Here is a 55,163-nt window from a genome sequence, read left to right as displayed (position 1 = left end):
GGAAGGTGACGGCGGTTTCCGAGATCACGAAGACCGCGCGCTTGCCGTTCTCGGAGGTGCCGACGCCGTTGCGGATGTAGCGCGACGTGCTGTCGGGCAGGAAGCGCGGGTGCAACGCCCCGTCGATCACCAGCATCGGGCCCGACTGCGTGGCGTAGCGACAGCTCGGCCGCTCGCGCAGGAAGGCGCGGGTCTCGATCACGTCGGCCCGGTTGCGGCGGATGCACAGGATGCCGTTCGGCAGCAGCCCGAAATTGCCCGGGCCGGCGCTCGAGATCACCCGCATCGCCTCTTCGCCGCGCTCGACGTAATAGCCTACGGGCGCACGATCCTCGTGATACATGCCGGCATTCATCGCGAAGGCGAGGCGGCGGCCTTCCGGGCGCAGGGCGTTGTCGATGGCGGTGAACTGGCCCCACGGTGCGCCGTCCTCGGTGTAGAGGAAGGTGCGCAGCGCCTCGCGAGCGGGGCGCACCTCGCACACGGTGTAGCGGTTGCCGGCATGTTCCAGAGGCTCGCACTCCACCGCCCTTGCGGACAGCGGCAGCGCTGCGAGGACCAGCGCGGTGACCGCGGCCAGAACGCCGCGCACCGGCCTACTCCTCCACGTCGCGGCGCACCGCATCTTGCGAGAACAGCCGCCGGGTCTCGTCGAGACGGTCGAAGGTCTCGTCGAGCTTGAAGCGCAGCTCGGGCGCGAATTTCAGCGTCAGCCCCTTGGAGACGGCGCGGCGCAGCTCGGCCTTGTTGCGCTTGAGCAGGTCGAACATCTCGTCCGGTTTGCCCCCGCCCAAGGGCACCACGTAGGCGGTCGCCACCTTGAGATCGGGAGACACCGTCACCTCGCCCACGGTGATCGAGAGGCGGTTGAGCTCGGGGTCGTGGATGTCGCCGCGGGTCAGCACCTCGGACAGCGTCCGGCGAATGAGTTCGCCGACGCGAAGCTGTCTCTGGCTCGGTCCGGGACCGTCTTGGAATCTGTTCTTGCCCATGTCTCCCCACTTAGTCCTTGCCCGCCCCTTTGCCAAGCCGGACGCTGCGGGCTAAGGAAGCGCGCAAAGGATGAACTGGAGATGACGATGAGCGAGATGCCGGGCGTTGTTGTGACGGGGGTGTCGGGCCGCATGGGCCAGATGCTGGTGCGCGAACTGCAAAAGAGCGACCGGCTGGCGCTGGTGGGCGCGGTCGAGCGCACGGGCCACGACTGGGTCGGGCGCGACCTCGGCACCTGCATGGGCGGCACCGAGCTTGGCGTGCTGGTGACCGATGACGCGCTCGAGGCCTTCACAAAGGCGCAGGCGGTGATCGATTTCACCGCGCCCGCCGCCACCGTGGCCTTTGCCGAGCTCGCGGCGCAGGCCCGCGCGGTGCACGTGATCGGCACCACCGGGCTCGACGCCGAAGACCTGAAGAAGATCCACGTCGCCGCCCGCCACGCGGTGATCGTGCGCGCCGGCAACATGTCGCTCGGGGTCAACCTGCTCACCAAGGTGACCCGGCAGGTCGCCGCGGCGCTGGACGAGGACTGGGACATCGAGATCGTCGAGGCGCATCACAACCAGAAGGTCGATGCGCCCTCCGGCACCGCCCTGATGCTGGGCGAGGCCGCCGCCGAGGGCCGCGGCGTGGCGCTCGATGCGGTCTCCGACCGGGGCCGCGACGGCATCACCGGCAAGCGCAAGCGCGGCGACATCGGCTTCCACGCCATTCGCGGCGGCGACGTGGTGGGCGAGCACGAGGTGATCTTTGCCGCCGCCGGCGAGCGCATCACGATCAAGCACATCGCCTCGGACCGCGCCCTCTTCGCCCGCGGCGCGCTGAAGGCCGCGCTCTGGGGGCAGGACAAGGCCCCCGGCGAATACGACATGCTCGACGTGCTGGGCCTGAACGACTGAACCCAAGGGGCAGGCGCGCGGCCCTCTCCCCCCAAAAAAAGGGCAGGGGCACTCCGCTCTCCACACCCGCGCCCCACCCCGGCTTTCTTCTGGCCAAAAATATCCCGGGGTGAATTGGCCGCAGGCCAAGAGGGGCAGAGCCCCTGAACCCCGGCGCGGGCCCCAGCCCGCGCAACCCCTCATGCGCACCGCGCGATCAGAAGTCGATCGCGAGGCCCTTCTTCTCCCAGTCGCCGTAGCGCGCCGGGTCGAGCCCGTCGCGGCCGCCGTATTCCTTCGGCGCGGGGGCCTTGCGGGCTTCCTCCTCGGCGGCGGCGCGGCGCGCCTCGGCCTCGGCCAGGGCGCGTTGGGCGGCGGCGGGCAGGCCCTTGCGGTCGGATGTCTCGTCGGTCATGGCGCTTTCCTCGTCTGGTCCCCCCTGATATAGGGCCCGCCAGCCCAGCGAGACAACCCGGGGAGAGACCTCCATGCCGCCCATTCCCACCGCCCGCGCCCAGAGCGTGGCGCTGCTCGGCCAGGTCCTGGGGCAGGGCCGGCTGCTCTCCGACGCCATGACCGGCGCCGCATGGGAGGCGATGCCCGCCCCCGACCGCGCCGCCGCGCAGCGCATGGCGCAGGACGTCCTGCGCAATCTCGAGCGCTGCGACCGGCTGCTGAAGCCGCATCTGCGCAAGGCGCCGCCGCTCTTCGTGCGCAACGTGCTGCGCCTCGGAGCGTGGGAGTTGGCCACCGGCGGGGCGGCGCACGGGGTGGTCAACGAATGCGTCCAGATCATCGCCGGCGACCGCAAGACCCACTCGATGAAGGGGCTCGTAAATGCGGTGCTGCGCAAGCTCACCGAGGAGGCACCGGCGAAATGGCCGACGCTTCGGGTGCCGCGCCTGCCGCGCTGGCTGCGCGAGCCGCTGAGTGTCGCTTGGGGCAACAAGGCGGTCGCGGCGATGGAGGCGGCGCACCTGGCGGGCGCGCCGCTCGATCTCAGCGCAAAAGGCGATGCGGCGGAGCTGGCGGCGGCGGTCGGCGGCACGCTGCTGCCCACCGGCTCGGTGCGGCTGGCCAGTGCCGGTCAGGTCTCGGCGCTGCCGGGCTACGACACCGGCGAGTGGTGGGTGCAGGACGCCGCCGCGGCGCTGCCCGCACGGCTTCTGGGCGACGTCACGGGGCTGAGCGTCCTCGACATGTGCGCCGCGCCGGGCGGCAAGACCATGCAGCTTGCGGCAGCGGGCGCCAAGGTCACCGCGCTCGACCTGTCCGAGGCCCGCATGGGCCGGGTGCGCGAGAACCTCGCCCGCACCGGGCTCGAGGTGGCGACGGTCACCGGGGATGCGCTCGAGCACGACGGCAGCTACGACGCCATCCTGCTCGACGCGCCGTGCTCGGCCACCGGCACCATCCGCCGCCACCCGGACCTGCCTCAGGCCAAGCAGGGCGAGGGCATCTCCGAGCTGATCGGCCTGCAGGCGGCGATGATCGATCACGCGCTGAGCCTGCTCGCCCCCGGCGGGCGGCTGGTGTTCTGCACCTGCTCGCTGATCCCGGACGAGGGCGAATGCCAGGTCGAGGAGGCGCTGGCGCGCCACCCCGGCCTCGAGGTGCTGCGCCCGGAGGCCGCCGGCGTCGAGGACGGGTGGCGCTCGGAAGAGGGCGGGCTGCGGCTGCGGCCCGATTTCTGGGCGGAGCGTGGCGGCATGGACGGGTTCTACATGGCGATCCTGCGCAAACCGGCCTGAGCGGCTCATTCCGAGGTGACTTGACCGCCCCCCTTCGCTACACCTCTTGGCAACGAAGAGCCGGACAAGGCCGGGACGGGGCACGAGAGGGCATGTCGAACAGGGGCAACTGGTCTGCCGCGGTGACGCGGTTCCTGAACCGACTGCACGCGCGTCTGGCGGCGCGCGCCCGTCCGGGTTCTGCCCTCGTGTCGCACCCCGAACCGCGCAGCACCGGCCGGGTCGCGCGGGGCCGCCAGCTTTGCGCCGGCAACCTGATGTTCGCGGGCCACCTCGTCGAGGCCCCCGACGCGATGATCTGGGACATCGCCGCGCCGGATGCGGCGTGGGAGGCCGAGATCCACGGCTTTCGCTGGCTGGACGATCTCGCAGCGGTGGGCGACGCGCGCGCGCGACTGCTGGCGCGGAAATGGGTCTGGGGCTGGATCGCCCGCTACGGCAGTGGCCGGGGCGAGGGCTGGCGCCCCGAGGCCGCCGGGCGGCGGCTGATCCGCGCGATCCATCATGCGCTGTTCCTGCTGCGCGGCGCCAACGCCGACGAGGCGGCGGCGTTCTACCGGGCGCTGGCGGCGCAGACGATCTTCCTCTCCCGGCGCTGGCAGAGCACGCCGCCGGGACTGGCGCGGTTCGAGGCGCTGACCGGGCTGCTCTATGCCGGTCTGTCCTTCGAGGGCATGGCCGCCCATGCGGAGACGGCGCGCAAGGCGCTTGGCGCCGAATGCGCGGCGCGGATCGATGCCGAGGGCGGCATTCCGACCCGCAATCCCGAGGAACTGCTCGAGGTCTTTACCCTGCTGAGCTGGGCGCGCGCGGCGCTCGAGGACGAGGACCTGACCCCAGAGGAGGCGCATGTCGCGGCCATCGCGCGCATCGCGCCGACCCTGCGCGCGCTGCGCCATGCCGATGGCGGGCTGGCGCGGTTTCAGGGCGGCGGGCGCGGGCTCGAGGGCCGGCTCGACGAGGCGCTGGCGGCGTCTGGCGTCCGGCGGCGCCCGCCGAGCGGGGGGCTGGCGATGGGCTACGCGCGGCTTTCGGGCGGGCGCAGCAGCCTGATCGTGGATGCCGCGCCGCCGCCTTCGGGGGCTGCCTCTCTCGATGCGCATGCCTCGACGCTGGCCTTCGAGCTGACCTCCGGACGCCGCCCGCTTGTGGTGAGCTGTGGCTCGGGGGCCGGCTTCGGCTCGGACTGGCGGCGGGCCGGACGCGCCACGCCCTCGCATTCGACGCTGTGCCTCGACGGCTATTCCAGCGCCCGGCTGGCGAGCCCACGACCGGGCGGTGACGCGGCCCTCGAATGGCTCGAAGACGGACCGAAACAGGTGCCTGCGGAGATTGTCCAGATCGAGGAGGGCGGGCAGCGCTTCGAGGGCGGCCATGACGGCTTCCGCCGGACCCACGGGCTGACCCATGCCCGCATCCTCGAGCTGAGCGCCGACGGGCGCGCGGTCTCGGGCGAGGACATGCTGATCACGCTCGACGATGCCGACAAGCGGCTCTTCGACCGGCGGCTCGACGCGGCGCGCCTGAGCGGGCTGCCCTGGCAGTTGCGCTTTCACCTGCACCCCGAGATCGACGCCGCGCTCGACATGGGCGGCAGCGCGGTGTCGCTGGCGCTGCGCTCGGGCGAGGTCTGGGTGTTCCGCCACGATGCCGGCCCGCGGCTGACGCTGGAGCCCTCGGTTTACCTCGAAAAAGGCCGGCTGCGCCCCCGCGCGGCGAAACAGGTCGTTTTATCCGGGCGCGCGATGGAGTATGCGACGCGCATCCGCTGGTCTCTGGCCAAGACGCAGGACACCGCGATCGCCCTGCGCGACGTGGCCCGGGACGAGGTGGAGCCGACGCATTGAACCATCTGGGAACCCGATCCGTATGCCTGACCTGCACAAAGTCGCCCGCGCGCTGATTTCCGTCTCCGACAAGACCGGCCTCATCGATCTTGGCCGTGCCCTCTCCGAGCGCGGAATCGAGATCCTCTCCACCGGCGGCTCCGCCAAGGCACTGCGCGACGAGGGCATCGCCGTCAAGGACGTGGCCGAGGTCACCGAGTTCCCCGAAATGATGGACGGCCGGGTCAAGACCCTGCACCCGCGCATCCATGGCGGCCTGCTGGCGCTGCGCGACGACGAGGCCCATGTCGCGGCGATGCAGGGCCACGCGATCCCCGAGATCGACCTGCTGGTGGTCAACCTCTACCCGTTCGAGGAGACCGTCGCGAAGGGCGCCGATTATGATACCTGCATCGAGAACATCGATATCGGCGGCCCGGCGATGATCCGTGCCGCGGCCAAGAACCACGCCTTCGTCAACGTGGTCACCGACATCGCCGATTACGAGCCGCTGCTGGCCGAGCTCGACGCCAATGACGGCGCCACCTCCTACGGCTTCCGCCAGAAGCTCGCGCTGACCGCCTATGCCCGCACCGGCGCCTATGACGCCGCGGTCTCGAGCTGGATGGCGGGCGCGCTCGAGGAGGCGGCGCCGCGCCGCCGCGCCTTTGCCGGCGAGCTGGCCCAGACCCTGCGCTACGGCGAGAACCCGCACCAGTCCGCGGCCTTCTACCGTGACGGCTCGGACCGGCCGGGCGTGGCCAACGCGGTGCAGCACCAGGGCAAGGAACTGAGCTACAACAACATCAACGATACCGATGCCGCGTTCGAGCTGGTGTCGGAGTTCCTGCCCGGCGACGGGCCGGCCTGCGCCATCATCAAGCACGCCAACCCCTGCGGCGTGGCAAAGGGCGCAACCCTCAAGGAGGCCTACCAGAAGGCCTTCAACTGTGACCGCACCTCGGCCTTCGGCGGCATCGTGGCGCTGAACATGAAGCTCGATGCCGAAACCGCCGAGGCGATCGCCGAGATCTTCACCGAAGTGGTGATCGCGCCGGGCGCCGATGACGCGGCCAAGGAGATCTTCGCGAAGAAGAAGAACCTGCGTCTGCTGACCACCGACGGCGTGGCCAACCCCGGCACGCCGGGCCTGACCTACCGGCAGGTGGCGGGCGGCTTCCTGGTGCAGGACAAGGATGTCGGCCGGATCGGGCTCGAGGATCTGAAGGTGGTGACCAAGCGGCAGCCCTCCGAAGCCGAGCTTGAGGATCTGCTTTTCGCCTGGAAGGTGGCCAAGCACGTGAAGTCGAACGCCATCGTCTACGTCAAGGACGGCGCCACGGTGGGCGTTGGCGCGGGCCAGATGAGCCGGCTCGATTCGGCGCTGATCGCGGCGAAGAAGTCCGAGCGCATGGCCGAGGCGCTGGAGTTGCCCGAGGCGCTGACCAAGGGCTCGGCAGTGGCCTCGGACGCGTTCTTCCCGTTTGCCGATGGTCTGCTCGAGGCGGCGGCGGCGGGCGCCACCACGGTGATCCAGCCGGGCGGCTCGATGCGCGACGCCGAGGTGATCGCGGCAGCCGACGAGGCGGGGCTGGCGATGGTGTTCACCGGGATGCGCCACTTCCGCCACTGAGGCGGGCGCCTGCGGGCGGCTCTTGCGAGATGCGACACGGCCGGTCCCGGAATGGGGCCGGCCGTTTTGCGTGGCAAGGGGGGTGGGAGGGGCGCTGCCCCTCTTGGCCTTCGGCCAATTCACCCCGGAGTATTTTTGACGAAGAGAAGACGGGGGCTGCAGCGGGCCGGGGGCGTGGGCACCCGGCCCGGCAGGGTCATTGACCGGAGGTCTCGTCTTCGAGGCCCTCGGGGCGGCCCACCACCACTTGCGTTGAGCGGGGGGAGGGGCGCTGCCCCTCTTGGCCTGCGGCCAATTCACCCCGGAGTATTTTGACGAAGAGAAGACGGGGGCTGCGGCGGGCCGGTGGCGTGGGCACCCGGCGCGGCAGGGTCATTGGCCGGAGGTCTCGTCTTCGAGGCCCTCGGGGCGGCCCACCACCACGAAGCGCAGAGCGTCGGGCTGCAGCAGCCGGGCGGCGACGCGGGCGATGTCGTCGCGGGTGACCGCCTCGATCTCGTCATTGCGGGTGGTGACGTAGTCGGGCGACAGCCCGTCCATCTGCATCCCCACGAGAATGCGCGCGATCGGGCCGTTGCCGTCGAAGCGCAGCGGGAACGCACCGGTGAGGTAGGTCTTGGCCTGTTCGAGTTCGGCCTCGGTTACCCCGTCTTCGGCCATCTTGCGCCACTCGTCGCGGATCACCGAGATCGCCTCGCCGATGCGATCGTTGGCGGAGGCGACGCGGCCGAGATAGAGCGCCGCGTGATCCATCGGCACGAGGTAGGAATAGACCCCGTATGTCAGGCCGCGCTTCTCGCGCACCTCGGTCATCAGCCGCGCCTCGAAGCCGCCGCCGCCGAGGATCTGGTTGAGAACGTAGGCCGCGAAGAAGTCGGGATCGTTCCGGGCGATGCCGGCATGGCCGAACATGGCCACCGATTGCGGCGTGTCGAAGGGCACCACGGTGACGCCGGCGCTGGTCTCGGCCTCGATATCGGCGGGCAGCGGCGCGCCGGTCGCGGGCAGATCGCCCAGCAGATCGTCGATCAGCGTGGCGAGCGCGTCGGGCGAGATGTCGCCGGCGGCGGCGATATAGACCCGGTCGCGGGTCATGCTGGCCGCGTGCGCGGCGACGATGTCGTCGCGGGTGAGGGCGGTGACGCTCTCCTCGGTGCCCGAGGGCTGGGAGCCGTAGGGATGATCGCCGAACACCATCTCGTCGAAGCGCGCGTTGGCGATGGCGTCGGGATCGCGCGCATCGCTGCGGATCCCCGAAAGCACCTGAGCGCGGACCCGCTCGAGCGCTTCTTCGTCGAAGCGCGGATCGACCAGGCTCTGGCGCAGCAGCGCCACGGCCTCGTCGCGGTTCTCGGTGAGAAAGCGCGCCGAGACCGAGATCGAATCGGGGCCGGAATCGTAGCTGAACCCGGCCGCCAGCGCGTCGCGCTCGGCAGCGAAACCCCGGGCGTCGAGATCGCCTGCGCCCTCCTCGAGCAGGCCCACCATCAGGTTGGTGGCGCCGCGCTTGCCGGGCGCGTCGAGCGAGGTGCCGCCGCGGAAGCGAATCTCGAGCGAGGTGAAGGGGATCGACGGCTCCTCGACCAGCCACGCGGTGAAGCCCATCGGGGTTTCGACGGTCTGGATGTCGGTGGCCGCGAGCGCGGGGGTGGCGAGAAACAGGCTGAAGACAGCGGCGAAGAGCGGCTTCATTGCAGGACCTCCTGCTGGGGGGCGGCGGCGGCCTCGTCGGCCATCAGGTAGCCGGTGACCGATTGCTTTGCGTCGAAGACCTGCCGGGCGGCCTCGACGATCTCTTCGGCGGTGATCGACTGCAGCAGGTCGGGCCAGGCCTGCACGTCCTCGATGGTCAGCCCCGAGGTCAGCGCGCTTCCGTAGCGCCGCGCCAGCGACTCGGTGCTGTCCTGCTGGTAGACCAGATCGGCATTGAGCTGGAACTTGATGCGCTCGAGCTGGTCGCCATCGACGCCCTCCTCGAGGAAGGTCGCAAGCGCCGAGTCGAGCGCCGCCTCGGCGTCTTCCAGGCTAACATCGGCGGCGGGCACCACCATCAGCGTGAAGCTCGAATCGTCGTAGGAGGTGCCGTCGTAGTAGCTGCCGGTGTGCAGGGCCACCTTGGCATCGAACTGCAGGTCGCGGTTCAGCACCGAGGTCTGGCCGCTGCCAAGGATCTCGTCGAGCAGGGTCAGTGCTGCGGCGGTGCGCTGGTCGCCGGGATCACGCTCGGGCGCGAGGTACTGGCGCATCAGGTAAGGCTGGGCGACGCGGGGGTCGCGGTAGACCAAGTGGCGCGCGGCCAGTTGCGGCGGCTCCTGCGGGCGCAGGCGCGGGGCGCCGACCTCGGGGTTGGCGGGGATCGGGGCGTAGTGCTCTTCGGCGAGCGTGCGAACCTCGTCGGGAGTGACGTCGCCGGCGACGATCAGGATGGCGTTGTTGGGGGCGTAGTGGCGTTCATAGAAGCCGGTGGCGGCCTCGAGGTCGAGCGCTTCCATCTCGTGGCGCCAGCCGATGATCGGCACGCCGTAGCGGTGGTTTTGGTATAGTGCTGCGCCCATCTGCTCGCGCATCAGCGCCGCGGGATCGTTCTCGACCCGGGTGTTGCGCTCTTCGAGGATCACGTCGCGCTCGGTCAGGATGTCCTCTTCGTCGAGCTGGAGGTTGACCATGCGATCGGCCTCCATCTCCATCATCAGGCCCAGCCTGTCGGCGGCGACGCGCTGGAAATAGGCGGTCTGGTCGAAGGAGGTGAAGGCGTTGTCGGTGCCGCCGTTCTGCGCCACCACGCGCGAGAACTCGCCCGCTTCCATCTTTTCGGTGCCCTTGAAGAGCAGGTGTTCGAGGAAGTGGGCGATGCCCGAGGTGCCGGCGGTCTCGTCGGCGGAGCCTGCGCGGTACCAGACCATGTGCACCACGACCGGGGCGCGGTGGTCCTCGATGACCACGACTTCCATGCCGTTGTCGAGGGTGAAGTCGGTGACCGGGGTGGCGGTCTCCTCGGCCAGCGCTGGCGGCGCGGAGAGCGTGACGGCGGCGATCGTGAGGGCCGCGGCGAGTCTCTTCATCGGCAAAATCCCTGTCTGTACCCGAAGTGAAAGGAACCTACGCGGTGTCGGGGGGTATTCAAGCGCGCCTTGCGGTTTCGTGATGGCATGGGACGGCGCGTGGCCGTTTCGGCGTCGGTTCCGGGGGCTGACGTCGACAGGCAAAGGACCCGGGGCCCGGGCAGGTCTTGGACCGCCCGGGCCATGTCTGGATCCGTGCCCATGCGGCTGGGGAAGGGGGAGCGGGATGTGGCCTGCCGACCTATCGGGGGCTAACCGTCACTCACGGCTGCGCGCCTGCCAAGCCGTCGATGCAGGATTAGGAGCGGTTGGAGCCGCGGCTCAGTTGTCCCAGCCTGCCGGCGGGGCCGAGGGGGTCTTGATGCCGGCGCGGCGATAGGCGTCGAGCGCGTCGTGGCTGTTCAGCCACTGCTCGCGGTAGGCATCGTAATACTCGTCCTGCGGCACGATCTTGTAGCTGAAGCGCGAGGCGCGCTTGCGGTGCTCGAAATCGGCAGCGGCGAGGTCGGTGCGGATGTTGGGATCGGTGCCGTAGCGACCCGCGCGCTGCAGCAGTGCCCCGTTGCCGGAGGGCGTGCCGCGCTCGCTCACGCGCGCCGGATTCCCGCCGAGCGCCGCCACGGCGCTGGCTTTGGGGGTCTGGTCGGTGCGGTTGGCGCTGCCGGGCGTGGGCGCCGGGAGCGCTGTCATCGCCGGCGGTGTCTCGAGCGGCTTGTTGGGCACGATGGCAAATTCCTCGGGCGTGCCGCTGTTGGTCTTGAGGTAGTGCAGGCGCATGTCCCGCGCGCCCGACGAACAGCCGGCGAGCCCAATCAGCCCCATCACGATCACGACCTGCGACAGCTTCATTGCCATTCTCCGGTTCTTGCCTGTGCCTGCTTTAACGTATCGGGCCGGCGGCGTCACGAGCCGTTTTTCCCGCGCTTGCGCGTGCTGCCGGGGAAGAACACCAGCCCGAGCGCGCCGGCGAAGATCGCGATATCGGCGACGTTGAAGGCAAAGGGGTTGTTCAGGCCGCAGCAGGACATGTTGAGAAAGTCGGCCACCGCGCCATAGAGCAGCCGGTCGATCACGTTGCCGAGCGCGCCGCCGATCAGCAGCCCGCCGGCGATCAGCCCAAGCGTGCCCGGCGGGTCACGGCGCAGCCAGACCAGCACGAAAAGCACGATGCCGAGGGCGACCGAGATCAGGATCCACTTGGTCGCCTCGGTGCCGCCGTTCAGCAGGCCGAAATTGATGCCGTAGTTCCAGGCCATGCGGAAATTCAGCACCGGCGGCAGCACGTCGATGGCGAGCCGGCTGTCGAGCGACATCACATGCACCACCAGCCACTTGCTGAGCTGGTCGAGAACGAGGGTGATCGCCGCCACCCAGGCCACTGTCTTCATGCTGTCTTCCCCGGTCCTGTCTGTCCGGACCGATCTAGCCTGTGCAGGCGCGGATGGAAAGCCAAGGCTCAGGACCGCCCGTGCAGGCTGCGCAGGAAGGCGCCAAAGGCCCCGACCGCCGTGGTGTCGGGGATCGCGCCGGGATCGTTGACGCTCAGCGCGACGCAGTACTTTCGGCCCTCGGCGTCGGTGAGCCACGTGGTGAGGTTGAGCACGCCGGTCTCGGAGCCGCCCTTGAAGGCGATGTTCCGCCATCGGCCGGGCTGATCCGCGACCGGGCCCGGGTTGACCTGCATCAGCGGCAGGCTGGCCAGAGGGGCACCGAGGGCGCAGAGCCGGTCGAGGGGCAGATACCACTCGAGACCCTGCGCGTGCGGGTCGTTGACCTCCTCGAGCGCGGGCAGGGTCTTGGCGGCGCGCGCGGCGATGGCGGGCTTGTCGGCGGGGGCGGCATCGAACCACTCGGCCCGGCGCGCCGCGTCTGCCTTCAGGGCAAAGAACTGGCGGGTGGTGAGGAAGGTCCCGTCAGCAAGGCCGAGCTTTTGCGCCACCGTGTCTGACCCAAGCAGATCGATCAGCAGATCGGTGGCGGTGTTGTCGCTCTCGGCGATCATCGCCAGCCCGGCGCTGTGCAGGGTGACCGGCGCGCCCTCGGGGTAGTCCTGCATCCGGCCCGAGGGCAGGGAGCGGTGACGCTCTTCAAGGCGCACCACCTCGGCCCAGTCGCGGCGACCGGCCTCGATCTCGTCCACGAGCGCCGCCAGAACGCCGATCTTGAAGGCAGAGCCCACGGCGAGCGGCTCGCTTGCGCGGTGCTCCGAGATCACCACGCCGTCGCGGGTGGCGAGCCAGGCCACGTCCCGCCCAAGCTCGCGCAAGACGGCCTCGGCGCTGGCGAGGTCGGTGACACGCGGCTCCGGCGCACCGAACCACAGCGTCGAGACCCGGCCCTCGGCATCGAAGGCGATGCGGGCGGGCATCCGGTGGGTGTCGGACTGGATGACGTAGTCGCGGCCCTTGCCGTCGACGCGGGCGACCGGGCCGATGGCGTCCCTCAGCCCGTCGAGCACCTGCGACAGGGTTTCCGGCGGCACGCTGTCGAAGAACGCCGGGGCCATCGCGACCTCCTGTTCGCCGCGCGACAGCAGCGCGCGCAGGGTGCGCTCCTCCTCGTCGCCGGCGCTGACCGTGGCGGCGGGGAAGAGGAAGGCAAACAGGACTGCCAGAAACCGCATGAACGCTTCTCCCGAATGATGCCGGAGGACGCTGCGCAGGAAACGATCGGATGGCAAGGTCTTGAAACGACGAACGGCCGGGACGTGCCCGGCCGTTGTCTCAATTCGGTGCCGCGTGGGCGGCCTGTCGCCGGCTCAGTTCAGCAGGCCGGCATGGCGCAGCGCATCGTCGATCCGGACGCGCACCGGCTCGGTCACGGGCAGCAGCGGCAGGCGCATCTCTTCGTCGCAGAGGCCAAGGCGCGACATGGCGTATTTCGCACCGCACAGCCCGGGCTCGGCAAAGATCGCCTGATGCAGCGGCATCAGCCGGTCCTGGATGGTGAGCGCCTTGCCGAAATCGCCCGCGAGCGTGGCTTCCTGAAGCTGCGAGCAGAGCGCCGGCGCGGCGTTCGCCGTCACCGAGATGCAGCCCACGCCGCCCTGGGCGTTGAAGCCATGCGCGGTGGCGTCCTCGCCCGAGATCTGCAGGAAGTCCGGCCCGCAGGTCAGACGCTGGGCGCAGACCCGCGCGAGATCGGCGGTGGCATCCTTGACGCCGATGATGCGCGGCAGCTTGGCCAGCTCGCCCATCGTTGCCGGCGTCATGTCGACCGCAGACCGCCCGGGGATGTTGTAGATCACGAGCGGAATGTCGGCGCAGTCGTGCAGCGCGGTGAAATGCGCGATCAGCCCGGCCTGTGTCGGCTTGTTGTAGTAGGGCGTGACCACCAGCGCCGCATCGGCACCGATCTTCTCGGCGAACTGCACGAAGCGCATCGCCTCGTCGGTGTTGTTCGAGCCGGCCCCGGCGATCACCGGAATGCGCCCCGCCACCGCGGTCACGACGCATTCGATCACCGCCTCGTGCTCCTTGTGGGTGAGGGTCGGGCTCTCGCCGGTGGTGCCCACGGGCACGAGGCCGTGGCTGCCTTGCTCGATGTGCCACTCCACGAGGCGTTTAAGCGTGTCGAAATCCACTGCGCCGTCCTTGAACGGCGTGACCAGGGCAGGCATAGAACCTTTCAACATGACACGCTCCTTTTGTGTGTTACCGTCATCCGTGCGGGTCCGGGTCGCCCTGAAGGGAATGTGAATTGCAGCCCTGACGACGCGCGATATCCTCTGGTCCGCGTCTATTCCTTTTCAGATCGGAAATTGCAAGCTCATGTCGCGCCTCTGGGCCATCCTGCTCTCGCTCGCTCTGGCCGTACCGGCCGCCACACCCGCCGCCGCGCAGACCCAGCGCCCGCTGGCCGAGGCCATGCAGGCCATGCGTGAGGGCAACTGGGCCGCGGCCCTGATCGATTCGCGCGGCGACGGCCAGCCGGCGCTCGACGTGATCCTGTGGCACTACCTGCGCTCGAGCCGGGGCGAGCCCTCGCAAATCATGGATTTCATCGAGCGCAACCCGGACTGGCCGGGGATGCCCTACCTGCGTGAGAAGAGCGAAATCGCGATCTCGGAATCCGGCGACATGGCGATCATCCGCGCCTTCTTCGACGGCTACCGTCCGCAGACCGGGGCCGGTGCCCTGGCGCTGGCGCGCAGCTACATGGCCGAAGGGGAGCGCGGTGCCGCCGAGGCCGAGGTGGTGCTGGCGTGGCGTACGCTGGCGCTGTCCTCGGAGGAACGCTCGAGCTTCCTGTCGCAATGGGGAGAGCTGCTGAAGGACCATCACGAGGCGCGGCTCGACATGGCGCTGTGGCAGGGGTGGGAGACGAACGCCCGCGCCATCCTGCCGCTGGTCGGTGACGACTGGCGCGCGCTGGCCGAGGCGCGAATCGCCCTGCGCGACATGGCCCCCGGCGTCGACGGACTGATCGAGAAGGTGCCCGCGGCGCTGCGCGACGATCCCGGGCTGGCCTACGAGCGGTTCCTTTGGCGCGTCCGCAAGGGCCGCACCGCCGATGCGGTGGCGCTGCTTCTGGCGCAGTCCAAGAGCGCCGAGACCCTGGGCGAGCCCTGGGCCTGGGCCGAGCGTCGCGACGACATCGCGCATTCGCTGATGCTCGACGGAGAATACCAGACCGCCTACCAGGTCGCCTCGACCCACCATCTGTCCGAAGGCTCGGACTTCGCCGCGCTGGAGTGGCTGTCGGGCTATCTCTCGCTGCGTTTCCTCGACAACCCGCAGCGCGCGCTGCGGCATTTCCAGAGCCATGGCGGCGCCGTCGACACGCCGATCTCGATGGGCCGGGCGGGCTACTGGACCGGTCGCGCGTATGAGGCGCTGGGCGATGCCGCGGCCGCGCAAACCGCCTATGAGCAGGGCGCGCGCTGGCAGACCTCGTTCTACGGTCTGCTGGCCGCCGAGAAGGCCGGCGTGGCCCCCAACCCGGCCCTCGCCGGGACCGAGGATTTCCCCGACTGGAACAGCGCCGCCTTCACCGAGAGCACCGTCTACAAGGCGGCGATCCTGCTGCTGGCCTCGGGCGAACTCACGCTGGGAGAGCGCTTCCTCACCCACCTCGCCGAAGGGCTCGACCGGCAGGCGATCGGCCAGCTTGGCGACATGCTCGCCGAGATGGGCCGCCCGCATGTGCAGGTAATGGTCGGCAAGCGCGCCGCGCGCTACGGCGTCGAGCTGCCGGGGCCGTACTATGCGCTGCACCCGGATCTGGTGGCCTCCGAGTTTCCGGTCCCGAAGGAGATGGTGCTGGCGATTGCGCGGCGCGAATCCGAGTTCGACCCGGCGGTGGTCTCCCACGCCGGGGCGCGCGGCCTGATGCAGCTGATGCCCGGAACCGCGCAGGAGGTCTCGGGCTGGCTCGACATCGCCTATTCCCATGACGGGCTGACCGAGGATCCGGCCTACAACGCGCGGCTCGGCTCGACCTATTTGGCCCGGTTGGCGGAGCGCTTCGACGGCAACGTGGTGATGATGGCGGCGGGCTACAACGCCGGTCCGGGCCGCCCGATCCGCTGGATGGACCTGTTCGGCGATCCCCGGAAAGGCGAGATCGACGTGGTCGACTGGATCGAGATGATCCCGTTCAACGAGACCCGCAACTACGTCATGCGGGTCTCGGAAAGCCTGCCGGTCTACCGTGCCCGACTGGGCCGCGATCCGCTGCCGGTGCCGTTCTCGCAAGAGCTGACCGGCAGCACCCTGCGCCGGATCGACTGAGGCCGGGCAGGGCGCGTGCGCTAGCTCAGCTCAGGGCGCGGCGCAGGATCTCCATGACGCCATCGGCGGTCTCGGCGCTCTGCACGAAATCGAGCAACGAGTGGTCGGCGAAGTCCTCGTCGACCACGTGATGCAAAAGCGCCTTGAGCGGCCCCCAGAACCCCTCGCTGTCAAGCAGCACGATCGGCTTGTCGTGCAGCCCGAGCTGGCGCCATGTCAGCACCTCGAAGAATTCGTCGAGGCTGCCGGCGCCGCCCGGCATCATCACGATGGCATCGGCGTTCATGACCATGACCTTCTTGCGCTCGTGCATGGTCTCGGTGACGACGAAGCGGGTGAGGTCGGTCTTGCCGACCTCGCGCTGCAGCAGGTGGGTGGGGATCACGCCGAAGGTGTCGCCACCGCTGGCCTGCGCGGCGCGGGCCACCACGCCCATCAGCCCGACATCGCCCGCGCCGTAGACGAGGCGCCATTTCTCGGCGGCGAGCGCGTGGCCCATCGCCTCGGCGGCAGCGGTGTAGGAAGCGGCACGGCCAGGGCGCGAGCCGCAGTAGACGCAGACGGATTTCGGGTTCATGCTGGGACTCGGCGTTAAATTGCTGTTTTGACCCGTGATAACGGGATTGTTATACCATCTCAACAGCGCTGCGCTGCAGCGCCACTTGGGGACTGGATAGCACGACGATGACAAAGGCACTTGGCTGGGGGATTCTGGGCGCGGTGGCGCTGGCGGCGCTGCTTTATCTGGCCGGTCTGATCGGGCCGGACACGGGACCGATCAGCCTGCTCTCCTCGTCGTCCGAGACCGCTGCGAGCGACGCGGCGCCGGACGGGGACGCCTCCGGGGCCGATGTCGCGGTTGTGTCGGTCACGCCAGAGGCGCCCGACGAGATGCCCGCCGCCCAAGTGGGCGAGAGCGGGGGCGCCGCGCCCGATACGGTTGCAGTCGACACCCCGACCGAGGCCCCGGACGCCCCCGCCCCGCCGCGTTTCGATCTGGTGCGCGCCGATCCCGGAGGTCAGACGCTGGTGGCGGGTCATGCCGCGCCCGGCGCCGAGGTCTCGGTGCTGCTCGACGGCGCCGCGCAGCCGGTGGCCTCGGCGGATGCCTCCGGGCGGTTCGCGCTGTTTCTCGATCTGCCGCCCTCTGCCGACCCGCGCGTGCTGCGGCTGAGCATGACGGTGGGAGAGCAGGAGGTCGCCTCGACCGAGGAGGTCATCCTCGCGCCGCTGTCGCCCTCCGAGGCGCCGGAACCGCCGAGCGCGGACAGGCCCGCCGAAATCGGCACCGTGGCCGGGTTGCCTGCGGAGCCGTCTGCCCCGGATGCCGACGTGGCGCAGGCGCCTGAGACCGGGAGCGAGACGCGCGACGGGGCCGTCGCGCTGGCCTCCGGCGAAGCCACTGAAACTGCGACGCCGCCCGCGCCCCCGGCGACGCCCGCCGTTCTGCTCTCGACCGAGGACGGGGTCGAGGTGTTGCAGGCGCCGGAGCCGTTGCCCGAGGGGCAGGTCGCGATCGATGCCATCACCTATGACGACCTCGGCGGGGTCACCCTGTCGGGACGCGGCAGCGCCGATGCGACGCTGCGAGTCTATCTCGACAACCGCTCCGTCGCCTCCGGCGCGGTCCCCGAAACCGGGCGCTGGCGCATCGATCTGCCGGGGGTGGAGGGCGGCACCTACACGCTGCGCGTCGACCAGCTTGGCGATAGCGGCGAGGTCTCGGCGCGTGCCGAAAGCCCGTTCCTGCGCGAGGATCCGGCAAAGCTCACCGCCGCGGCCGACGAGGCGGAGGCGGGCCGGGCGGCGCTGACCGCCGTCACGGTGCAGCCCGGCCACACGCTCTGGGCGCTGGCGCGGGACCGCTACGGCGAGGGGCTGGCCTATGTGAAGGTGTTCGACGCCAACCGCGACCAGATCCGCAACCCGGACCTGATCTATCCCGGCCAGATCTTCGACCTGCCAGACTGAGACCGGACGGCCCTTGCGCCCGGCGCGCGCCAGCGGCACATCCGGACGCCTCCGGCGGGAGTATTTTTGACGAAGAGAAGCAGGGGCGCAGCGCTTATGTCTTCTTTGGTTCAAAAATACCTCGGGGGTGAATTGGCGCATAGCGCCAAGAGGGGGCAGAGCCCCCTCCTTCTTTTTGATAGAGGCGCACCTTCGGTGCGACAGGGGGCAGAGTCCCCTCTTTCTTTTTGATAGAGGCGCACCTTCGGTGCGACAGGGGGCAGAGTCCCCTCTTTCTTTTTGATAGAGGCGCACCTTCGGTGCGACAGGCGGCAGCGCCCCCTCCTTCTTTTTAGTAGAGGCGCGCCTCTGGTGCGACAGGGGGGCATCGCCCCCTTGCCGGGTCAGCCCTCCCAGCGACAGGACGGGCCCGGCTCTGGTTTCCCGCCGGGCATCGCGTTAAGGCAGGGGAGAGACGCGACAGAACGGACCCGCCATGCCTCCCGAGACCTCCGCCGATATCGCCCGCGAGGAGCGCCGCTCGGGGCTACGCACCATTCGCCGGGTCTGGCCCTATCTCTGGCCCGACGGTGCGCCTTGGGTAAAGCGCCGGGTGGTGTTCGCGCTGGGGCTCCTGCTGCTCGCCAAGCTGATCGCCGTGGGCACGCCCATCCTCTACAAGCGCGCGGTCGACAGCCTGTCGGGCGAGGTGCCGGACCTGATGCTGGGCGCGGTTGGGCTGACCGTCGCCTACGGGATGGCGCGGCTGATGAGCGTGGGCTTCCAGCAGGCCCGCGACGGCGTCTTCGCGCGGGTGGGCCAGCGGGCACTGCGCCAGCTCGCCCTCGAGACCTTTACCCATATCCACCGCCTCTCGCTGCGCTATCACATCAGCCGCAAGACCGGCGGGCTGTCGCGGATCATCGAGCGCGGCGTCAAGGGCGTCGAGTTCCTGCTGCGCTTCCTGCTGTTCAGCATCGGGCCGCTGGTCATCGAGCTGGCGCTGGTGGCGGCGGTGCTCTTCGTGCTGTTCGACGTCTGGTATCTCGCCGTGGTGGTGGTGACCATCGCGCTCTATGTCTGGTTCACCTTCAAGGTCACCGAGTGGCGGGTGCGCCTGCGCCGGACGATGAACAAGCAGGACACCGATGCCAACCAGAAGGCCATCGACAGCCTGCTGAACTTCGAGACGGTGAAGTATTTCGGCGCCGAGACCCGCGAGGCGGCGCGCTACGACGCCGCGATGAAGGGCTACGAGCAGGCGGCGGTGAAGACCGCGACCTCGCTGGCGTGGCTCAACTTCGGCCAGTCGCTGCTGATCACCACCGGTCTGGTCATCGTCATGGTGATGGCGGCGATGGGCGTGCAGGATGGCAGCCTGACGGTGGGCGATTTCGTCATGGTCAACGCCTACATGATCCAGATCACCATGCCGCTGAACTTCCTCGGCACGGTCTATCGCGAGATCCGCCAGAGCCTCGTCGACATGGGCGAGATGTTCGATCTGCTCGACAGCCCGCGGGACGTCACCGACAAGCCCGGCGCGCCGGCCATTGCGGTGGCGGGCGGCGTGGTGGCCTTCGACGACGTGCGCTTCGGCTACGACGCGGAACGGCCGATCCTCAAGGGCGTGTCGCTCGAGGTCGGCGCCGGGCAGAACGTGGCGCTGGTCGGGCCTTCGGGGTCGGGCAAGTCGACCATCGGGCGGCTGCTGTTTCGCTTCTACGACGTGGGCAGCGGGGCGATCCGCATCGACGGGCAGGACCTGCGCGACGTCACGCAGGACAGCCTGCACGCCGCCATCGGGGTGGTGCCGCAGGACACGGTGCTGTTCAACGACACCATCCGCTACAACATCGCCTATGGCCGCGACGGCGCAACCGAGGACGAGATCGTCGCGGCGGCGCGGGCGGCGCAGATCCACAGCTTCATCGAGAGCCTGCCCGAGGGCTACGACACCCAGGTCGGCGAGCGCGGGCTGAAGCTGTCGGGCGGCGAGAAGCAGCGGGTGGGCATCGCGCGCACCCTGCTCAAGGACCCGCCGATCCTGCTGCTCGACGAGGCCACCTCGGCGCTCGACACCGAGACCGAGGCCGAGATCCAGACCGCGCTGAAGCGCGCCGGAGAAGGCCGGACGGTCATCACCATTGCCCACCGGCTTTCGACCATTGCCGATTGCGACCGCATCGTGGTGCTGGAGAAGGGCGAGGTGGTCGAGGAGGGCACCCACGAGGTGCTTCTCGCGCGCGGCGGGCGCTATGCGCAGCTCTGGGCGCGCCAGCAGGCGGATCGCGACGCGGCCTGAGAGGCGGGCCGAGGCGCCATCGCGGCGGGGCTTTTGACAGCGCTCCTGCCGCACTGGCGAAAATTGGTCAGGTAAGGTGACCGCCCTTGTTTCCGATCGGAAACTCTCTTACTGGTCTGGAAACTCGCACACCATCCGACTTCTGCCAGGAGGCTTGCCATGAGCGACCGCATCACCCGCAACGGTCTTCAGATCGACCCTGTTCTGTTCGACTTCATCGAAGAGAAGGCGCTGCCGGGCAGCGGCGTGGCGGCGGAGACCTTCTGGGAGAAGTTGTCGGAACTGGCGCACAGGTTCGGCCCGCGCAACGCGGCGCTGCTCGAGACCCGCGAGCGCCTGCAGGCGCAGCTCGACGCGTGGCATCTGGAGCGCAAGGGCCAGCCGCATGATGCCGGGGCCTACCGCGAATTCCTCGAGGAGATCGGCTATCTCGTGCCCGAGGGGCCGGAGTTCGAGATCGAGACGCAGAACACCGACCCGGAGTTCGCCTCGGTGCCGGGGCCGCAGCTGGTGGTGCCGATCACCAACGCGCGCTACGCGCTGAACGCCGCGAACGCGCGCTGGGGCTCGCTTTATGATGCCTATTACGGCACCGACGCACTGGGCTCGCGGCCCGGCAAGGGCGGGTTCGACATGGACCGCGCCGGCAAGGTGGTCGAGGCCGCCAAGGCCTTTCTCGACGCGACCTTCCCGGTCAATGGCGGCAGCCACGCCGGCGTCGATGCCTACACGGTCGAGGGCGGCACGCTGCGGGTCTCGGGCAAGCCGCTGCTGAGCCCGGCGCAGTTCGCGGGCTACCGCGGCGCGCCCGAGGCGCCGGAGGCGATCCTGCTGCGCAACAACGGCCTGCATGTCGAGCTGGTCATCGACCGCGATCATTTCATCGGCAAGACCGATGCGGCGGGGCTCGCCGACGTGCTGATGGAGGCCGCGGTCTCGGCCATCATGGATTGCGAGGACTCGGTCGCCTGCGTCGATGCCGAGGAGAAGACGCAGGCCTATGGCAACTGGCTCGGCCTGATGAAGGGCGATCTTGCCGACACCTTCGAGAAGGGCGGCGAGCCGGTCACCCGCACGCTGCACGGCGACCGGGTCTACACTGCGCCGGACGGCTCCGAGCTGGTGCTCAAGGGGCGCTCGATGATGCTGGTGCGCAATGTCGGCCACCTGATGACCAACCCGGCGATCCTGCTCGAGGACGGCTCGGAGATCTTCGAGGGGCTGATGGATGCGATGGTGACCACGCTGATCGCCAGGCACGATCTGAACAAGACCTCCGGCCCGCGCAACTCGGTCAAGGGCTCGGTCTACGTGGTCAAGCCGAAGATGCACGGCCCCGAGGAGGTCGCCTTCGCCGACGAGATCTTCAGCTTCGTGGAAGCGGCGCTGGAGCTGCCGCAATACACCGTGAAGCTCGGAATCATGGACGAGGAGCGTCGCAACAGCGCCAACCTCAAGGAGTGCATCCGCGCCGCCAAGCACAGGGTCGCCTTCATCAACACCGGCTTCCTCGACCGCACCGGCGACGAGATGCACAGCTCGATGGAAGCCGGCCCGATGATCCGCAAGGGCGACATGAAGAGCACCGCGTGGATCGCCTCCTACGAGGACCGCAACGTCGATATCGGGCTGGCCTGCGGGCTGCGGGGCAAGGCGCAGATCGGCAAGGGCATGTGGGCCATGCCGGACCTGATGGCGGATATGCTCAAGGCCAAGATCGGTCATCCCAAGGCCGGGGCGAACTGCGCCTGGGTGCCGTCGCCCACCGCCGCCACGCTGCACGCGCTGCATTACCACGAGGTCGACGTGCTGGCACGGCAGGCGGAGATCGCCGCGGGCGGGCCGCGCGGCACGCTCGAGGATCTGCTGACGATCCCGGTGGCCGAGGGCGCCAACTGGTCCGACGCGGAGATCCGCGAGGAGATCGAGAACAACGCGCAGGGCATCCTCGGCTACGTGGTGCGCTGGGTCGACCAGGGGGTCGGCTGCTCGAAGGTGCCGGACATCCACGACGTGGGGCTGATGGAGGATCGCGCGACCTGCCGGATCTCGTCGCAGCATCTGGCCAACTGGCTGCATCACGGCGTGGTCTCGCGAGACGAGGTCATGGCGGTGATGAAGCGCATGGCCGAGGTGGTGGACCGCCAGAACGCCGGCGACGCGGCCTACCGGCCGATGGCGCCGGCCTATGACGGGCCGGCATTCAAGGCCGCCTGTGATCTGGTCTTCGAGGGCCGGGAGCAGCCGTCGGGCTATACCGAGCCGGTGCTGCACCGCCGCCGTCTCGAGCTGAAGGCCGCGGGCTGAGGCTTGTGAGGGATTGCGCCGCGGGCTTCGCCCGCGTCGCCCGGCCGCCGGCCCTGCGGGCCGGCGGGGAGGTATGAAGACCGTCGCTCGTTCGTTGGGTGGCGGGGGCCGCTGGTCCGCTGGCCGGACGGGTGGGGCGGAATGAGGCCGCGAGCCCATCGGGCCGGCTGGGACTTAGGAAGGCAGCCGCTGGTCGGTTGGACCGACGCGGACTCGGAATAGAGCCGCCGGCCTGTCGGGCCGACGGCCGGGGGGAGGGGCGCTGCCCCTCTGCCGCGCGGGGCGCGCGGCATTCACCCCGAGGTATTTGGAAACCAGAGAAGATCTGTAGGGGTCGCAAGGAGGGGGCGGGAGGGCGGCGATTTCACTGCGCCGGGCGCGGGTGATGATCCGCAAGAGCTTGGAGGCGGCAAGGAGATGGGGCTGAACCCGCTGTCTGCCTTGGTGCTTGGACGCGGGCGGGCATGTGGACGCCCTCGAACGTCAGGACCGGCCAGTCCGGGGCGGTTCCAGATCGCGCAGGGCGAGGCCTTTGGGCTGTGATGCCGGGGATGCCGGGCGGCGCACAGATGGCGCGCGCTGAGGCACAAACCTGTTTCGTCGCCGCCGCCAATGGCGCGTTGGGCGGACAGATGATCCCGGTGCCGGGCGGCGTCCTGGTCAAGGATATCAAGGGCCGGGTGCTGGGCACGCCGGGCGTGACCGGCGACAGCTCGGACAACGATGCGACTGCCGCGAAAGCGGGCGTCGAGGCCGCCGGACGGGTTACCGAGGTCTGAGCCACCTTTCGCAACCACTGCTGCTGCACTATGTTGCCCTGCAGCAGCAGCGCAAAAGAGGTTTTCATGGCCCGCCCCGTCGTCGGCATCATCGGCAACCAGCACCTTCTGAACGATCACTACCCGGCCCATGCGGGCGGGGAGATGAACACCGAAGCGGTGGCCTGCGTCTCGGGCTGTCTGCCCCTGCTGATCGCTGCCGACCCGCGCTTCGTCTCGGTCGAGGAGCTGATGCAGGTCTGCGACGGCTTCCTGCTCACGGGCGGGCGGCCCAACGTGCATCCCGAGGAATACGGCGAGGAAGCCACCGAGGCGCATGGCGCGTTCGACCGCGCCCGCGATGCCATCGTGCTGCCGCTGGTGCGCAACTGCGTCGAGCGGGGGCTGCCGTTTCTGGGCATCTGCCGGGGCTTCCAGGAGGTCAACGTGGCGATGGGCGGCACGCTCTATCCCGAGATCCGCGACCTGCCGGGGCGCATGAACCACCGGATGCCGCCCGATGGCTCGCTCGAGGAGAAATTCGCGCTGCGCCATAAGGTGACGCTGGCCGAGGGCGGGCGGTTTCACAGGCTCTTCGGCAGCACCGAGGTGATGACCAACACGCTGCACGGTCAGGGCATCAAGCGTCCCGGCAGCCGCATCGAGATCGAGGGCTTCGCCCCCGACGGCACGCCCGAGGCGATCCACGTCAAGGGTGCGGCGGGCTTCACCCTGTCGGTGCAGTGGCACCCGGAATGGGATGCGGCCAACGACCCGGTGTCGCGGCCGCTCTTCGAGGCCTTCGGCGACGCGGTGCGCGACTTTGCCGCCAGCCGGCGCGAACCGCAGCGCATTCTGGCCTGATCCACGCCCCGGGTGCGCAGCATCTGGGATAGACCGGCGCTTCTCTGCCTTGCGTGCCGGAGGCCATCGACGGTGAGCGTGGCCGGCCTCGCGGCCTCCTCCTGCCGCGGGCTTGGCCCTCCGTTTAGGAACATCGTGCGGTGGCGTCCATCGCCGAGGCGTCTGTCGCTGTGACCGCAAGCTGGTGGAGCGCCTGCGGCGCGCAGGTCGTGTCGCCTTGCAGCCCTGCGGGCCGCCGTCTCCGCGTGTTTGGGGGCGTGACGCCTTTGCCCTGGGCGCGGTGCCTGTGGTCGGGGATCGGCCGTGAGTATTTGTCGACGTGAAGAAGATGTGGGCGTGAGCAGACCGGGTGAGGCTGCGCGGTGCCGGTGGGCGCGTGGGGGGCCTGTCGCGGCGCTGCTGACGTGCATCGGAAAGTCGCGCGGGTGGCGGGGCGGGGTAGCCGCCCCGCGCCTTGGCGGGGGTCAGGTGACGCGTTTGCGCTGCTGGTATTTCGGCTGGTCCCAGAGCGCGCCGCGCAGGATGCGGGCCAGCACCTCGACGGCCTCGTGGATCTCGGCCTCGCCGATATAGAGCGGCGTGATGCCGAAGCGCAGGATGTCGGGGGCGCGGAAATCGCCAACCACGCCGAGGTCGATCAGCGCCTGCATGATGGCGTAGCCGTGCTCGGAGCGGAACGAGACCTGGCTGCCGCGGGCGGCGCCGTCGCGCGGGGTGGCCAGGCGCAGGCCCGGGCAGTGGGCCTCGACCTCGTCGATCATCAGCGCCGTGAGATCGAGCGAGCGCCGGCGCAGCTTGGCCATGTCGACGTCGTCCCAGATGTCGAGCGCCGCGTCGAGCGCCGCCATCTGCAGCACCGGCGGCGTGCCCACGCGCATCCGCTCGATACCCTCGCCGGGGCGGTAGCCCTGCTCGAAGGCGAAGGGCGAGGCGTGGCCGAGCCAGCCGGCGAGCGCCGGATCGGCGGCCTCGGCGTGCTCGGGCGCCACGTAGATGAAGGCCGGCGCCCCGGGGCCCGCATTGATGTACTTGTAGGTGCAGCCGACGGCGAAATCCGCCTTGCCGGCGGTCACGTCGACCGGCACAGCGCCGGCGGAATGCGCGAGATCCCAGATCGCCAGCGCACCCATCTCGTGCGCCTTGGCGGTGAGCGCCGCCACGTCGTGGCGGCGGCCGGTGCGGTAGTCGACCTCGGTCACCAGCAGCGCCGCGACCTCGTCGGTGATCGCGTCCCCGAGCTCGTGCGGGGCGACGAGGCGCAGCTCGTGGCGGTCGCCGAGCAGGCGGATGAGGCCTTCGGCCATGTAGAGATCGGAGGGGAAGTTGCCGCGATCGGACAGGATCACCCGGCGCTCGGGCCGCAATTGCAGCGCCGCGGCGAGGGCCTGGAAGACCTTGATCGAGAGCGTGTCGCCAACCACGGTCTGGCCCGGCGCGGCGCCGATCAGCCGGCCGAGACGATCGCCGAGGCGCATCGGCATGTCCATCCAGCCGCAGGCGTTCCAGCCGCCGATCAGGTGCTCGCCCCATTCCTCGGAGAGCATGCGCTCGAGCCGGGCGGGGGTGGCTTTGGGCAGCGGGCCCAGCGAGTTGCCGTCGAGATAGATCAGCCGAAGCGGGATGTGGAACTGCTCGCGGGTCCAGGTGAAATCGGTCAAAACTCTCCTCCGGAAATCTGGATGGCCTGGCCGTTGATGCTGTCGGAGCCGGGACCGCAGAGCCAGAGCGCGGCTCTGGCGATGTCCTCTGGCGGGATCAGACGGCCATGGGGGTTGGCGGAATGCACGAGGGCAGTGGCCGCATCGCGGTCGAGGCCCTCGCGCTGCATGACGCGGGCGACGTTCTGCGCGACGATGTCGGTGTCGACATAGGCCGGGCAAAGCGCGTTGAAGGTGACGGGCTGGGCGAGGTGATCGGCGGAGAGCGCGCGCATCAGCCCGACAAGCCCGTGCTTGGCGGCGACGTAGGGCGCTGCGCGTTTCATCCCCTTGACCCCGGCGATGGATGAGATCGCGATGACCCGGCCCCAGCCGGCGTCGAGCATCGCGGGCAGCACCTCGCGGGTGGTCAGGAAGGCGCCGTCGAGATTGGCGGCAAGGCTTTGGCGCCAGTCCTCGAGCGAGATGTCGGGGAACTGGGCGGGCCGGGCGAGACCGGCATTGGCGATCAGGATCTGCACCGGGCCGCGGGCGGCGGTCACCGCGGCGATGCCGGTGCGCACCGAGGCCTCGTCGGTCACATCCATCACCTGCGGGTGCAGCGGTGCGCCGGCGGCCTCGAGCACCTCGGCCCGGCGTCCGCAGATGGTGACGCTGGCGCCGGCCTCGGCGAGGGCGCGCGCGATCGACAGCCCGATACCGGTGCCGCCGCCGGTCACCAGCGCGTGTCGTCCCTCCAGCATCCTGCCCCCGTTGCATTTGGTCGCGCGACCCTGACGCGGTTTCGCGTCGCAGGCAAGATGCCGGAGGGCGGCTTGACGTTGCGATGGGCATTTATGGGCGTGGAAACAGGGCGACTTTTGAATGCGGGCGAGGCAGGTGGGCGTACGGGGAGTGGGGACGTTGCGTCATCTGCGGTGACGCGACGCTGGTGGGTCGCAGTGGGCAGGGGTATCGGCGGAGAGTGTGCTGTCTCACCGGTGCGTGAGATCGGCCTTTTCTGTACCTCCGTGGGGTGTCGCATCGCGCGCGTGGACGGTGCGGTGCCGTTGGGGGCGACGCGATCACGGGCCGCTGGTCGGCGAGGACCTTGTTGCGGGGGCATTGAAGTCGCGGCTTGGTGGGAGCGTCCGCTTGGTCGGAGGCGCGCGTCTCTGGGCCGGGGTGGCGCTGTGGTCGTTGCGGTCTATGTCGAGCAGTCGAACCGGGCGCGTCGGGGCGTTCGCTCGCTTGGCCGTCTGGCTGGGCGGGCGGATGTTCGCGGTACCGAGGACCGGGAATGACACCCGTATGAGGTGCGACAGGCCCCGAAGGTCCGCGTCAGGGGGGCGCAGGCACAACGTCGCAGCGGCGACGGAGCCATTGACCCGGCGCGGCGCTTGCCGCCAGCTTGCGGCGGGTATGCTGAGAAGAGCGGGAGGCTCGGGTGATGCGGAAATGGATCGATACGCCGCCGGTCTGGTTGCTGGGGTTCCTGTGCGTCGCGGTCTGGCAGGCGCGCTGGCACCCGATGGGGCTGAGCTTCGGCTCGGTCTGGGCGGACCTGCTGGGAGGGCTGCTGGTTGGCGGCGGGGTGCTGCTTGCAGCGCTCGCGATAACGGAGCTGCGCCGCAACCGAACCAGTGTCCTGCCGCATGACGAGGCGGCACAGCTGGTCACGGGCGGTGTCTTCAAGCTGTCGCGCAACCCGATCTATCTGGGCGATGCGATGATCCTGCTCGGGGCGATCCTCTATCTCGACGCGGTGCCGTCGCTCGTGCTGGTTCCGATCTTCGTCTGGGTGCTGGAAAAGCGCTTCATCGAGACAGAAGAGGCGCGACTGCAGCGAAAGTTTCTTGCGCGTTACGCAAAGTATTCGCAACAAACGAGGCGCTGGCTTTAATTTCGTGGTTGAATGTGATTAACCATTGCGATGACATTGTGAGCCGCGTGTCTGCACGATAGACCCGGGGCATACGGCATGTGCCGCTACGTAAAACAAGACTTCAGGAACCAAGGGGGATCCAAGACGTGAAGATCGGAACGCCAAAGGAGTTGGCGGCAGGAGAAAACCGGGTAGCCATGACGCCGGACTCGGCGCTGCAGCTTCAGAAGCTGGGCTATGACTGCGTCATCGAGACGGGCGCCGGCGTGAAGGCAGGCTTTGCCGACGCGGCCTATGAAGAGGCCGGCGTCGCCGTCGTCGACGGCCCGGACGCGCTCTGGTCCCAGGCCGACATCATTGCCAAGGTGCAACCGCCCAGCGATGAGGAAGTCGGACGCCTGAGCGCCGACAAGACCCTGATCTCGTTCTTCTGGCCGGCCCAGAACGAAACGCTGATGAAAGAGGCGGCCGACAAGGGCGCCAGCGTCATCGCCATGGACATGGTGCCGCGCATCAGCCGCGCCCAGAAGATGGACGCGCTGAGCTCGATGGCCAACATCGCGGGCTACCGCGCGGTGATCGAAGCGGGCAACAATTTCGGCCGCTTCTTCACCGGTCAGGTGACCGCCGCCGGCAAGGTGCCGCCCGCCAAGGTGCTGATCGTCGGTGCCGGTGTGGCCGGTCTCGCCGCCATCGGCACCGCCACCTCGCTGGGCGCCATCACCTATGCGTTCGACGTGCGTCCGGAAGTGGCGGAACAGGTCGAGTCCATGGGCGCCGAGTTCGTCTATCTCGACTTCGAGGAAGAACAGGCCGACGGCTCGAGCTCGGGCGGCTATGCCTCTGTCTCCTCGCCGGAATTCCGCGAAGCGCAGCTGGCCAAGTTCCGTGAGCTGGCGCCCGAGATGGACATCGTCATCACCACGGCGCTGATCCCCAACCGCGAGGCGCCCGAGCTGTGGACGCCGGACATGGTTGCGGCGATGAAGCGCGGCTCGGTGATCATCGACCTCGCGGCGGAGAAGGGCGGCAACTGCAAGCTCACCGTCAAGGACGAGAAGATCGTCACCGACAACGGCGTGACCATCGTCGGCTACACCGACTTCCCCTCGCGGATGGCGACGCAGTCCTCGAGCCTCTACGCCACCAACATCCGCCACATGATGACCGACCTGACGCCCGAGAAGGACGGCACGGTCAATCACAACATGGAGGATGACGTCATCCGCGGCGCGACCATCGCGCACAAGCATGACGTGACATGGCCGCCGCCGCCGCCGAAGACCAAGGCAATCGCGGCGCAGAAGCCGAAGGAGAAGGCCCCGGAACTGACGCCGGAAGAGAAGCGCGCGGCAGAGACCGCGGCGTTTAAGGCGCAGACCAAGCAGCAGGTCACCCTGCTGGGCATCGGCGGCGTGCTGCTGCTGGCGGTAGGCCTCGTGGCGCCCGCGAGCTTCATGCAGCACTTCATCGTGTTCGTGCTGTCGGTCTTTGTCGGCTTCCAGGTCATCTGGAACGTCAGCCACTCGCTGCACACCCCGCTGATGGCCGTCACCAACGCCATCTCCTCGATCATCATCCTCGGCGCGCTGATGCAGATCGGCTCGGGTTCGTGGCTGGTGATCCTCCTCGCCGCCGTCTCGGTCTTCATGGCCGGCATCAACATCTTCGGCGGGTTCATGGTCACACGGCGTATGCTCGCCATGTTCCAGAAGTCGTAAGGGGAGGCCAAAGACATGGAATTCGGATTCACCACGGCGGCCTATGTGGTCGCGGCTGTCCTCTTCATCCTCTCGCTCGGCGGCCTTTCGGGGCAGGAGAGCGCGAAACGCGCCGTCTGGTACGGCATCGTCGGCATGGCGCTGGCGGTGTTCGCGACGCTGATCGGGCCCGGCTCGGGCCTCTGGCTGCTGTCGATCATCCTGATCGCGGCGGGTGGCATCATCGGCATCTACGTCGCCAAGAAGGTCGAGATGACCGAGATGCCGCAGCTTGTCGCGGCGATGCACAGCCTTGTCGGTCTGGCTGCGGTGTTCGTGGGCTACAACGCGCACTTCACCATGAAGGCCGTGACCGGCCCGGATGCCGCCGAGGCGCATGGCGCCTTCGCGGAACTGGTGGCCCACAAGGCGCCGGTCGAGCTCAGCATCCTGTCGGTCGAGCTGTTCCTTGGCGTGTTCATCGGCGCCATCACCTTCACCGGCTCGGTCATCGCCTATGGCAAGCTCGCCGGCAAGGTGAGCTCGGCGGCCAAGAAGCTGCCCGGCGGGCACCTGCTGAACGCGGCGGCGGCGGCGATCTCGCTGCTCTGCCTGTTCTGGTACATGGGCACCGGCGGCTTCTTCCCGCTGTTCCTGATGACGCTCTGCGCGCTATTCATCGGCTATCACCTGATCATGGGCATCGGCGGCGCCGACATGCCGGTGGTGGTGTCGATGCTCAACAGCTACTCGGGCTGGGCCGCGGCGGCGATCGGCTTCTCGCTGGGCAATGACCTGCTCATCGTGGTCGGTGCGCTGGTCGGTTCTTCGGGCGCCATCCTGTCCTACATCATGTGCAAGGCGATGAACCGCTCGTTCATCTCGGTGATCCTTGGCGGCTTCGGCGGCACCGCCGGTCCGGCTGCGGAGATCGAGGGCGAACAGGTGGCAATCGACGCCGACGGCGTGTCGACGGCGCTCGACGAGGCCGACAGCATCATCATCGTGCCGGGCTACGGCATGGCGGTGGCGCAGGCCCAGCAGAACGTGGCCGAACTGACCCGCAAGCTGCGCGCCAAGGGCAAGGAGGTTCGCTTCGCGATCCACCCCGTCGCCGGCCGTCTGCCCGGGCACATGAACGTGCTGCTGGCCGAGGCCAAGGTGCCCTACGACATCGTGCTCGAGATGGACGAGATCAACGAGGACTTCCCGGAGACCGACGTGGTCATCGTAATCGGCTCGAACGACATCGTGAACCCGGCGGCACAGGAAGACCCGAACTCGCCGATCGCCGGTATGCCGGTTCTGGAAGTGTGGAAGGCGAAGCAGGTCTTCGTGTCGAAGCGCGGTCAGGGCACCGGCTACTCGGGCATCGAGAACCCGCTGTTCTACAAGGACAACACCCGCATGTTCTATGGCGACGCCAAGGCATCGGTGGGCGATCTTCTGACCCGGCTCGACTGACGGCGTCACTTGATCGACGGACCCGGCAGGGTCTGTCCCGCGGGCGCGGCACCTGACGGTGCCGCGCCCTTTTTCTTTGCCCTTGGCGCGGCGCTATCATCAAGCGTTAACAAGCGCTTGCGGGGCGGCGTTCGGTGCGGAAACTTGACCCACCGCGCGCTTGGGCGTAACTTTCAGACATGCTGGACAAGCCGCGCACACGGCCCCCGGGGACAGGCCCCCGCGGGGCTTTCTTGCGTTGTGCGTTTGGCTGCCTCGGGCGGAGACCTACAGGCAAGAAAGGTATCGAGCATGATCCTGGTCCACCTCGAAGAGGAGATGTCGCGACTCGAAGACGAGCGCGACCGCATCGCCGACGTCCTGCGGGACCTCGGCGCGGACATAAGACGCCTCAAGGCGCAGATCGAAGACGGGAAGGCGGTGTCGAAGACCGACGCGGGCAAGCTGATGAGCGATGTCCGCTACTGGATGAGGGCGTCGCACGAAACGGAGGCGCAGATCGCCAATGTCAGACGAAAACAGAAAGGCCTTGCGGGAGACTGGGCTCTCGATCTCGAACGGGCGCGCGATGAGATCGGGTGCCGCATGGCTCGCCTGCGCCGCTGCTGCGGTGCGGGAGAGCTTCCTGAGTGAGCTGACCGAGGGGGAGTGCCTGGCACTCCCCTTTCTTTTCGAGTTCTGGGCCATTCCGCACCAGTTGCCGCCCGAGGACGACTGGCGCGCGTGGGTCATCATGGGCGGGCGCGGTGCGGGCAAGACCCGGGCCGGGGCGGAATGGGTGCGCGCCTGCGTCGAGGGCGCGTTACCGCTGTCGCCCGGGCGCTGCCGGCGGGTGGCGCTGGTGGGCGAGACGCTCGATCAGGTGCGCGAGGTGATGGTGTTCGGCGAAAGCGGCATCCTCGCCTGTTCGCCGCCCGACCGGCGGCCCGACTGGCACGCCGGGCGGAGGTGCCTGGTCTGGCCCAACGGCGCCGAGGCGATGGTGTTCTCGGCGCACGACCCGGAGGGGCTGCGCGGGCCGCAATTCGATGCCGCGTGGGTCGACGAGCTGGCAAAGTGGAAGAAGGCGCGCGAGACCTGGGACATGCTGCAATTCGCGCTGCGGCTGGGGGAGCGGCCGCAGGTCTGCGTCACCACCACGCCGCGCAACGTGGGCGTGCTGAAGGAGCTTCTCGAGCTTGAGAGCACCGTGGTCACCCACGCGAAGACCGAGGCCAACCGGGCCAACCTCGCGGCGTCGTTCCTGCGGGAGGTACGGGCGCGATACGGCAACACGCGGCTGGCGCGGCAGGAGCTGGACGGGGTGCTCGTGACCGACGTGGACGGCACGCTCTGGACGCAGGCGGTGCTGGAGCGGGCGCGCGGCGCGGAGCTGCCCGAGCGGTTCGTGGTGGCCGTCGACCCGCCGGCGGGCGAGGGACGGGCTGCGGATGCCTGCGGGATCGTGGTGGCAGGGGCGGTCTGCGAGGGACCGCCGCAGGCGTGGCGGGCGTGGGTGCTGGAGGATGCCAGCGTGCAGGGCGTCTCTCCCACCGCCTGGGCCGAGGCGGTGGCCGCGGCCTATGGGCGCTGGCAGGCCGACCGGGTGGTGGCCGAGGTCAATCAGGGCGGCGCGATGGTCGAGACGGTGCTGCGGCAGGTGGCGCCGCAAGTGCCACTGCGCAAGGTGCACGCCACCCGCGGCAAGGCGGCGCGGGCAGAGCCTGTGGCGGCGCTCTACGAACAGGGCCGGGTGGCGCATTGCGGCGCGCTCGACACGCTCGAGGAGCAGATGGGGCTGATGACGGTCTCGGGCTTTGCCGGGCAGGGCTCGCCTGACCGGGTGGATGCGCTGGTCTGGGCGCTGACCGAGCTGATCGTGACGCCGATGCAGGGCTGGCGGCGGCCAGCGCTGCGGGTGCTCTGAGCGGCCTCGGGCCGCTCAGTGCTTAGAGCGGCTTTCGCATCTCGTTCGTGATCAGCTCCACGCCGCGGCGGATGACGGTTTTCTGGCGCAGCCAAGTGAAGCCGTGGCGCTCGAAGAAAGGGCGCGCGGCCTTGCTGGCATCGGCGGTCAGCTCGCGCGCGCCGCTGGCGCGGGCGATCTGCGTCAGCGCCGCGAGAAGCTCGGCCCCGATGCCCTGACCGGCGGCGGAGGGGCGCACGAAGGCGAGGTCGATATGGCTCGGTGCGACGAGCGTCATCAGGCCGACCGGCGTGCCGTCGCGCTCGGCCATCAGTCCGACCGAGCTGCCGACGCGGTCGCGCCAGCGCTCGGGGTCGGGCTTGGGCCCGGCCCAGGCTTCACGTTCAGCTTCGGTGTAGTGGGCTGTGGTGCCGTTGAGCACGGCGTCGCGGAAGATCTCGGCCACGGTGGCGGCATCATCGGCCAGGAGCGGGCGCAGAGTGGTCTGTGTCGTCTCGGTGATCATTCGGAACTTCCGTACAATTTCATTGGTCCTCACGCAGCATTCTGTCGTGCTGGCGGAGACTACAGAGACGCGGCGTGGAGCGCCAGTGCGCTGGACGCATAGCAGCCTTGACCCATCGGGGGCCGTTGCGAGTTGGCCGTGCGGAGCCGCCAGAGGTGCTTAATCTCTCGTTCATAGTGTCCTTCCTCAACGCGATGCGGACCCGGCGGTTCGAACCGGAACGGGTTGAAGGTGCGGCGAGCGATGGTGTTCGATTTTCTGCGCAGGGATCGCGAGGCGGCGGTGGAGACCGAGGCCAAGGCCTCGGCCACGGGGCCGCTGATGGCCTATGCGGGGGCGGGGCGCGTGGCTTGGAGCCCGCGCGAGGGCGGTTCGCTGACGCGCTCGGGCTTCAGCGGCAACCCGGTGGGGTTCCGGGCGGTGAAGCTGATCGCCGAGGCCGCCGCGGCGCTGCCACTGGTGCTGCAGGACGCCGAGCAGCGCTTCGCGCAGCACCCGCTTCTGTCGCTCGTGACGGCGCCCAACCCGGCGCAGGGCAAGGCGGAGCTTTTCGAGGCGCTTTACGGTCACCTGCTGCTGTCGGGCGACGCCTATGTCGAGGCGGTGCCGGGCGCGGGACGGCTGCCGGCGGAGTTGCACGTGCTGCGCTCGGACCGGATGCGGCTGGTGCCGGGGCCGGATGGCTGGCCGGTGGCCTATGACTACATGGTCGACGCGCGCCGGCACCGGTTCGAGGTGAGCGAGCGGGCCTCACCCATTTGTCACATCAAGGCGTTCCACCCGCAGGATGACCATTACGGGCTGTCGCCGGTGCAGGCGGCGGCGCAGGCGGTGGACGTGCACAACAGCGCCAGCCGCTGGTCGAAATCACTGCTGGACAACGCGGCGCGGCCCTCCGGCGCCATCGTCTGGACCGGGGGCGACGGGCAGGGCGGCATGGCGGCGGATCAGTTCCAGCGCCTGCGCGACGAGATGGAACTGTTGCACCAGGGCGCGCGCAACGCCGGGCGGCCGATGCTGCTCGAGGGCGGGCTGGACTGGAAGCCGATGGGGTTTTCGCCGTCCGACATGGAGTTCCAGAAGACCAAGGAGGCGGCGGCGCGCGAGATCGCGGTGGCCTTCGGGGTGCCGCCGATGCTGCTGGGCATTCCCGGCGAGGCGACCTTTGCAAATTACCAGGAGGCGCACCGCGCCTTCTACCGGCTCACCGTGCTGCCTCTGGCGACACGGGTGACGGCGGCGGTGGGGCGGTGGCTGGCCTCGCATCTGGGAGAGGAGGTCGCGCTGATGCCCGATCTCGACCAGGTGCCGGCGCTGGCCGCCGAGCGCGACGCGCAGTGGGCGCGGGTCGCTGGCGCCGAGTTCCTCACCGCCGCGGAGAAGCGCCGGATGCTGGGACTGCCGGAGCTTCGGGATGCGCCGGAGGGAGATGCCGGTGAGTGATCGCAGGCTGGATTACGAACCCTTCGCCTGCGCGCCGGCGCTGAAGCTCGAGGCGCATGAGCAGATGAGCCGGCTGCAGGTCGATGCGCTGAACGCGCGGCTCGATCGGCTGGAGCTGCTGCTCGAGAGGCTCGAGCGGCGCCTGTGGCTGGCGGTCTACGGCGTGGCCGGGGTGATCCTCGCGCAGGCGTTCGAGAGCGTGATCGTGGCGACCCCCTGAGCGGGTGGTCGGGGGCAATCGGGAAAGGAACGGGAATGGATCTGGAGCACAAGTTCTGTCGCTTCGACACCGGCGTGACCCTGAGCGAGGGCGCGCGGATCGCGGGCTATGCCTCGTTGTTCGGGGCCTGCGATCAGGGCGGAGACGTGGTGGCGGCGGGGGCCTATGCGGCCTCGCTGAAGCGGCTGGCGGCCGAGGGCCGCGCGGTGAAGATGCTGTGGCAGCACGATCCGGCGCAGCCCATCGGCACCTGGGACGAGGTGCACGAAGACACGCGCGGCCTGCACGTGACGGGCCGGCTGCTCGACACGGTCGCGCGCGGCCGCGAGGCCGCGGCGCTGATCGCCGCCGGTGCCATCGACGGGCTGTCGATCGGCTACCGCACCCTGCGCGCCACGAAGGACGGCACGGGGCGCAGGCTCCTGACCGAGCTGGAGCTCTGGGAGGTCTCGCTGGTGACCTTCCCGATGCTTCCCAGCGCACGGGTCGCGGCCAAGGGCTCACGCCCCGAGGAGGCCGCGATGGACGAGCTGGCGCAGGCGCTCGAGGGCGCGCGCCGGGACCTGGCGCGCAGCTGAGCGCGCCGATCAGGAACGGGATCGAGACCATGACCAACACCGGCAACGTCTCCCGGGCCGGGGACGGCCATCCGGCCACCCGCGTCGGCGCCGCCATTGCGGGGCTTGTGGGCGATATCAAGGCCCTGCGGGGCGACCTTGAGCTGAAGATGCAACAACAGGAAGAGCGACTGACCATGCTTAACGCGAAACACGCAACGCCGCGCGGACGCCCGGCTCTGGCCACCACGGCGGACACCGGCGCGCCGCACCGGGAGGCCTTCGATGCTTATCTCCGCACCGGTGACGACGACGGGCTGCGCGGCCTCGTGCTCGAGGGTAAGGCGCTGTCGACCGGGGTGGCCGGCGATGGCGGCTATCTGGTCGATCCGGCGACCTCGGAGACGGTGAAATCGGTGCTCGACAGCACCGCCTCGATCCGCGCCATCGCCAGCGTGGTGACGGTGGAGGCAACCTCCTACGACGTGCTGATCGATCAGGGCGAGACCGGCGCGGGCTGGGCGGACGAGACCGCCGCCTCGTCGGAGACCGGCACGCCCACCATCGACCGCATCGCGATCAAGCTGCACGAGCTTTCGGCGATGCCGAAGGCGAGCCAGCGGCTGCTCGACGACAGCGCCTTCGACCTCGAGATGTGGCTCGCCGGGCGCATCGCCGACAGGTTCGCCCGTGCCGAGGCGGCGGCCTTCGTGTTGGGGGACGGCGTCGACAAGCCGCGCGGGTTCCTCGATCACGATGCGATCGACAACGCGGTCTGGACATGGGGCAATCTCGGTTATGTGCCGAGCGGGGTCGATGGCGGCATCGGCGATGGCGACGCCATCATCGATCTGGTTTACGCGCTGGGGGCCGAGTACCGGGCGCGCGCGAGCTTCGTGATGAACTCGAAGACCGCGGGCGCGCTGCGCAAGCTCAAGGATGGCGACGGGCGGCACCTGTGGTCGGACGGTCTGGCGGCGGCGGAGCCGGCGCGCCTTCTGGGCTACCCGGTGCTGATCGCCGAGGACATGCCGGATATCGGCAGCGGCACCGATGCCATCGCCTTCGGGGATTTCTCGGCCGGCTACACCATCGCCGAGCGCCCCGACCTGCGGGTTCTGCGCGACCCGTTCAGCGCCAAGCCGCATGTGCTGTTCTACGCCACGAAGCGCGTGGGCGGCGACGTGAGCGATTTCGCGGCGATCAAGCTGCTGCGCTGCGACACGGCCTGATCCGGCCAGGAGACGCGGGGGCGGCCGCAGGTCGCCCGCGTGGGGCGCGTGCCGGGAGCGTGTGTTGTCAGCTGCTCCCTCCGTCCGAGCAACGCACGCGGTGCGCGCCCGCTCGGGCGGGCGGCCCGGAGAGGTTTGCGGAGAAGAACGATGATGTTGATCGAAGAATCCCAGCTGCCCGAGGCGGCGCTGCCGGTCGCTGCGCTGAGGCGGCACCTGCGGCTCGGCACCGGTTTCGCCGAGGACGACCTGCAGGACGCGGTGCTGGGCTCGTTCCTGCGCGCGGCGCTGGCGGCGATCGAGGCGCGCACCGGCAAAGCATTGATGGCCCGCGGCTTCGTCTGGACGCTGCACGGCTGGCGCGATGCGCAGGCCGAGCGATTTCCGATCGCACCGGTGAGGGCGGTCACCGGGGTCGCGGTGATCGACCGCTTCGGCGCCGCCGAGACTGTCCCGGCGAGCGCCTACCGGCTCGAGCAGGACGACCAGGTGCCGCGGCTCCGCGCGCAGGGAGCCGCACTGCCGACGCTGCCCGAGGGCGGCGCGGCGGAGATCCGCTTCAGCGCCGGGTACGGCGCGGCGTTCGACGATCTTCCGGCAGACCTCGCGCAGGCGGTTTTGATGCTGGCGGCGCATTACTACGCCTATCGCGAGGCGACGGAGCTTGGGCAGGGCTGTATGCCGTTTGGCGTGACCTCGCTGATCGCGCGCTACCGCCCGCTTCGCGTGGGGTTCGGCGCATGAGCATTCCGCTTCTGAACCGCAGGCTGGTGCTCGAGGCGCCGGTGGTGGCGCCCGATGGGGCCGGTGGCCAGATCGAGAGCTGGGTCGCCATGGGCACGCTGTGGGCCGAGATCCGGCCCAAGACCGGACGCGAGGCGACCGGCGAGGCGGGCGCGCTGTCGGTGCGCGCGTTCCGCATCATCGTGCGCGGCGCGCCGCTCGGGGCCTCGAACCGGCCGCTGCCGGGGCAGAGATTTCGCCAGCAGACACGGCTCTTCCGCATCGTGGCGGTGACCGAGGCCGAGCCCGGCGGGCTCTATCTCACCTGCGAAGCACGCGAGGAGGTGGCGGCATGAGCTATGCGATGTCGGCGGCGCTTCAGAGCGCGATCTACCAGAGGCTGGCCGGGGACGCGGCGCTCGAGGCGCTGGTGGGGGGCCATATCTACGATGCGCCGCCCGCCGGGCCGCTGCCGGGGCTCTACATGACGCTCGGGGCCGAGACGGTGCGCGATGCCTCCGATGCGGACGGGCATGGCGCCTGGCACGATCTGACGCTTGCGGTGGTCAGCGACGCGGCAGGATTTCAGTCGGCCAAGGAGGCGGCGGCGGCGAGCGATGCGCTCGACGATGCGCCGCTGGCGTTGACGCGGGGGCGCCTGGTGAGCCTGCGCTTCCGGCGCGCCCGGGCGCGGCGCGAGAGCGGCGGGCTGAGGCGCATCGACATGATCTTCCGCGCCCGCGTCGAGGACGCGTGAGGCGCCGGCCAGACCGGCCAGTGACACGTGGCGGAGGCTTCCGCCGATCAGCAAGGAGCAAGACAGATGGGTGCCCAGAACGGCAAGGACCTTTTGGTCAAGGTGGATCTGACCGGCGACGGCCAGTTCGAGACCATGGCGGGGCTGCGCGCCACGCGGGTGAGCTTCAACGCCGAGAGCGTCGATGTCACCACGTTGGAGAGCCAGGGCGGCTGGCGCGAACTGCTGGCGGGGGCCGGGGTGAAATCCGCCAATATCTCGGGCTCGGGGGTGTTCAAGGATCAGGCCACCGACGAGCGCGCGCGGCAGATCTTCTTCGATGGCGACACGCCGGCCTTCCAGGTGGTGATCCCGGATTTCGGCACCGTCGAGGGGGCCTTTCAGGTCACCGCCATCGAATATGCCGGCAGCCACAATGGCGAGGCCACCTACGAGGTCTCGTTGGCCTCGGCGGGGGCGCTGAGCTTCGTGCCGGTGCCGGTGGTCTGATGGCGAACCCGTGGCGCGGTGAGGTGGCGTTGACGCTCGATGGTGAGCGCAGGGTGATGCGGCTGACGCTGGGGGCGCTCGCCGAGCTTGAAGCGAGCCTTGGCGACGACACGCTGGTGGCGCTGGCGCAGCGCTTCGAGGAGGGGCGCTGCAGTACCCGCGACGTGCTGGCGCTGATCGTGGCCGGGCTTCGCGGTGGCGGCTGGGACGGCTCGGCGGCGGATCTGCTGCACGCCGAGATCGAGGGCGGGCCGATGGTCGCGGCGCGGGCGGCCGCAGAGCTCCTGGCGCGGGCCTTCATGCTGCCGGAGGAGGGCTGATGGAGCGCTTTGACTGGCCGGCTCTGATGCGCGCCGGGCTGCGCGGGCTGGGGCTGAGGCCGGGCGAGTTCTGGGCGCTGACCCCGGCGGAGCTGCGGCTGGTGCTGGGCGGTGACAGCGCCGCGAGGCCAATGGGACGGGCGCGGCTCGAGGAACTGCTCGCCGCCTTCCCGGACGAGGTGAAAGGGGATCGGCAATGACCGAGTTTGGCGAGATGGGCGATCTCGACGGCGATATCGCGGCGCTGGAAGCGAGCCTCGGCTCGGCCAGCGCCATGGCGGCGGGGTTCGATGCTGAGCTCAAGCGCATTCACCAGACGTTTTCGGCGACCGGGGGCAGCGTGACACGGCTCGAGCGGTCGCTGAGCTCCGGGCTGGGGCGGGCCATCGACGGGGTGATCCTCGACGGGATGAAGCTGTCGGACGCGCTGGGCGTCGTCGCGCGCTCGATGGTGGACGCGGCCTACCGCGCGGCGGTGCGACCGGTGTCGGATCATCTGGGCGGTCTGATCGCCGGCAGCATGGCCGGGGTGTTCGGCGCGATGTCGCCCTTCGCCCACGGCGGGGCCTTCGCGCAGGGCAAGGTGATGCCGTTTGCCTCGGGCGGGGTGGTGAGCGGGCCGGTGGCCTTCCCGATGCGGGGCGGCACCGGACTCATGGGCGAGGCCGGGCCCGAGGCGATCATGCCGCTGTCCCGCGGGCCGGACGGGCGGCTCGGGGTGCGCGCCAGCGCCGCGCAGCAGCCGCCGATGGTGGTGATGAACATCACCACGCCAGACGTGCAGGGCTTCCGCCGCAGCCAGTCGCAGATCGCGGCGCAGATGAGCCGCGCACTGGGGCAGGGCCTGCGCAACCGCTGAGGAGAAGAGCATGAGTTTCCACGAGGTGAGATTTCCCGCCGACCTGAGCTTCGGCGCGCTGGGTGGCCCTGAGCGGCGCACGGACGTGGTCGAGCTGAGCAGTGGCTTCGAGGAGCGCAACAGCCCCTGGGCGCATTCGCGTCGGCGCTATGATGCGGGGCTGGGGCTGCGCGGGCTCGACGATATCGAGCAGCTGCTGGCGTTTTTCGAGGCGCGGCACGGCCAGCTTTACGGGTTTCGCTGGAAGGACTGGGCCGATTACCGCTCCTGCCGGCCTTCTGGCAGCGTGAGCCCGGGCGACCAGGTGATCGCGCGGGGTGACGGAGCGACGCGGAGCTTCCAGCTGGTCAAGGTCTACCGATCCGGCGGGGCCAGCTATGCCCGCCCGATCACCAAGCCGGTTGCTGGCACGGTGATCGCCGCCGTGCAGGATGTCGAGATGCGCGAGGGCGTGCATTTCACGCTCGACCTGACCACGGGCATCATCACCTTCACCGACCCGCCGCTTTCGGGTGTCGAGATCACCGCGGGCTACGAGTTCGACGTGCCGGTGCGCTTCGATACCGAGCGCATCAACGTGAGCGTCGCCAGCTTTCAGGCCGGGCAGGCGCCCGACGTGCCGGTGGTCGAGGTGCGGGTCTGATGGGGGCGGCGGAGCTACATGCGCATCTCGCCGGCGGGCTTGGCACCGTCGCGCGGTGCTGGGCCGTCACGCGGGCCGATGGCGTCTCGCTCGGGTTCACCGACCACGACCGGGATCTCGCGTTCGCCGGGCTGAGCTTTCGCGCCGATACCGGGCTCAGCGCCAAGACGCTGCAGCAGGCCACGGGGCTTTCGGTCGACAATTCCGAGGCGATGGGCGCGCTGCGCGACGACGTACTCTCAGAGGCCGATATCGAGGCCGGGCGCTTCGACGGCGCCGAGGTCGTCTGCTGGCTGGTGAACTGGCAGGATGTGAGCCAGCGCCGGGTGCTGTTCCGCGGCTCGATCGGCGAGATCCGTCGCGCGGGCGGGGCCTTTCACGCCGAGCTGCGCGGCCTGACCGAGGCGCTGAACCGACCTCTGGGGCGCGTCTATCAGGCGCCGTGCACGGCGGTGCTGGGAGACGGGCGCTGCCGCGTCAATCTCGAAGCGCCGGGCTATTCTCACGAGGGCGCTGCGGTGCAGGTGGAGGACAACCGCGCGCTGCTCTTTGGCGCGCTGACCGGCTTCGAGGCGGGCTGGTTCCAGCGCGGGCGTCTGGTGGTGCTGAGCGGCGCGGCGCAGGGACTGACGGGGGCGATCAAGCGTGACCGTCTCAGCGCCGAGGGGCGGCGGATCGAGCTTTGGCACCCGCTGGGCGCGGCGCTTGCGGCGGGCGATCTGGTGCGGCTCGAGGCGGGCTGCGACAAGCGGCTCGAGACCTGCCGGCTGAAGTTCAACAACGTGCTCAACTACCAGGGCTTTCCCGACATTCCCGAAGAGGACTGGATGCTGGTGCACCCAACCCGCGCCAAGTCCAGAAGCGGGGGGAGCCGGCGATGAGCGCGTTGATCGTGGAAGCGGCGCGGGGCTGGATCGGCACGCCCTACCGTCATCAGGCCTCGCTGCGCGGGGCGGGGTGCGATTGCCTCGGCCTCGTGCGCGGGGTCTGGCGCGAGGTGATCGGGCCGGAACCCGAAGCGGTGCCCGCCTATTCCCGCGACTGGTCCGAGCCGCAGGGCGAGGAGGCCCTTCTGGCCGCCGCATTGCGCCACATGGCGCGCAAGCCGCTCGGGGCCGAGGCGCCGGGCGATGTGCTGCTGTTCCGAATGCGCGACGGCGCGGTGGCCAAGCATCTGGGGCTGCAGGCCGGGCTTGGCGCGGCGGCCAGTTTTGTTCATGCATATAGCGGCCACGGCGTGGTCGAAAGCCGGCTGAGCCGGCCCTGGCGCCGCCGGCTGGTGGCGCGCTTTGCGTTTCCCGAAGGAGCAAGCTGATGGCGACACTCGTCTTTTCCGCCGTGGGCGCCGCCGTGGGCAGTGCCATCGGCGGCTCGGTTCTGGGGCTCTCGATGACCGCGGTAGGCCGGTTCATCGGCGCCAGCCTCGGTCGCGCGCTCGACCAGCGGCTCATGGGGCAGGGCTCGGAGACCGTCGAGACCGGGCGCATCGACCGTTTCTTCCTCAGCGGCGCCGGCGAAGGCGCGGCGATCCCGCAGGCCTACGGGCGGATGAGGCTTGGCGGGCAGGTGATCTGGGCCACCGAGTTCCGCGAGCGGGTCGACAGGGACAGGGTCGGCGGCGGCGGCAAGGGCGGTGGCGGACCCAGCCAGACGGTGGAGCGCTACAGCTACTCCCTGAGCCTTGCTCTGGCGCTTTGCGAGGGCGAGATCACCAGCGTCAACCGGGTCTGGGCCGATGGTGCCGAGATCCCGGTGGGGGATCTCAACATGCGGGTCTATACCGGCAGCATGGACCAGCTTCCCGACCCAACGATCGAGGCGGTCGAGGGGGTCGGGCAGGTGCCGGCCTATCGCGGCACCGCCTACGTGGTGATCGAGGACATGGCCCTCGAGCGCTATGGCAACCGGGTGCCCCAGCTGAGCTTCGAGGTCACCCGCCCGGTGCAGGACGATCCAGAGGACGTGCCCCACATCATCCGCGGCGTGGCGATGATCCCGGGCACCGGGGAATACGCTCTGGCCACCGAGCCGGTCCATATGAGCTATTCCGAGAACGGCTCGGGCCTGCATAACGTCAACAGCCCGGCGGAAGCACCCGATTTCAACGTCTCTCTCGACCAGCTCACCGAGGAGGTGCCGAACTGCGGCGCGGTCTCGCTCGTGGTGAGCTGGTTCGGCGGCGACCTGCGGTGCGGGAGCTGCGAGATCCGTCCGAAGGTCGAGCAGACGAAATACGAGTCGAAGAATATGCCATGGCAGGTCTGCGGCGCCACGCGCGACACGGCGGAGGCGGTGCCCACGCTCGAGGGCCGCCCGGTCTATGGCGGCACGCCCTGCGACGCTTCGGTGATTCAGGCGATCCGCCGCATGGTGGCTCAGGGGCTCGACGTGCTGGTCTACCCGTTCATCCTGATGGACCAGATGGCGGGCAACGGCCTGCCGGACCCATGGAGCGATGCCGAGGACCAGCCGGAGCTGCCATGGCGGGGGCGCATCACGCTCGACGTGGCACCGGGGCGGCCCGGCACGCCCGACGGCAGCGCGGCCGCCGAGGCGCAGGTGGCGGCGTTCTTCGGAGCGGCGCAGGCCTCCGATTTCACGGTTGGGGATGGCGAGGTGACCTATAGCGGTCCCGAGGAGTGGAGCTATCGCCGCTTCATCCTGCACCACGCGGCGCTCTGTGCCGCCGCCGGGGGCGTGGAGGCGTTCTGCATCGGCTCGGAGATGCGCAGCCTGACATGGATCCGGGGCGCGAGCGGCTTCCCGGCGGTGGCGGCGCTGCGGGCCTTAGCGGCGGAGTGCCGGACACTGCTGGGGCCGGAGGTCAAGCTCAGCTATGCCGCCGACTGGTCGGAGTATTTCGGCTACCAGCCGCAGGACGGCACGGGCGACGTATATTTCCATCTCGATCCGCTGTGGGCCGACGATGAGATCGATTTCATCGGCATCGACAACTACATGCCGCTGTCGGACTGGCGCGATGGGACGGACCATGCCGATGCCGCGTGGGGGGCGGTCTACGATCCGGGTTACCTGATGGCCAACGTGGCGGGGGGCGAGGGCTTTGACTGGTATTACCCGTCCCCGCAGGCGCGCGACGCGCAGCGCCGCGAGCCGATCACCGATGGCGCGCATCACGAGCCTTGGGTGTTCCGCTACAAGGACATCCGCGGCTGGTGGGACAACGCCCACCACGAGCGCATCGGCGGCGTGCGTCAGCCCGAGCCGACCGGCTGGGTGCCCGGCTCCAAGCCAATCCGCTTCACCGAGCTGGGCTGTCCGGCGGTCGACAAGGGCACCAACCAGCCCAACAAGTTCCTCGATCCGAAAAGCTCCGAGAGCGAATTGCCGTATTACTCCAACGGCCTGCGCGATGAGCTGATCCAGCGCCAGTACCTCCGGGCGATGCATGGCTACTGGACCGACCCGGCCAACAATCCTGTCTCGGAGGCGTACGGCGCGCCGATGCTCGACATGGATCACGCCTATGTCTGGGCGTGGGATGCGCGGCCCTACCCGTGGTTCCCGGGGCGCGCCGAGCTCTGGGCCGATGGCGACAACTACCGGCGCGGGCACTGGATCACCGGCCGCGTCTCCTCTCGCACGCTGGCCTCGGTGGTGGCCGAGATCTGCGAGCGCTCGGGGGTGCGGGACTACGACGTCAGCGCGCTGCACGGCTGGGTGCGCGGCTACGTGGTGGGCGAGGTGGGCGATGCCCGGCGCGCGCTGCAGCCGCTGATGCTGGCGCATGGCTTTGACGCGGTGGAGCGCGACGGCCGCCTGCACTTCATCCTGCGCAAGGACCGACCGGTGAAGGCGCTGACACCCGAGGCGCTCGCCGTGTCGCCGGAGCTTGACGGCGATCTGGTGCAGATCCGCGCCGCAGAAGCCGAGATGGCCGGGCGGGTGCGGCTGCGCTTTCTCGAGGCCGATGGCGACCATCTGGCCGTGGCCGAGGAGACGGTGCTGCCCGATGATCGCACCCACGCGGTTGCCGAAACCGAGCTGCCGATGGAACTCACCCGGCGCGAGGCGCGCCTGACGCTCGAGCGCTGGCTGGCTGAGTCGCGCGTGGCGCGCGACACGCTGCGCTTCTCGCTGCCGCCCTCGCGCCTCGGGATCAGTGCCGGGGACATCGTCTCGCTGCCCGGAGAGGCGGGCGAGATCGTGGCGCGGGTCGACCGGGTCGAGATCGGCGCGCAGCAGATGGTCGAGGCGGTGCGCTTCGAGCCGGATGTCTACCTGCCGTCGGATTTTCCCGAAGATGCCGCGGTGCTGCGCGGCTTCGTGCCGGCGGTGCAGGTGCTGCCGCTGTTCCTCGACCTGCCGCTGATCACCGGCGACGAGGTCCCGCACGCCCCGCATCTCGCGCTCAGTGCCGAGCCGTGGCCCGGTTCGGTCGCGGTCTACGACTCCGCCTCTGATGCCGACTACGCGCTGGCCGAGATCATCGCGGCACGCTCCGCGGTGGGGGTGACCGAGACCGCTCTGGCCCGCGCGCCCTCGGGGCGGATCGACCGCGGCGAGCCGCTGCAGGTGCGGATGCTCTCGGGCGAGCTGGCCTCGATTGACGACGCGGCGCTCCTGGGCGGGGGCAACCTCCTCGCGATCGGCGATGGCAGTCCGGGCGGGTGGGAACTGCTGCAGTTCCGCTATGGGCAGTTGGTGGGCGAGGCCACCTGGCTGCTGAGCCACCGACTGCGGGGGCAACTCGGCACCGATGCGCTGACCCCCGAGGTCTGGCCGGCGGGGTCGTGGGTGGTGCGGCTCGACGGCGGGCCACAGCAGATCGCGCTCGCGGCGGCGCTGAGGCGGCAGCAGCGGCATTACCGCATCGGGCCGGCGCGCCGCGGCTATGACGATCCCAGCTACGTGCACGAGGTCCATGCCTTCGACGGCAACGGTCTGCGGCCCCTGAGCCCGGTGCATCTGCGGGCCGAGGATCAGGGTGGCACGCTGGCGCTGAGCTGGATGCGCCGCACCCGCATCGACGGCGACGACTGGGCGCTTGCCGAAGTGCCTTTGCGCGAGGAGCAGGAGCTTTATGAGGTCCGCGTGATGCAGGGCGAGACGGTGCTGCGCAGCGCGCAGGTCACGACGCCGCAATGGCGCTATGACCCGGCCGAGGATGGTCTCGGCGGCGTCTTCGACATCGCGGTGGCGCAGGTCTCGGCGCGCTACGGGCCGGGGCCCTTCGCAAGGCTATCGCTCACAGCATGAGGCCGGTGCTGCACGGTGACCTGATCTGCGCCGCCTGCGCGTTGCTGGCGGTGCCGAGCGGCACGCGCTGGCGGCTGGCGCGGGAGATGGTGGCGCAGGCCGAGGCCGCCGACCGCTATCGCCGCCATTTCGGGCGCGCCCATCCCGACTGGGGCAACGGCACGCTGATGGCGGCGGCGCTGTCGCGGCCGGTGGCCCCCGAGCGGCGCCTCGACGATCCCGACTATGCCGATTGCCTGATCCTCGCGCTCGAGGCGGTCCGCTTGCGCCACCGCGCGCGATGAGCCATCACCTCCGACGATTCCAACCATCACGGTTTTGCGTTTCGGCCCCCGGGGCCTATCTGCTATAAGGGCCGGATCAAACGGAGGTTACGATGGCCGAAACCCGCGCAAGGATCGCCGAGCTGGACCCGGTCTGGGACCGCATCTCCCGCGAAGCCGAACAGGCGGTCGCGGACGAGCCGCTGCTTGGCGGTATGGTGCATGTCTCGGTGCTGCACCACGCCACCATCGAGGGCGCGCTGGCCTTCCGCATCGCCATGAAACTCTCGAACGGCGAGATGTCGGACCAGATCCTGCGCGAGATCTGCGATGAGGCCTATGCCTCGGACCCGTGGCTGGCGCGCGCCGCGCGGGCCGATATCCGGGCCACCTTCGATCGCGACCCGGCCTGCCACCGCTTCCTGCAGCCGCTGCTCTACTTCAAGGGCTTCCAGGCGGTGCAGACCCAGCGCGTGGCGCATTGGCTCTGGGGGCAGGGGCGCTGGGATCTGGCGTTCTTCTTCCAGATGCGCGCCTCCGAGCTTTACGGCGTCGATATCCACCCCGCCGCCGAGATCGGGCAGGGCATCATGATCGATCACGCCCATTCCATCGTCATCGGCGAGACCGCCAAGGTCGGCAACGATGTCTCGATCCTGCACTCGGTGACGCTGGGCGGCACCGGCAAGGAGGACGAGGACCGTCATCCCAAGATCGGCGATGGCGTGCTGATCGGGGCCGGCGCCAAGGTGCTCGGCAATATCCGCATCGGCAACGGCTCGCGGATCGCGGCGGGGTCGGTGGTGCTCGAGGAAGTGCCGCCCTGCAAGACCGTGGCGGGCGTGCCGGCCAAGATCGTCGGCGATGCCGGCTGCGATCAGCCGTCGCGCAACATGGATCAGAAGCTCACCGGCTGCAACTGCACCAGCTGAGCCTTTAGCGCGCCGTCAGAGACAGGAAGGGCCGGGCACCACGGAAGGTGCCCGGCCCTTTTTCGTCGTGCTGCTGCGCGGCTCACTCCGCCGGCATCACCGCGCCGCGGGCCGGGCGGGCGTCGAGCCACGCGAGCCCCAGCACCACCACACCGGCCACCCCGAGACCCGCGCCCACGACGCCGGTGGCGCCGAAGCCGTGCCCGGCGGCGAGCGCCATGCCCGCGAGCCATGGGCCGAGCGCGTTGGCGGCGTTGAAGGCGGCGTGGTTGAGCGCGGCGGCCAGCGTCTGGCCCTCGCCCGCCACGTCCATCAGGCGCATCTGCAGCGGGATCACCAGCCCGGCGGTGAGGCCCAGCACCATGACCACGAGGATCATCGCGATCCACTGGCCCATGACGGCGGCATAGAGCAGCGAGGCCGCGATCATGCCGAGCAGCAGCACCAGCGTGCCGCCGAAATGCGACCACGCGGCGAGACGACCGGCATAGTAGTTGCCGGCGGTGGCCCCGATGCCGAAGCACGAAAGCGCCAGCGGAATCGCCCAGGCGGGCGCGTCGGTGGCCGAGATCAGCGCGGCGGAGAAATAGGAATAGACCGCGAAGACTGCGCCGAAGCCCACGGCACCGACGGCCAGCGTCAGCCACACGGCGCGGTTGGCCAGCGCCGACAGCTCACGCAGCGCGCTCGGCTTGGGGCCGTCCTGCGCCTCGGGCGCGACACGGGCGATCATCAGCGCCGAGCCGGTGGCGAGCACCGCCACGAGAACGAAGCACCAGCGCCAGCCGAAATACTGCCCGATGGCGCCTGCGGCGGGCACGCCCACCACGTTGGCGATGGTCAGACCCATCAGCACCTGCGCCACGCCCGCCGCCTTGCGGCCCGGCGGCATCATCTCGGCGGCGAAGAGCATCCCGATGCCGAGGAAGGCGCCGTGCGGCAGTCCCGAGAGTACCCGGGCGATCACCAGCGTATCGAGCCCGGTGGAAAGGGCGCTGAGCACGTTGGCAAGGATGAAGAACGCCATCAGCAGCACCAGCAGCAGCTTGCGCGGCAACATGCTGCCCAGCACCGCCAGCACCGGCGCGCCCACGACCACGCCGATGGCATAGCCGCTGACCGCGAAGCCGGCCGCGGGCTCGGTCACGCCGAGGTCGCGCGCATAGTAGGGCAGCAGGCCCATGGCGGCGAACTCGGTCACGCCGATGGCAAAGGCGCCAAGCGCAAGTGACAGGATCGTCAGGCGGGCCTGGCGGTCGGTATAGACCATGGAACAGCTCCGAAGTGTCGGGGTAGAATCTCGGGGGATCTTGAACGGCAGGCGCGGGAGAACCTGCCGCGGTGCAGCATGTTCTACGCTAACGGCGCTGCGGGGGCGCGCACAAGCTGGATTGTCTGCAAGGGGGCCATGCGCCCGAAACATACATCGCAGAAAAAGGAAACGCCCGCCGGTGGGCGGCGGGCGTCTCAGTGATGCGGACCTGAAGACAGATCAGGCGAGCATCACCATGGGGTTCTCGAGGTTCTCGACGATCGCCTTCAGCAGCTCGGCGCCGAGCGCCCCGTCGATGACCCGGTGATCGACCGAGAGCGTCACCGACATCACCGTGGCCACGCTCAGCTCGCCATCGTCGCCGACGACGGGCTTCTTGACCCCGGAGCCGACCGCGAGAATGGCGCCGTGCGGCGGGTTGATGACGGCGTCGAAATTGTCGATGCCGAACATGCCGAGGTTGGAGATCGCGAAGCTGCCGCCGACATATTCATGCGGCGCGAGCTTGCGGTCCCGCGCCCGGGTGGCGAGGTCCTTCATCTCGGAGGACAGCGCCGAGAGCGACTTCATGTCGGCATCCTTGAGCACCGGGGTGAAGAGGCCGCCATCGACCGCGACGGCCACCGCCACGTCCGAGGGCTTGAGCTTGAGCATCCGGTCGCCGGCCCAGACGGCATTGGCGTCGGGCACGGATTGCAGCGCCAGCGCGCAGGCCTTGATGATGAAGTCGTTGACCGACAGCTTCACGCCGCGGCCCTCGAGCTGCTTGTTGAGCTGGCTGCGGAACTTCAGCAGCGCATCGAGCTTGATGTCCCGGCGCAGGTAGAAATGCGGGATCGTCTGCTTGGCCTCGGTGAGGCGGGCCGCAACGGTCTTGCGCATCCCGTCGAGCTTGACCTCTTCGAACTCGCGCCCGTCATACATCTTGATGACCTGCTCGGCCGAGGGGCCGGCGGGCATCACGGTGGCGTCGGCCTTCTTGGCGGCGGGCGCCTCGGCGGCTGCGGGTGCGGCCTTCTCGGCCGGTTTCGCGGTGGCGTTCTCGACATCCGCCTTCACGATGCGGCCACGCGGACCGGAGCCCTTGATCTGCGCGAGATCGAGGCCCTTGTCGGCGGCGATGCGGCGCGCCAGCGGGGTCGCGAAGAGGCGCTCGCCATCCGAGCCCTTCGACGCGGTGGGGGTGGTGCCTGCGCCGGCGCCGGCGGAGGCCGCGGCGGGCGTCGCGGCGGCGGCCTTCTCGTCGTCGCTTTCGGGGGCCTTGTCCTCGGCCTCCGGGGCAGTGGACGCGGCGCTGTCGATGTCGTCGGCGCTTTCGCCCTCTTCGAGCAGCACGGCGATCGGCGTGTTCACCTTCACGCCCTCGGTGCCGCCCTCGATCAGGATCTTGCCGATGGTGCCTTCATCGACGGCCTCGAATTCCATCGTGGCCTTGTCGGTTTCGATCTCGGCGAGGATGTCGCCGGAGTTCACGGTATCGCCTTCCTTGACCAGCCATTTGGCCAGCGTGCCTTCCTCCATGGTCGGCGACAGGGCGGGCATCAGGATTTCGGTGGGCATGTTGTCAGCTCTCCTCGGCGAGGGTCACGAGATCGTAGGGCGGGCGCGGCTGGCGCGCCGCGGCCCGTGCGATCACCGCGGTCTCGATCTTGCCGCGATGGGCGGCGATCCATTCATAGGCTTGCTGGTGGCTCGGGCGCTCGCCCGGGCGCAGCGTTTCCATGAGGCACTCGGGCACGAAGGCCGTCCGCGCAAAGCCCGCCGCGTCCACCCGGACGCGGTAGGCCTCACGCGCGACGTCGCGCCCGATGACCTCGACCGGGCTCACCGGTAGGTCACCTGCTTGACCGCCTCGAGCACCTCGGCGGTGGTGACCAGCGCGTGCTTCTCGAGGTTGGCGGCGTAGGGCATCGGAACGTCCTTGCCGGCGCAGTTGATGACCGGCGCGTCGAGATAATCGAACGCGTTCTGCATGATGTAGGCGCCGATATGGTTGCCGATGGAGCCCACCGGGAAGCCCTCTTCGATGGTCACGCAGCGGTTGGTCTTCTTCACCGACTCGATGACCGTACCGTAATCGATCGGGCGCAGGGTGCGCAGGTCGATCACCTCGGCCTCGACGCCGTCTTCGGCCAGCTTCTCAGCCGCCTCGAGCGCGTACTGCATCCCGATGCCGAAGCTGACGAGGGTCACGTCCTTGCCCTCGCGCCAGATCTTCGCCTTGCCGAAGGGCACGGTGAAGTCGTCCATCACCGGCACCTCGAAGGAGCGGCCATAGAGGATCTCGTTCTCGAGGAAGATCACCGGGTTGGGATCGCGGATGGCGGACTTGAGGAGACCCTTGGCGTCGGCGGCCGAGTAGGGCATCGCCACCTTGAGGCCCGGGATCATCGCGTACCATGCCGCGTAGTCCTGAGAGTGCTGCGCGCCGACGCGGGCGGCGGCACCGTTGGGGCCGCGGAACACCATCGGGGCGCCCATCTGGCCACCGGACATGTAGAGCGTCTTGGCGGCCGAGTTGATGATCTGGTCGATCGCCTGCATGGCGAAGTTGAAGGTCATGAACTCGACGATCGGCTTGAGACCGCCGAAGGCCGCGCCGACGCCGATGCCGGCAAAGCCGTGCTCGGTGATCGGGGTGTCGATGACGCGCTTGCTGCCGAACTCGTCGAGCAGGCCCTGGGTCACCTTGTAGGCGCCCTGGTACTCTGCGACCTCTTCGCCCATGACGAAGACATTGGCGTCCGAGCGCATCTCTTCGGCCATGGCATCCCGCAGCGCCTCGCGCACGGTCTGGGTCTTCATCTCGGTGCCTTCGGGCCAGTCCGGCGAGGCCGCGGCGGCGGGCACCGACGAGGCGGGCTCCTGCGGGCCGGGGGCGGCGTCGCCCTTGGCCTCGGCCGGGGCGCTTTCGTCAGCGGAGTCATCCGCCTCGGGCGCTGCGGCGTCGGAGGTGTCGGCGTCGTCGACGCTTTCGCCTTCCTCGACCAGCACCGCGATTGGGGTGTTGACCTTCACGCCCTCGGAGCCTTCCTCGACGAGGATCTTGCCGACGATGCCCTCGTCGACCGCTTCGAATTCCATCGTCGCCTTGTCGGTCTCGATTTCGGCGAGGATGTCACCGGAGGCGACGGTGTCGCCCTCCTTGACCAGCCATTTCGCCAGCGTGCCCTCTTCCATCGTGGGGGACAGGGCGGGCATCAGGATTTGCGTTGCCATATCGTGTTCTCTCCTGCCTCAGGCCTCGATCGCGTCGCCCTGGGGCACGTCGTCGGAATAGATGTCGGTCCAGAGTTCCTCGAGCGCCGGCTCCGGGCTCTCCTTGGCGAACTCGGCGGAGGCGTTCACGATGTCCTTGATTTCCTTGTCGATCGCCTTGAGGTCGTCCTCGCTGGCGTGCTTGCCCTGAAGCAGCAGGTCGCGGACGTTCTGGATCGGGTCGCGCTCTTCGCGCATCTTCTGGACTTCCTCGCGGGTCCGGTACTTGGCCGGGTCCGACATCGAGTGGCCGCGGTAGCGGTAGGTCTTGATCTCGAGGATGTAGGGGCCATTGCCGGCGCGGCAGTGCGCGACCGCCTTCTCGCCCGCTTCCTTGACCTTGAGCACATCCATGCCGTCGACCAGCTCGCCGGGGATGCCGAAGGGCGCGCCGCGGGTGTAGATGTCCTCGCCCGAGGTCGAGCGCTTCTGCGCGGTGCCCATGGCGTACTGGTTGTTCTCGATCACGAAGACCACCGGCAGCTTCCAGATCGAGGCCATGTTGAAGGTCTCGTAGACCTGGCCCTGGTTGGCGGCGCCGTCGCCGAAATAGGTGAAGGTCACACGGCCGTTCTCGAGGTAGTTGTCGGCGAAGGCGAGGCCGGCGCCGAGCGGAACTTGCGCGCCGACGATGCCGTGACCGCCGTAGAAGTGCTTCTCGCGGCTGAACATGTGCATCGAGCCGCCCTTGCCCTTCGAGTAGCCGCCCTCGCGGCCGGTGAGCTCGGCCATGACGCCGTTGGGGTCCATGCCGCAGGCCAGCATGTGGCCGTGGTCGCGATACGAGGTGACGCGCTTGTCGCCCTCCTCCGCCGCGGCCTCGAGGCCGACGACAACGGCTTCCTGGCCGATATACAGGTGACAAAAGCCGCCGATGAGCCCCATACCGTACAGCTGACCCGCCTTCTCTTCGAAGCGGCGGATAAGCAGCATGTCACGGTAGTATTGCGTGAGCTCCTCGGGCGAGACGTTCGGCTTGGCAGCAGATTTCCGGGCGGCCATGCGATTCCTCCCCAACTAGTTTAGTGTTAAACTTTCGTGCAGCCTACCCAGAGGAGGCGCGAGTGTCAAAGCCCGCTTCCGTCCCGGCAGAGAAAAATCCCTTTGGGCGGGCAGGGGCTTTCAACTGGAGCGCGGCCTTGGCGGGGCAAGGGCGGGCTTGCGCGCCGGCATCATCTCGCGCAGTATCCCGATATCGAGAACTATTCCCGGATTCGATCATGGAGCAGACCCTGACCACCCGCCTGTCCCAGCGCCTCGCCGCCCTGCGCGCCGAGCGCGGCCTGACGCTCGAGGCGCTGGCGGCGCATAGCGGGCTGAGCCGCGCGGCGCTGTCGCGCATGGAAAAGGCCGAGGTGAGCCCGACCGCGGAGCAACTGGGCAAGCTCTGCGCCGCCTATGGGCTGACCATGTCGCGGCTTCTGGCGATGGTCGAGGACGGCTTTCCGCCCTGCCTGCGCGAGGCCGAGCAGCCGGTCTGGCAGGATCGCGGCTTCACCCGGCGCGTGGTCTCCCCGGGCAGTACCGCGCTGGCGGGCGAGGTGCTCGACTGCACGCTGGCGCCGGACACCGACATCTCCTATCACCGCCCGCCGGTGGCCGATCTCGAACACCACCTCGTGCTGCTCTCGGGCCGGCTGGCGGTGACGCTGGACGCGCAGCGCCACGATCTCGCGCCCGGCGATGCGCTGCGCTACCGCCTCTCCGGCGCATCGCGCTTCCAGACCCCGCCGCGCGAGGCGGCGCGCTACATGCTGTTCCTGGTGACGCCATGACCCTGACGATCCGCACCCTGTCGGCGCCTGAGGCGGCGCAGTACCTCGACGATCTGGCGCGGCTTCTGCAGGCCTGCGTGGCCGACGGCGCCAGCGTCGGCTTCGTGATGCCGTTCGACGTGGAGGCGGCGACCCGCTTCTGGCAGGACGGCGTGCTGCCCGCGCTCGCAAGGCAGGGCCGGGTGCTTTGGGGCGCCTTCGAGGAGGGCCGCCTCGTTGGCACCGTGCAGCTGGGACTCGCCATGATGCCGAACCAGAGCCACCGAGCCGAGGTCTCCAAGATGCTGGTCGCGCCCGCGTTCCGCCGCCGTGGCATCGCGCGTGCCCTGATGCAGGCCCTGCTGGCCCGCGCCGCGGCCGAGGGGCGCAGCCTCGTCACCCTCGACACCCGCAGCGGCGATCCGTCCCAGGCGCTCTACACCAACTGCGGCTTCAGGGTCGCGGGCGAGATCCCGGGCTTCGCCCTTGCCCCCGAGGGCGGCCCCCGCCGCGACCCCACGACCTATATGTACCGGCAGGGCTGATCCGCCTGCCAAGCGGTCCCCAAGGGCAGACGGGGGCGCTGCCCCCGCCCGCGCTGCGCGCGGACTCCCCCGGGATATTTTCGGCCAGAAGAAGACAAGAGCGCTGCGCCCCCTCGGGCGACGGGCGAGACGACCTGTGCGGCGGCACGCCGCGCCGCTGTGTTCGTCGTAGGGCCGGACGTCGCGACAGTCTCCCTAAATTCCCTCGCGCGCCCCGAATCTCCTGTCGCCAGCCCGCCGCGCCAGGCCTATAAGGCCGCGACACACGAGGATTCTGGGAGATCACCATGAGCGGAGAGCTTTCGCCCATCGACAAGGCCAAGTTCGTGGCGGCCAAACGTGCCGCGGAGTACGTCCAAAGCGGAATGCGCGTCGGGCTCGGCACCGGCTCCACCGCCGCCTGGCTGGTGCGCTGCCTTGGCGAGCGGGTGCGCGAAGAGGGGCTGCGCTTCCGCGGCGTGCCGACCTCGGCGCGCACCGCCGAGCTGGCCCGCGAGGTCGGCATCGAGGTGATCTCGCTCGAGGAGGCCGGCTGGCTCGACCTGACCATCGACGGCGCCGACGAGTTCGACAGCGAACTCAACCTGATCAAGGGCGGCGGCGGCGCGCTGCTGCAGGAAAAGATCGTCGCCACCGCCTCCGACGAGATGATCGTCATCGCCGATGCCGCCAAGCACGTCGAAACCCTCGGTGCCTTCCCGCTACCGGTCGAGGTCATCCCGTTCGGCTGGACCGCGAGCCAGGCGCTGATCGAGGAGGCGCTGGTCACCATGGACGTGCTGGGCCGCAAGACCACGCTTCGGATGAACGGCGATCAGCCCTACGTCACCGACGAGGGCAACCACATCCTCGACCTGCACCTCACGCGGATCGGCAACGCGCGGCAGCTGGCGATGCTGGTCAACCAGATCCCCGGCGTGGTCGAGAACGGCCTGTTCATCGACATCTGCGACCGCGTGATCATCGGCTACGGCGATGGCCGTGTGGAAATCCGCGACATCAATGCCGGCACGGTCTCGGAAGAGCGCGTCGAATTCCTCGAGGACGACAACCTCTTCCGCGACGTCTGATCCCGAATCCGAGGGGCGGCGCCCGCCGCCCCGGGACACCCCGCCCGCATCGCGGCGCTGGGGCAGGCGGCACTGGCCACGGCACCACTGGCGCCGCACGTGGCGCGTCCCGGACAACGGGCACAGCCTCGTTGTAGTCGCCACACCAAAGCACCCCCTCCCAGACCAGCCTGTCAGCGCGAGATCACGCGCCGTGACCTGCCCAGCCGCAGCCCTTGCAGCCGCGATGGTCGCCCCACCGGGCCTGATCGCGCCACGTCCAGCATTTAGGCCCCTCCCGCTCTCCGCATCCCCCTCAGGCCTGCGACCGGGCACGTCGCGGAGCGTCCTCTCGATCCATCCGGCCCTGCAAACCCTGCCGCTCTCCACATCACCCCGGCCTGTGACCTGGCACGCCGAAGAGCCTTCTCCCGACCCGTCGGGCGCCACAGTCCCTTCCGCGCTCC

At 69.4% G+C, this 55,163-nt stretch carries 52 protein-coding genes and 1 pseudogene (1 of these 53 running past the window's edge); 35 read left to right on the top strand and 18 right to left on the bottom strand.

Annotated features, from left to right (window positions below; translation table 11 throughout):
* Together LCM15_RS04315 and rbfA are read right to left on the bottom strand one after the other, a co-directional pair.
* Window positions 1-592, bottom strand: the 5' portion of a protein-coding gene (locus LCM15_RS04315; RefSeq protein ID WP_224853404.1) for a phosphodiester glycosidase family protein. 155 nt of this gene lie to the left of the window's left edge; the window shows 592 of its 747 coding nt (coding positions 1-592); it begins with the start codon at window positions 590-592; the stop codon falls past the left edge of the window.
* 4 nt (window positions 593-596) lie between these two features.
* Window positions 597-992: a 30S ribosome-binding factor RbfA gene (gene rbfA / locus LCM15_RS04310; protein ID WP_224853401.1), complete on the bottom strand. Its 396-nt coding sequence runs from the start codon at window positions 990-992 to the stop codon at window positions 597-599.
* Between the two features lie 87 nt (window positions 993-1,079).
* On the opposite strand from rbfA, the gene dapB reads away from it, so the two are divergent.
* A complete protein-coding gene (dapB, locus tag LCM15_RS04305; RefSeq protein WP_224854569.1) occupies window positions 1,080-1,895 on the top strand; it encodes a 4-hydroxy-tetrahydrodipicolinate reductase in 816 nt (271 codons plus the stop codon).
* Window positions 1,896-2,091: 196 nt separating this feature from the next.
* Here the strand turns inward: dapB and LCM15_RS04300 are convergent, their stop codons facing one another.
* Window positions 2,092-2,289 carry a DUF1674 domain-containing protein gene (locus LCM15_RS04300; RefSeq protein ID WP_224853400.1) on the bottom strand — a complete coding sequence of 66 codons (198 nt, stop codon included), beginning with the start codon at window positions 2,287-2,289 and terminating at the stop codon, window positions 2,092-2,094.
* Window positions 2,290-2,362: 73 nt separating this feature from the next.
* Between LCM15_RS04300 and LCM15_RS04295 the strand changes: the two genes are divergently transcribed.
* From LCM15_RS04295 to purH, 3 genes are all read left to right on the top strand, one after another.
* Window positions 2,363-3,625 (top strand): RsmB/NOP family class I SAM-dependent RNA methyltransferase, encoded by a 1,263-nt coding sequence (locus tag LCM15_RS04295; RefSeq protein WP_224853398.1) that lies wholly within the window; start codon window positions 2,363-2,365, stop codon window positions 3,623-3,625.
* A gap of 92 nt (window positions 3,626-3,717) precedes the next feature.
* Window positions 3,718-5,472, top strand: a complete 1,755-nt coding sequence (locus tag LCM15_RS04290) for a heparinase II/III family protein (protein ID WP_224853396.1) — start codon at window positions 3,718-3,720, stop codon at window positions 5,470-5,472.
* Between the two features lie 22 nt (window positions 5,473-5,494).
* A complete protein-coding gene (gene purH / locus LCM15_RS04285) occupies window positions 5,495-7,084 on the top strand; it encodes a bifunctional phosphoribosylaminoimidazolecarboxamide formyltransferase/IMP cyclohydrolase (protein WP_224853394.1) in 1,590 nt (529 codons plus the stop codon).
* 372 nt (window positions 7,085-7,456) lie between these two features.
* Here purH and LCM15_RS04280 read toward each other — a convergent pair whose 3' ends face one another.
* The 6 genes from LCM15_RS04280 to dapA form a co-directional block, all read right to left on the bottom strand.
* Window positions 7,457-8,776 carry a M16 family metallopeptidase gene (locus LCM15_RS04280; protein WP_224853393.1) on the bottom strand — a complete coding sequence of 440 codons (1,320 nt, stop codon included), beginning with the start codon at window positions 8,774-8,776 and terminating at the stop codon, window positions 7,457-7,459.
* Complete coding sequence (locus LCM15_RS04275) at window positions 8,773-10,146, bottom strand: M16 family metallopeptidase (protein ID WP_224853391.1); 1,374 nt, start codon at window positions 10,144-10,146, stop codon at window positions 8,773-8,775. The genes LCM15_RS04280 and LCM15_RS04275 overlap by 4 nt, the downstream gene beginning before the upstream one ends.
* Window positions 10,147-10,467: 321 nt before the next feature.
* On the bottom strand, window positions 10,468-11,001 hold the full coding sequence (locus LCM15_RS04270; RefSeq protein ID WP_224853389.1) for a DUF3035 domain-containing protein: 534 nt from the start codon (window positions 10,999-11,001) through the stop codon (window positions 10,468-10,470).
* Between the two features lie 47 nt (window positions 11,002-11,048).
* Window positions 11,049-11,534: a signal peptidase II gene (gene lspA / locus LCM15_RS04265; RefSeq protein WP_224853387.1), complete on the bottom strand. Its 486-nt coding sequence runs from the start codon at window positions 11,532-11,534 to the stop codon at window positions 11,049-11,051.
* A gap of 68 nt (window positions 11,535-11,602) precedes the next feature.
* Window positions 11,603-12,769, bottom strand: coding sequence for a serine hydrolase (locus LCM15_RS04260; protein ID WP_224853385.1), 1,167 nt, complete (start codon window positions 12,767-12,769; stop codon window positions 11,603-11,605).
* 135 nt (window positions 12,770-12,904) lie between these two features.
* Window positions 12,905-13,780 carry a 4-hydroxy-tetrahydrodipicolinate synthase gene (gene dapA / locus LCM15_RS04255; protein ID WP_224853383.1) on the bottom strand — a complete coding sequence of 292 codons (876 nt, stop codon included), beginning with the start codon at window positions 13,778-13,780 and terminating at the stop codon, window positions 12,905-12,907.
* Window positions 13,781-13,916: 136 nt separating this feature from the next.
* On the opposite strand from dapA, the gene LCM15_RS04250 reads away from it, so the two are divergent.
* Window positions 13,917-15,878, top strand: a complete 1,962-nt coding sequence (locus tag LCM15_RS04250) for a lytic transglycosylase domain-containing protein (protein WP_224853381.1) — start codon at window positions 13,917-13,919, stop codon at window positions 15,876-15,878.
* 25 nt (window positions 15,879-15,903) lie between these two features.
* On the opposite strand, the gene LCM15_RS04245 is transcribed toward LCM15_RS04250, so the two are convergent.
* Window positions 15,904-16,455 carry a TIGR00730 family Rossman fold protein gene (locus tag LCM15_RS04245; protein WP_224853379.1) on the bottom strand — a complete coding sequence of 184 codons (552 nt, stop codon included), beginning with the start codon at window positions 16,453-16,455 and terminating at the stop codon, window positions 15,904-15,906.
* 107 nt (window positions 16,456-16,562) lie between these two features.
* Between LCM15_RS04245 and LCM15_RS04240 the strand changes: the two genes are divergently transcribed.
* The 5 genes and pseudogenes from LCM15_RS04240 (at window position 16,563) to LCM15_RS04220 (ending at window position 24,062) form a co-directional block, all read left to right on the top strand.
* Window positions 16,563-17,849, top strand: a complete 1,287-nt coding sequence (locus LCM15_RS04240; protein ID WP_224853377.1) for a LysM peptidoglycan-binding domain-containing protein — start codon at window positions 16,563-16,565, stop codon at window positions 17,847-17,849.
* Window positions 17,850-18,324: 475 nt separating this feature from the next.
* Window positions 18,325-20,133, top strand: coding sequence for an ABCB family ABC transporter ATP-binding protein/permease (locus tag LCM15_RS04235; protein ID WP_224853375.1), 1,809 nt, complete (start codon window positions 18,325-18,327; stop codon window positions 20,131-20,133).
* 159 nt (window positions 20,134-20,292) lie between these two features.
* On the top strand, window positions 20,293-22,440 hold the full coding sequence (locus LCM15_RS04230; RefSeq protein ID WP_224853372.1) for a malate synthase G: 2,148 nt from the start codon (window positions 20,293-20,295) through the stop codon (window positions 22,438-22,440).
* 385 nt (window positions 22,441-22,825) lie between these two features.
* Window positions 22,826-23,219, top strand: a pseudogene (locus LCM15_RS22885) (GlcG/HbpS family heme-binding protein).
* A 66-nt stretch (window positions 23,220-23,285) separates the two neighbouring features.
* Window positions 23,286-24,062, top strand: a complete 777-nt coding sequence (locus tag LCM15_RS04220; RefSeq protein WP_224853370.1) for a gamma-glutamyl-gamma-aminobutyrate hydrolase family protein — start codon at window positions 23,286-23,288, stop codon at window positions 24,060-24,062.
* 464 nt (window positions 24,063-24,526) lie between these two features.
* Here the strand turns inward: LCM15_RS04220 and kynU are convergent, their stop codons facing one another.
* Entirely contained in the window at window positions 24,527-25,720 is a 1,194-nt protein-coding gene (gene kynU, locus LCM15_RS04215; RefSeq protein WP_224853369.1) for a kynureninase, read from the bottom strand.
* Entirely contained in the window at window positions 25,717-26,463 is a 747-nt protein-coding gene (locus tag LCM15_RS04210; protein WP_224853367.1) for an SDR family NAD(P)-dependent oxidoreductase, read from the bottom strand. Before LCM15_RS04210 ends, kynU begins: the two co-directional genes overlap by 4 nt.
* A 686-nt stretch (window positions 26,464-27,149) precedes the next feature.
* Between LCM15_RS04210 and LCM15_RS04205 the strand changes: the two genes are divergently transcribed.
* From LCM15_RS04205 to LCM15_RS04185, 5 genes are all read left to right on the top strand, one after another.
* A complete protein-coding gene (locus tag LCM15_RS04205) occupies window positions 27,150-27,602 on the top strand; it encodes a methyltransferase family protein (RefSeq protein WP_224853365.1) in 453 nt (150 codons plus the stop codon).
* 128 nt (window positions 27,603-27,730) lie between these two features.
* Window positions 27,731-29,305: a Re/Si-specific NAD(P)(+) transhydrogenase subunit alpha gene (locus LCM15_RS04200; protein WP_224853363.1), complete on the top strand. Its 1,575-nt coding sequence runs from the start codon at window positions 27,731-27,733 to the stop codon at window positions 29,303-29,305.
* Window positions 29,306-29,320: 15 nt separating this feature from the next.
* Complete coding sequence (locus LCM15_RS04195; protein ID WP_224853361.1) at window positions 29,321-30,748, top strand: NAD(P)(+) transhydrogenase (Re/Si-specific) subunit beta; 1,428 nt, start codon at window positions 29,321-29,323, stop codon at window positions 30,746-30,748.
* A gap of 291 nt (window positions 30,749-31,039) precedes the next feature.
* Window positions 31,040-31,381, top strand: a complete 342-nt coding sequence (locus tag LCM15_RS04190) for a hypothetical protein (RefSeq protein ID WP_007792122.1) — start codon at window positions 31,040-31,042, stop codon at window positions 31,379-31,381.
* Window positions 31,317-32,654 carry a DNA-packaging protein gene (locus LCM15_RS04185; RefSeq protein ID WP_224853359.1) on the top strand — a complete coding sequence of 446 codons (1,338 nt, stop codon included), beginning with the start codon at window positions 31,317-31,319 and terminating at the stop codon, window positions 32,652-32,654. Before LCM15_RS04190 ends, LCM15_RS04185 begins: the two co-directional genes overlap by 65 nt.
* 22 nt (window positions 32,655-32,676) lie before the next feature.
* Here LCM15_RS04185 and LCM15_RS04180 read toward each other — a convergent pair whose 3' ends face one another.
* The gene (locus tag LCM15_RS04180; protein WP_224853357.1) at window positions 32,677-33,159 is read right to left on the bottom strand and encodes a GNAT family N-acetyltransferase; all 483 of its coding nucleotides are present in this window, start codon (window positions 33,157-33,159) and stop codon (window positions 32,677-32,679) included.
* Window positions 33,160-33,402: 243 nt separating this feature from the next.
* On the opposite strand from LCM15_RS04180, the gene LCM15_RS04175 reads away from it, so the two are divergent.
* The 17 genes from LCM15_RS04175 to cysE all read left to right on the top strand — a co-directional run bounded on the left by LCM15_RS04175 (window position 33,403) and on the right by cysE (window position 46,817).
* The gene (locus LCM15_RS04175) at window positions 33,403-34,602 is read left to right on the top strand and encodes a phage portal protein (RefSeq protein WP_224853355.1); all 1,200 of its coding nucleotides are present in this window, start codon (window positions 33,403-33,405) and stop codon (window positions 34,600-34,602) included.
* Window positions 34,589-34,822 (top strand): hypothetical protein, encoded by a 234-nt coding sequence (locus tag LCM15_RS04170; RefSeq protein ID WP_224853353.1) that lies wholly within the window; start codon window positions 34,589-34,591, stop codon window positions 34,820-34,822. Before LCM15_RS04175 ends, LCM15_RS04170 begins: the two co-directional genes overlap by 14 nt.
* A gap of 35 nt (window positions 34,823-34,857) precedes the next feature.
* Complete coding sequence (locus tag LCM15_RS04165) at window positions 34,858-35,400, top strand: HK97 family phage prohead protease (RefSeq protein ID WP_224853351.1); 543 nt, start codon at window positions 34,858-34,860, stop codon at window positions 35,398-35,400.
* 29 nt (window positions 35,401-35,429) lie between these two features.
* Window positions 35,430-36,611, top strand: coding sequence for a phage major capsid protein (locus LCM15_RS04160; protein ID WP_224853349.1), 1,182 nt, complete (start codon window positions 35,430-35,432; stop codon window positions 36,609-36,611).
* A gap of 150 nt (window positions 36,612-36,761) precedes the next feature.
* Complete coding sequence (locus LCM15_RS04155) at window positions 36,762-37,355, top strand: head-tail connector protein (protein ID WP_224853347.1); 594 nt, start codon at window positions 36,762-36,764, stop codon at window positions 37,353-37,355.
* Window positions 37,352-37,690, top strand: a complete 339-nt coding sequence (locus LCM15_RS04150; RefSeq protein WP_224853345.1) for a head-tail adaptor protein — start codon at window positions 37,352-37,354, stop codon at window positions 37,688-37,690. Before LCM15_RS04155 ends, LCM15_RS04150 begins: the two co-directional genes overlap by 4 nt.
* Window positions 37,687-38,091 (top strand): DUF3168 domain-containing protein, encoded by a 405-nt coding sequence (locus tag LCM15_RS04145; protein WP_224853343.1) that lies wholly within the window; start codon window positions 37,687-37,689, stop codon window positions 38,089-38,091. Before LCM15_RS04150 ends, LCM15_RS04145 begins: the two co-directional genes overlap by 4 nt.
* 66 nt (window positions 38,092-38,157) lie before the next feature.
* Window positions 38,158-38,580: a phage major tail protein, TP901-1 family gene (locus tag LCM15_RS04140; RefSeq protein WP_207074513.1), complete on the top strand. Its 423-nt coding sequence runs from the start codon at window positions 38,158-38,160 to the stop codon at window positions 38,578-38,580.
* On the top strand, window positions 38,580-38,900 hold the full coding sequence (locus LCM15_RS04135; protein ID WP_224853342.1) for a gene transfer agent family protein: 321 nt from the start codon (window positions 38,580-38,582) through the stop codon (window positions 38,898-38,900). The genes LCM15_RS04140 and LCM15_RS04135 overlap by 1 nt, the downstream gene beginning before the upstream one ends.
* Entirely contained in the window at window positions 38,900-39,100 is a 201-nt protein-coding gene (locus tag LCM15_RS04130) for a rcc01693 family protein (RefSeq protein WP_224853340.1), read from the top strand. Before LCM15_RS04135 ends, LCM15_RS04130 begins: the two co-directional genes overlap by 1 nt.
* Window positions 39,097-39,759 carry a phage tail tape measure protein gene (locus tag LCM15_RS04125; RefSeq protein WP_224853338.1) on the top strand — a complete coding sequence of 221 codons (663 nt, stop codon included), beginning with the start codon at window positions 39,097-39,099 and terminating at the stop codon, window positions 39,757-39,759. The genes LCM15_RS04130 and LCM15_RS04125 overlap by 4 nt, the downstream gene beginning before the upstream one ends.
* A gap of 10 nt (window positions 39,760-39,769) precedes the next feature.
* Window positions 39,770-40,402 (top strand): DUF2460 domain-containing protein, encoded by a 633-nt coding sequence (locus LCM15_RS04120; RefSeq protein WP_224853336.1) that lies wholly within the window; start codon window positions 39,770-39,772, stop codon window positions 40,400-40,402.
* Window positions 40,402-41,283 carry a DUF2163 domain-containing protein gene (locus LCM15_RS04115; RefSeq protein WP_224853335.1) on the top strand — a complete coding sequence of 294 codons (882 nt, stop codon included), beginning with the start codon at window positions 40,402-40,404 and terminating at the stop codon, window positions 41,281-41,283. Before LCM15_RS04120 ends, LCM15_RS04115 begins: the two co-directional genes overlap by 1 nt.
* A complete protein-coding gene (locus tag LCM15_RS04110) occupies window positions 41,280-41,717 on the top strand; it encodes an NlpC/P60 family protein (protein WP_224853333.1) in 438 nt (145 codons plus the stop codon). Before LCM15_RS04115 ends, LCM15_RS04110 begins: the two co-directional genes overlap by 4 nt.
* A complete protein-coding gene (locus tag LCM15_RS04105; RefSeq protein WP_224853331.1) occupies window positions 41,717-45,622 on the top strand; it encodes a glycoside hydrolase/phage tail family protein in 3,906 nt (1,301 codons plus the stop codon). Before LCM15_RS04110 ends, LCM15_RS04105 begins: the two co-directional genes overlap by 1 nt.
* Window positions 45,619-45,906, top strand: coding sequence for a hypothetical protein (locus tag LCM15_RS04100; RefSeq protein WP_224853329.1), 288 nt, complete (start codon window positions 45,619-45,621; stop codon window positions 45,904-45,906). The genes LCM15_RS04105 and LCM15_RS04100 overlap by 4 nt, the downstream gene beginning before the upstream one ends.
* A 92-nt stretch (window positions 45,907-45,998) precedes the next feature.
* Complete coding sequence (cysE, locus tag LCM15_RS04095; protein WP_224853327.1) at window positions 45,999-46,817, top strand: serine O-acetyltransferase; 819 nt, start codon at window positions 45,999-46,001, stop codon at window positions 46,815-46,817.
* Window positions 46,818-46,899: 82 nt separating this feature from the next.
* Here cysE and LCM15_RS04090 read toward each other — a convergent pair whose 3' ends face one another.
* From LCM15_RS04090 to pdhA, 5 genes are all read right to left on the bottom strand, one after another.
* Window positions 46,900-48,087, bottom strand: coding sequence for an MFS transporter (locus LCM15_RS04090; protein WP_224853325.1), 1,188 nt, complete (start codon window positions 48,085-48,087; stop codon window positions 46,900-46,902).
* A gap of 222 nt (window positions 48,088-48,309) precedes the next feature.
* The gene (locus LCM15_RS04085) at window positions 48,310-49,650 is read right to left on the bottom strand and encodes a pyruvate dehydrogenase complex dihydrolipoamide acetyltransferase (RefSeq protein ID WP_224853323.1); all 1,341 of its coding nucleotides are present in this window, start codon (window positions 49,648-49,650) and stop codon (window positions 48,310-48,312) included.
* A 4-nt stretch (window positions 49,651-49,654) separates the two neighbouring features.
* Window positions 49,655-49,918 carry a hypothetical protein gene (locus tag LCM15_RS04080; RefSeq protein ID WP_224853321.1) on the bottom strand — a complete coding sequence of 88 codons (264 nt, stop codon included), beginning with the start codon at window positions 49,916-49,918 and terminating at the stop codon, window positions 49,655-49,657.
* Window positions 49,915-51,309, bottom strand: a complete 1,395-nt coding sequence (locus LCM15_RS04075) for a pyruvate dehydrogenase complex E1 component subunit beta (RefSeq protein ID WP_224853319.1) — start codon at window positions 51,307-51,309, stop codon at window positions 49,915-49,917. Before LCM15_RS04075 ends, LCM15_RS04080 begins: the two co-directional genes overlap by 4 nt.
* 18 nt (window positions 51,310-51,327) lie before the next feature.
* Complete coding sequence (pdhA, locus tag LCM15_RS04070) at window positions 51,328-52,350, bottom strand: pyruvate dehydrogenase (acetyl-transferring) E1 component subunit alpha (protein ID WP_224853317.1); 1,023 nt, start codon at window positions 52,348-52,350, stop codon at window positions 51,328-51,330.
* A gap of 218 nt (window positions 52,351-52,568) precedes the next feature.
* On the opposite strand from pdhA, the gene LCM15_RS04065 reads away from it, so the two are divergent.
* From LCM15_RS04065 to rpiA, 3 genes are all read left to right on the top strand, one after another.
* Complete coding sequence (locus LCM15_RS04065; RefSeq protein ID WP_224853315.1) at window positions 52,569-53,123, top strand: helix-turn-helix domain-containing protein; 555 nt, start codon at window positions 52,569-52,571, stop codon at window positions 53,121-53,123.
* The gene (locus tag LCM15_RS04060; RefSeq protein WP_224853314.1) at window positions 53,120-53,647 is read left to right on the top strand and encodes a GNAT family N-acetyltransferase; all 528 of its coding nucleotides are present in this window, start codon (window positions 53,120-53,122) and stop codon (window positions 53,645-53,647) included. The genes LCM15_RS04065 and LCM15_RS04060 overlap by 4 nt, the downstream gene beginning before the upstream one ends.
* A gap of 287 nt (window positions 53,648-53,934) precedes the next feature.
* The gene (gene rpiA / locus LCM15_RS04055) at window positions 53,935-54,717 is read left to right on the top strand and encodes a ribose-5-phosphate isomerase RpiA (protein WP_224853312.1); all 783 of its coding nucleotides are present in this window, start codon (window positions 53,935-53,937) and stop codon (window positions 54,715-54,717) included.
* Window positions 54,718-55,163 lie beyond the last annotated feature (446 nt).

It is taken from the genome of Salipiger bermudensis (assembly GCF_020171625.1).
Taxonomy (GTDB): Bacteria; Pseudomonadota; Alphaproteobacteria; order Rhodobacterales; family Rhodobacteraceae; genus Salipiger; species Salipiger bermudensis_B.
Note: the sequence above shows the minus strand (reverse complement) of the source record. Positions and strands in the feature narration are given on the sequence as shown.

What these genes read in the sequence shown, in the direction of transcription:
- cysE (WP_224853327.1), top strand. Translation starts at nt 45,999, where the DNA reads ATGGCCGAAACCCGCGCAAGGATCGCCGAGCTGGACCCGGTCTGGGAC.
- purH (WP_224853394.1), top strand. Translation starts at nt 5,495, where the DNA reads ATGCCTGACCTGCACAAAGTCGCCCGCGCGCTGATTTCCGTCTCCGAC.
- LCM15_RS04245 (WP_224853379.1), bottom strand. Translation starts at nt 16,455, where the DNA reads ATGAACCCGAAATCCGTCTGCGTCTACTGCGGCTCGCGCCCTGGCCGT.
- LCM15_RS04270 (WP_224853389.1), bottom strand. Translation starts at nt 11,001, where the DNA reads ATGGCAATGAAGCTGTCGCAGGTCGTGATCGTGATGGGGCTGATTGGG.
- LCM15_RS04100 (WP_224853329.1), top strand. Translation starts at nt 45,619, where the DNA reads ATGAGGCCGGTGCTGCACGGTGACCTGATCTGCGCCGCCTGCGCGTTG.
- LCM15_RS04105 (WP_224853331.1), top strand. Translation starts at nt 41,717, where the DNA reads ATGGCGACACTCGTCTTTTCCGCCGTGGGCGCCGCCGTGGGCAGTGCC.
- LCM15_RS04250 (WP_224853381.1), top strand. Translation starts at nt 13,917, where the DNA reads ATGTCGCGCCTCTGGGCCATCCTGCTCTCGCTCGCTCTGGCCGTACCG.
- LCM15_RS04085 (WP_224853323.1), bottom strand. Translation starts at nt 49,650, where the DNA reads ATGCCCACCGAAATCCTGATGCCCGCCCTGTCGCCGACCATGGAGGAA.
- LCM15_RS04150 (WP_224853345.1), top strand. Translation starts at nt 37,352, where the DNA reads ATGAGCATTCCGCTTCTGAACCGCAGGCTGGTGCTCGAGGCGCCGGTG.
- LCM15_RS04290 (WP_224853396.1), top strand. Translation starts at nt 3,718, where the DNA reads ATGTCGAACAGGGGCAACTGGTCTGCCGCGGTGACGCGGTTCCTGAAC.
- LCM15_RS04260 (WP_224853385.1), bottom strand. Translation starts at nt 12,769, where the DNA reads ATGCGGTTTCTGGCAGTCCTGTTTGCCTTCCTCTTCCCCGCCGCCACG.
- LCM15_RS04280 (WP_224853393.1), bottom strand. Translation starts at nt 8,776, where the DNA reads ATGAAGCCGCTCTTCGCCGCTGTCTTCAGCCTGTTTCTCGCCACCCCC.
- LCM15_RS04180 (WP_224853357.1), bottom strand. Translation starts at nt 33,159, where the DNA reads ATGATCACCGAGACGACACAGACCACTCTGCGCCCGCTCCTGGCCGAT.
- rpiA (WP_224853312.1), top strand. Translation starts at nt 53,935, where the DNA reads ATGAGCGGAGAGCTTTCGCCCATCGACAAGGCCAAGTTCGTGGCGGCC.
- LCM15_RS04185 (WP_224853359.1), top strand. Translation starts at nt 31,317, where the DNA reads ATGAGATCGGGTGCCGCATGGCTCGCCTGCGCCGCTGCTGCGGTGCGG.
- LCM15_RS04275 (WP_224853391.1), bottom strand. Translation starts at nt 10,146, where the DNA reads ATGAAGAGACTCGCCGCGGCCCTCACGATCGCCGCCGTCACGCTCTCC.
- LCM15_RS04140 (WP_207074513.1), top strand. Translation starts at nt 38,158, where the DNA reads ATGGGTGCCCAGAACGGCAAGGACCTTTTGGTCAAGGTGGATCTGACC.
- LCM15_RS04145 (WP_224853343.1), top strand. Translation starts at nt 37,687, where the DNA reads ATGAGCTATGCGATGTCGGCGGCGCTTCAGAGCGCGATCTACCAGAGG.
- LCM15_RS04115 (WP_224853335.1), top strand. Translation starts at nt 40,402, where the DNA reads ATGGGGGCGGCGGAGCTACATGCGCATCTCGCCGGCGGGCTTGGCACC.
- LCM15_RS04125 (WP_224853338.1), top strand. Translation starts at nt 39,097, where the DNA reads ATGACCGAGTTTGGCGAGATGGGCGATCTCGACGGCGATATCGCGGCG.
- LCM15_RS04230 (WP_224853372.1), top strand. Translation starts at nt 20,293, where the DNA reads ATGAGCGACCGCATCACCCGCAACGGTCTTCAGATCGACCCTGTTCTG.
- LCM15_RS04090 (WP_224853325.1), bottom strand. Translation starts at nt 48,087, where the DNA reads ATGGTCTATACCGACCGCCAGGCCCGCCTGACGATCCTGTCACTTGCG.
- LCM15_RS04130 (WP_224853340.1), top strand. Translation starts at nt 38,900, where the DNA reads ATGGAGCGCTTTGACTGGCCGGCTCTGATGCGCGCCGGGCTGCGCGGG.
- LCM15_RS04175 (WP_224853355.1), top strand. Translation starts at nt 33,403, where the DNA reads ATGGTGTTCGATTTTCTGCGCAGGGATCGCGAGGCGGCGGTGGAGACC.
- LCM15_RS04295 (WP_224853398.1), top strand. Translation starts at nt 2,363, where the DNA reads ATGCCGCCCATTCCCACCGCCCGCGCCCAGAGCGTGGCGCTGCTCGGC.
- lspA (WP_224853387.1), bottom strand. Translation starts at nt 11,534, where the DNA reads ATGAAGACAGTGGCCTGGGTGGCGGCGATCACCCTCGTTCTCGACCAG.
- LCM15_RS04240 (WP_224853377.1), top strand. Translation starts at nt 16,563, where the DNA reads ATGACAAAGGCACTTGGCTGGGGGATTCTGGGCGCGGTGGCGCTGGCG.
- LCM15_RS04195 (WP_224853361.1), top strand. Translation starts at nt 29,321, where the DNA reads ATGGAATTCGGATTCACCACGGCGGCCTATGTGGTCGCGGCTGTCCTC.
- LCM15_RS04235 (WP_224853375.1), top strand. Translation starts at nt 18,325, where the DNA reads ATGCCTCCCGAGACCTCCGCCGATATCGCCCGCGAGGAGCGCCGCTCG.
- dapA (WP_224853383.1), bottom strand. Translation starts at nt 13,780, where the DNA reads ATGTTGAAAGGTTCTATGCCTGCCCTGGTCACGCCGTTCAAGGACGGC.
- LCM15_RS04060 (WP_224853314.1), top strand. Translation starts at nt 53,120, where the DNA reads ATGACCCTGACGATCCGCACCCTGTCGGCGCCTGAGGCGGCGCAGTAC.
- LCM15_RS04110 (WP_224853333.1), top strand. Translation starts at nt 41,280, where the DNA reads ATGAGCGCGTTGATCGTGGAAGCGGCGCGGGGCTGGATCGGCACGCCC.
- LCM15_RS04075 (WP_224853319.1), bottom strand. Translation starts at nt 51,309, where the DNA reads ATGGCAACGCAAATCCTGATGCCCGCCCTGTCCCCCACGATGGAAGAG.
- LCM15_RS04165 (WP_224853351.1), top strand. Translation starts at nt 34,858, where the DNA reads ATGGATCTGGAGCACAAGTTCTGTCGCTTCGACACCGGCGTGACCCTG.
- LCM15_RS04120 (WP_224853336.1), top strand. Translation starts at nt 39,770, where the DNA reads ATGAGTTTCCACGAGGTGAGATTTCCCGCCGACCTGAGCTTCGGCGCG.
- LCM15_RS04300 (WP_224853400.1), bottom strand. Translation starts at nt 2,289, where the DNA reads ATGACCGACGAGACATCCGACCGCAAGGGCCTGCCCGCCGCCGCCCAA.
- rbfA (WP_224853401.1), bottom strand. Translation starts at nt 992, where the DNA reads ATGGGCAAGAACAGATTCCAAGACGGTCCCGGACCGAGCCAGAGACAG.
- pdhA (WP_224853317.1), bottom strand. Translation starts at nt 52,350, where the DNA reads ATGGCCGCCCGGAAATCTGCTGCCAAGCCGAACGTCTCGCCCGAGGAG.
- LCM15_RS04210 (WP_224853367.1), bottom strand. Translation starts at nt 26,463, where the DNA reads ATGCTGGAGGGACGACACGCGCTGGTGACCGGCGGCGGCACCGGTATC.
- LCM15_RS04155 (WP_224853347.1), top strand. Translation starts at nt 36,762, where the DNA reads ATGATGTTGATCGAAGAATCCCAGCTGCCCGAGGCGGCGCTGCCGGTC.
- LCM15_RS04220 (WP_224853370.1), top strand. Translation starts at nt 23,286, where the DNA reads ATGGCCCGCCCCGTCGTCGGCATCATCGGCAACCAGCACCTTCTGAAC.
- LCM15_RS04170 (WP_224853353.1), top strand. Translation starts at nt 34,589, where the DNA reads ATGCCGGTGAGTGATCGCAGGCTGGATTACGAACCCTTCGCCTGCGCG.
- LCM15_RS04135 (WP_224853342.1), top strand. Translation starts at nt 38,580, where the DNA reads ATGGCGAACCCGTGGCGCGGTGAGGTGGCGTTGACGCTCGATGGTGAG.
- LCM15_RS04190 (WP_007792122.1), top strand. Translation starts at nt 31,040, where the DNA reads ATGATCCTGGTCCACCTCGAAGAGGAGATGTCGCGACTCGAAGACGAG.
- LCM15_RS04160 (WP_224853349.1), top strand. Translation starts at nt 35,430, where the DNA reads ATGACCAACACCGGCAACGTCTCCCGGGCCGGGGACGGCCATCCGGCC.
- dapB (WP_224854569.1), top strand. Translation starts at nt 1,080, where the DNA reads ATGAGCGAGATGCCGGGCGTTGTTGTGACGGGGGTGTCGGGCCGCATG.
- LCM15_RS04205 (WP_224853365.1), top strand. Translation starts at nt 27,150, where the DNA reads ATGCGGAAATGGATCGATACGCCGCCGGTCTGGTTGCTGGGGTTCCTG.
- LCM15_RS04065 (WP_224853315.1), top strand. Translation starts at nt 52,569, where the DNA reads ATGGAGCAGACCCTGACCACCCGCCTGTCCCAGCGCCTCGCCGCCCTG.